Annotated in this window: 53 protein-coding genes (2 of these 53 cut by a window edge); 19 read left to right on the top strand and 34 right to left on the bottom strand. The window is 65.2% G+C overall.

Annotated elements, in window-relative coordinates; translation table 11 throughout:
* Positions 1–172, bottom strand: partial view of a CBS domain-containing protein gene (locus H5V43_RS13450; protein WP_025550739.1) — the 5' portion only. Its footprint begins 257 nt before the window's first position; 172 of the gene's 429 nt are visible here — the first part of the coding sequence; it begins with the start codon at positions 170–172; the stop codon falls past the left edge of the window.
* A 74-nt stretch (positions 173–246) separates the two neighbouring features.
* Between H5V43_RS13450 and H5V43_RS13455 the strand changes: the two genes are divergently transcribed.
* Positions 247–546 carry a hypothetical protein gene (locus tag H5V43_RS13455; protein ID WP_025550741.1) on the top strand — a complete coding sequence of 100 codons (300 nt, stop codon included), beginning with the start codon at positions 247–249 and terminating at the stop codon, positions 544–546.
* Positions 539–916, top strand: a complete 378-nt coding sequence (locus H5V43_RS13460; RefSeq protein WP_025550743.1) for an acyl-CoA thioesterase — start codon at positions 539–541, stop codon at positions 914–916. Before H5V43_RS13455 ends, H5V43_RS13460 begins: the two co-directional genes overlap by 8 nt.
* Before the next feature lie 102 nt (positions 917–1,018).
* Here the strand turns inward: H5V43_RS13460 and H5V43_RS13465 are convergent, their stop codons facing one another.
* The 4 genes from H5V43_RS13465 to hisS form a co-directional block, all read right to left on the bottom strand.
* Positions 1,019–1,813, bottom strand: coding sequence for a DUF4167 domain-containing protein (locus H5V43_RS13465; RefSeq protein WP_025550745.1), 795 nt, complete (start codon positions 1,811–1,813; stop codon positions 1,019–1,021).
* Positions 1,814–2,131: 318 nt separating this feature from the next.
* A complete protein-coding gene (prmC, locus tag H5V43_RS13470; protein WP_025550747.1) occupies positions 2,132–2,959 on the bottom strand; it encodes a peptide chain release factor N(5)-glutamine methyltransferase in 828 nt (275 codons plus the stop codon).
* Between the two features lie 118 nt (positions 2,960–3,077).
* Positions 3,078–4,169 carry a peptide chain release factor 1 gene (gene prfA, locus H5V43_RS13475; protein WP_025550749.1) on the bottom strand — a complete coding sequence of 364 codons (1,092 nt, stop codon included), beginning with the start codon at positions 4,167–4,169 and terminating at the stop codon, positions 3,078–3,080.
* Positions 4,169–5,431, bottom strand: a complete 1,263-nt coding sequence (gene hisS / locus H5V43_RS13480; RefSeq protein ID WP_025550750.1) for a histidine--tRNA ligase — start codon at positions 5,429–5,431, stop codon at positions 4,169–4,171. The genes prfA and hisS overlap by 1 nt, the downstream gene beginning before the upstream one ends.
* Before the next feature lie 152 nt (positions 5,432–5,583).
* On the opposite strand from hisS, the gene H5V43_RS13485 reads away from it, so the two are divergent.
* Positions 5,584–7,503, top strand: coding sequence for a M61 family metallopeptidase (locus H5V43_RS13485; protein ID WP_025550752.1), 1,920 nt, complete (start codon positions 5,584–5,586; stop codon positions 7,501–7,503).
* 43 nt (positions 7,504–7,546) lie between these two features.
* Complete coding sequence (gene ppa / locus H5V43_RS13490) at positions 7,547–8,089, top strand: inorganic diphosphatase (protein WP_025550754.1); 543 nt, start codon at positions 7,547–7,549, stop codon at positions 8,087–8,089.
* Between the two features lie 179 nt (positions 8,090–8,268).
* On the opposite strand, the gene H5V43_RS13495 is transcribed toward ppa, so the two are convergent.
* Complete coding sequence (locus H5V43_RS13495; RefSeq protein ID WP_025550756.1) at positions 8,269–10,680, bottom strand: ligase-associated DNA damage response DEXH box helicase; 2,412 nt, start codon at positions 10,678–10,680, stop codon at positions 8,269–8,271.
* A 223-nt stretch (positions 10,681–10,903) separates the two neighbouring features.
* Between H5V43_RS13495 and H5V43_RS13500 the strand changes: the two genes are divergently transcribed.
* Positions 10,904–12,229, top strand: coding sequence for a cystathionine gamma-synthase family protein (locus H5V43_RS13500; RefSeq protein ID WP_025550758.1), 1,326 nt, complete (start codon positions 10,904–10,906; stop codon positions 12,227–12,229).
* Positions 12,226–13,158, top strand: coding sequence for a 2-hydroxyacid dehydrogenase (locus tag H5V43_RS13505; RefSeq protein ID WP_025550759.1), 933 nt, complete (start codon positions 12,226–12,228; stop codon positions 13,156–13,158). The genes H5V43_RS13500 and H5V43_RS13505 overlap by 4 nt, the downstream gene beginning before the upstream one ends.
* 57 nt (positions 13,159–13,215) lie before the next feature.
* Here the strand turns inward: H5V43_RS13505 and H5V43_RS13510 are convergent, their stop codons facing one another.
* Entirely contained in the window at positions 13,216–13,890 is a 675-nt protein-coding gene (locus H5V43_RS13510) for an HAD family hydrolase (RefSeq protein WP_025550761.1), read from the bottom strand.
* 99 nt (positions 13,891–13,989) lie between these two features.
* Here H5V43_RS13510 and H5V43_RS13515 point away from each other — a divergent pair, with 99 nt between their 5' ends.
* The 4 genes from H5V43_RS13515 to H5V43_RS13530 are packed head-to-tail and all read left to right on the top strand — an operon-like array spanning position 13,990 to position 17,535.
* On the top strand, positions 13,990–15,099 hold the full coding sequence (locus H5V43_RS13515; RefSeq protein ID WP_025550762.1) for an ABC transporter permease: 1,110 nt from the start codon (positions 13,990–13,992) through the stop codon (positions 15,097–15,099).
* Positions 15,099–15,947 (top strand): ABC transporter ATP-binding protein, encoded by an 849-nt coding sequence (locus H5V43_RS13520; protein ID WP_044660607.1) that lies wholly within the window; start codon positions 15,099–15,101, stop codon positions 15,945–15,947. Before H5V43_RS13515 ends, H5V43_RS13520 begins: the two co-directional genes overlap by 1 nt.
* 3 nt (positions 15,948–15,950) lie before the next feature.
* Positions 15,951–16,913 carry an MlaD family protein gene (locus H5V43_RS13525; protein WP_044660606.1) on the top strand — a complete coding sequence of 321 codons (963 nt, stop codon included), beginning with the start codon at positions 15,951–15,953 and terminating at the stop codon, positions 16,911–16,913.
* A 7-nt stretch (positions 16,914–16,920) separates the two neighbouring features.
* Positions 16,921–17,535, top strand: a complete 615-nt coding sequence (locus H5V43_RS13530; RefSeq protein ID WP_128830854.1) for an ABC-type transport auxiliary lipoprotein family protein — start codon at positions 16,921–16,923, stop codon at positions 17,533–17,535.
* 63 nt (positions 17,536–17,598) lie between these two features.
* Here H5V43_RS13530 and pepN read toward each other — a convergent pair whose 3' ends face one another.
* The 8 genes from pepN to H5V43_RS23790 all read right to left on the bottom strand — a co-directional run bounded on the left by pepN (position 17,599) and on the right by H5V43_RS23790 (position 26,256).
* Positions 17,599–20,196 carry an aminopeptidase N gene (pepN, locus tag H5V43_RS13535; protein ID WP_025551168.1) on the bottom strand — a complete coding sequence of 866 codons (2,598 nt, stop codon included), beginning with the start codon at positions 20,194–20,196 and terminating at the stop codon, positions 17,599–17,601.
* Between the two features lie 83 nt (positions 20,197–20,279).
* The gene (locus tag H5V43_RS13540; RefSeq protein ID WP_193666816.1) at positions 20,280–21,182 is read right to left on the bottom strand and encodes a ParB/RepB/Spo0J family partition protein; all 903 of its coding nucleotides are present in this window, start codon (positions 21,180–21,182) and stop codon (positions 20,280–20,282) included.
* A gap of 14 nt (positions 21,183–21,196) precedes the next feature.
* Positions 21,197–21,979, bottom strand: a complete 783-nt coding sequence (locus tag H5V43_RS13545) for a ParA family protein (RefSeq protein ID WP_025551164.1) — start codon at positions 21,977–21,979, stop codon at positions 21,197–21,199.
* Complete coding sequence (gene rsmG / locus H5V43_RS13550; protein WP_025551162.1) at positions 21,976–22,617, bottom strand: 16S rRNA (guanine(527)-N(7))-methyltransferase RsmG; 642 nt, start codon at positions 22,615–22,617, stop codon at positions 21,976–21,978. The genes H5V43_RS13545 and rsmG overlap by 4 nt, the downstream gene beginning before the upstream one ends.
* Complete coding sequence (gene mnmG / locus H5V43_RS13555; RefSeq protein ID WP_025551160.1) at positions 22,614–24,464, bottom strand: tRNA uridine-5-carboxymethylaminomethyl(34) synthesis enzyme MnmG; 1,851 nt, start codon at positions 24,462–24,464, stop codon at positions 22,614–22,616. The genes rsmG and mnmG overlap by 4 nt, the downstream gene beginning before the upstream one ends.
* Before the next feature lie 58 nt (positions 24,465–24,522).
* A complete protein-coding gene (gene mnmE, locus H5V43_RS13560) occupies positions 24,523–25,806 on the bottom strand; it encodes a tRNA uridine-5-carboxymethylaminomethyl(34) synthesis GTPase MnmE (protein ID WP_025551158.1) in 1,284 nt (427 codons plus the stop codon).
* A 21-nt stretch (positions 25,807–25,827) separates the two neighbouring features.
* Entirely contained in the window at positions 25,828–26,088 is a 261-nt protein-coding gene (locus tag H5V43_RS13565) for a DUF6489 family protein (RefSeq protein WP_025551156.1), read from the bottom strand.
* Positions 26,089–26,127: 39 nt separating this feature from the next.
* On the bottom strand, positions 26,128–26,256 hold the full coding sequence (locus tag H5V43_RS23790) for a hypothetical protein (protein WP_257554871.1): 129 nt from the start codon (positions 26,254–26,256) through the stop codon (positions 26,128–26,130).
* On the opposite strand from H5V43_RS23790, the gene H5V43_RS13570 reads away from it, so the two are divergent.
* From H5V43_RS13570 to H5V43_RS13580, 3 genes are all read left to right on the top strand, one after another.
* Positions 26,247–26,945, top strand: a complete 699-nt coding sequence (locus H5V43_RS13570) for a dienelactone hydrolase family protein (protein WP_025551154.1) — start codon at positions 26,247–26,249, stop codon at positions 26,943–26,945. The genes H5V43_RS23790 and H5V43_RS13570 overlap by 10 nt on opposite strands.
* A 15-nt stretch (positions 26,946–26,960) precedes the next feature.
* Positions 26,961–27,929, top strand: coding sequence for a quinone oxidoreductase family protein (locus H5V43_RS13575; RefSeq protein WP_025551152.1), 969 nt, complete (start codon positions 26,961–26,963; stop codon positions 27,927–27,929).
* A 143-nt stretch (positions 27,930–28,072) separates the two neighbouring features.
* Positions 28,073–29,092 (top strand): phytanoyl-CoA dioxygenase family protein, encoded by a 1,020-nt coding sequence (locus tag H5V43_RS13580; RefSeq protein WP_025551150.1) that lies wholly within the window; start codon positions 28,073–28,075, stop codon positions 29,090–29,092.
* Between the two features lie 126 nt (positions 29,093–29,218).
* Here H5V43_RS13580 and H5V43_RS13585 read toward each other — a convergent pair whose 3' ends face one another.
* Both H5V43_RS13585 and rho read right to left on the bottom strand, forming a co-directional pair.
* Positions 29,219–29,938 (bottom strand): YjbE family putative metal transport protein, encoded by a 720-nt coding sequence (locus H5V43_RS13585; protein ID WP_025551148.1) that lies wholly within the window; start codon positions 29,936–29,938, stop codon positions 29,219–29,221.
* A 134-nt stretch (positions 29,939–30,072) separates the two neighbouring features.
* A complete protein-coding gene (rho, locus tag H5V43_RS13590) occupies positions 30,073–31,329 on the bottom strand; it encodes a transcription termination factor Rho (RefSeq protein ID WP_007689303.1) in 1,257 nt (418 codons plus the stop codon).
* A 256-nt stretch (positions 31,330–31,585) separates the two neighbouring features.
* On the opposite strand from rho, the gene H5V43_RS13595 reads away from it, so the two are divergent.
* On the top strand, positions 31,586–32,542 hold the full coding sequence (locus H5V43_RS13595; protein ID WP_025551146.1) for an aspartyl protease family protein: 957 nt from the start codon (positions 31,586–31,588) through the stop codon (positions 32,540–32,542).
* Between the two features lie 171 nt (positions 32,543–32,713).
* Here H5V43_RS13595 and H5V43_RS13600 read toward each other — a convergent pair whose 3' ends face one another.
* The 6 genes from H5V43_RS13600 to H5V43_RS13625 all read right to left on the bottom strand — a co-directional run bounded on the left by H5V43_RS13600 (position 32,714) and on the right by H5V43_RS13625 (position 40,199).
* Entirely contained in the window at positions 32,714–34,789 is a 2,076-nt protein-coding gene (locus H5V43_RS13600; protein ID WP_025551878.1) for a transglycosylase domain-containing protein, read from the bottom strand.
* A gap of 156 nt (positions 34,790–34,945) precedes the next feature.
* On the bottom strand, positions 34,946–35,350 hold the full coding sequence (msrB, locus tag H5V43_RS13605) for a peptide-methionine (R)-S-oxide reductase MsrB (protein WP_025551880.1): 405 nt from the start codon (positions 35,348–35,350) through the stop codon (positions 34,946–34,948).
* Between the two features lie 98 nt (positions 35,351–35,448).
* Complete coding sequence (gene holA, locus H5V43_RS13610) at positions 35,449–36,474, bottom strand: DNA polymerase III subunit delta (RefSeq protein WP_025551882.1); 1,026 nt, start codon at positions 36,472–36,474, stop codon at positions 35,449–35,451.
* Positions 36,471–36,965: an LPS assembly lipoprotein LptE gene (gene lptE / locus H5V43_RS13615; protein ID WP_025551884.1), complete on the bottom strand. Its 495-nt coding sequence runs from the start codon at positions 36,963–36,965 to the stop codon at positions 36,471–36,473. Before lptE ends, holA begins: the two co-directional genes overlap by 4 nt.
* Before the next feature lie 99 nt (positions 36,966–37,064).
* Positions 37,065–39,635, bottom strand: a complete 2,571-nt coding sequence (gene leuS / locus H5V43_RS13620; protein ID WP_025551886.1) for a leucine--tRNA ligase — start codon at positions 39,633–39,635, stop codon at positions 37,065–37,067.
* 114 nt (positions 39,636–39,749) lie between these two features.
* Complete coding sequence (locus H5V43_RS13625) at positions 39,750–40,199, bottom strand: DUF3576 domain-containing protein (RefSeq protein ID WP_025160613.1); 450 nt, start codon at positions 40,197–40,199, stop codon at positions 39,750–39,752.
* A 229-nt stretch (positions 40,200–40,428) separates the two neighbouring features.
* Here H5V43_RS13625 and H5V43_RS13630 point away from each other — a divergent pair, with 229 nt between their 5' ends.
* Complete coding sequence (locus H5V43_RS13630; RefSeq protein WP_025551889.1) at positions 40,429–41,160, top strand: hypothetical protein; 732 nt, start codon at positions 40,429–40,431, stop codon at positions 41,158–41,160.
* A gap of 329 nt (positions 41,161–41,489) precedes the next feature.
* Here the strand turns inward: H5V43_RS13630 and H5V43_RS13635 are convergent, their stop codons facing one another.
* From H5V43_RS13635 to gyrB, 3 genes are read right to left on the bottom strand one after another with little or no spacing between them, the layout of a single operon-like run.
* Positions 41,490–41,996 (bottom strand): COG3650 family protein, encoded by a 507-nt coding sequence (locus H5V43_RS13635; protein ID WP_025549639.1) that lies wholly within the window; start codon positions 41,994–41,996, stop codon positions 41,490–41,492.
* Positions 41,997–42,004: 8 nt separating this feature from the next.
* On the bottom strand, positions 42,005–42,568 hold the full coding sequence (locus H5V43_RS13640) for a DNA-3-methyladenine glycosylase I (RefSeq protein WP_025549638.1): 564 nt from the start codon (positions 42,566–42,568) through the stop codon (positions 42,005–42,007).
* Positions 42,569–42,572: 4 nt separating this feature from the next.
* Positions 42,573–45,080 carry a DNA topoisomerase (ATP-hydrolyzing) subunit B gene (gene gyrB / locus H5V43_RS13645; RefSeq protein WP_099185548.1) on the bottom strand — a complete coding sequence of 836 codons (2,508 nt, stop codon included), beginning with the start codon at positions 45,078–45,080 and terminating at the stop codon, positions 42,573–42,575.
* Between the two features lie 86 nt (positions 45,081–45,166).
* On the opposite strand from gyrB, the gene H5V43_RS13650 reads away from it, so the two are divergent.
* On the top strand, positions 45,167–45,649 hold the full coding sequence (locus H5V43_RS13650) for a hypothetical protein (RefSeq protein WP_025549637.1): 483 nt from the start codon (positions 45,167–45,169) through the stop codon (positions 45,647–45,649).
* Between the two features lie 159 nt (positions 45,650–45,808).
* Here H5V43_RS13650 and H5V43_RS13655 read toward each other — a convergent pair whose 3' ends face one another.
* Together H5V43_RS13655 and yczE are read right to left on the bottom strand one after the other, a co-directional pair.
* Positions 45,809–46,315: a DUF1993 domain-containing protein gene (locus tag H5V43_RS13655; RefSeq protein WP_025549636.1), complete on the bottom strand. Its 507-nt coding sequence runs from the start codon at positions 46,313–46,315 to the stop codon at positions 45,809–45,811.
* Between the two features lie 120 nt (positions 46,316–46,435).
* A complete protein-coding gene (gene yczE, locus H5V43_RS13660; protein WP_025549635.1) occupies positions 46,436–47,038 on the bottom strand; it encodes a membrane protein YczE in 603 nt (200 codons plus the stop codon).
* Positions 47,039–47,127: 89 nt separating this feature from the next.
* Here yczE and yczR point away from each other — a divergent pair, with 89 nt between their 5' ends.
* Complete coding sequence (gene yczR / locus H5V43_RS13665; protein ID WP_025549634.1) at positions 47,128–48,591, top strand: MocR-like transcription factor YczR; 1,464 nt, start codon at positions 47,128–47,130, stop codon at positions 48,589–48,591.
* 136 nt (positions 48,592–48,727) lie between these two features.
* On the opposite strand, the gene H5V43_RS13670 is transcribed toward yczR, so the two are convergent.
* A complete protein-coding gene (locus tag H5V43_RS13670; protein ID WP_025549633.1) occupies positions 48,728–49,291 on the bottom strand; it encodes a thiamine phosphate synthase in 564 nt (187 codons plus the stop codon).
* 17 nt (positions 49,292–49,308) lie between these two features.
* Here H5V43_RS13670 and H5V43_RS13675 point away from each other — a divergent pair, with 17 nt between their 5' ends.
* On the top strand, positions 49,309–50,055 hold the full coding sequence (locus H5V43_RS13675; RefSeq protein WP_025549632.1) for a YggS family pyridoxal phosphate-dependent enzyme: 747 nt from the start codon (positions 49,309–49,311) through the stop codon (positions 50,053–50,055).
* On the opposite strand, the gene H5V43_RS13680 is transcribed toward H5V43_RS13675, so the two are convergent.
* Complete coding sequence (locus H5V43_RS13680; RefSeq protein WP_025549631.1) at positions 50,033–52,798, bottom strand: TonB-dependent receptor; 2,766 nt, start codon at positions 52,796–52,798, stop codon at positions 50,033–50,035. The two genes, H5V43_RS13675 and H5V43_RS13680, sit on opposite strands and share 23 nt — an antisense overlap.
* A gap of 188 nt (positions 52,799–52,986) precedes the next feature.
* Entirely contained in the window at positions 52,987–53,646 is a 660-nt protein-coding gene (gene pdeM, locus H5V43_RS13685) for a ligase-associated DNA damage response endonuclease PdeM (RefSeq protein ID WP_025549630.1), read from the bottom strand.
* Between the two features lie 65 nt (positions 53,647–53,711).
* On the opposite strand from pdeM, the gene trhO reads away from it, so the two are divergent.
* Positions 53,712–54,548: an oxygen-dependent tRNA uridine(34) hydroxylase TrhO gene (gene trhO / locus H5V43_RS13690; RefSeq protein WP_025549629.1), complete on the top strand. Its 837-nt coding sequence runs from the start codon at positions 53,712–53,714 to the stop codon at positions 54,546–54,548.
* 48 nt (positions 54,549–54,596) lie between these two features.
* Here the strand turns inward: trhO and H5V43_RS13695 are convergent, their stop codons facing one another.
* The 3 genes in view from H5V43_RS13695 to H5V43_RS13705 are tightly spaced (at most 7 nt apart) and all read right to left on the bottom strand, a layout consistent with a single transcriptional unit that may run on beyond the window.
* Positions 54,597–54,860 (bottom strand): hypothetical protein, encoded by a 264-nt coding sequence (locus tag H5V43_RS13695; protein WP_025549628.1) that lies wholly within the window; start codon positions 54,858–54,860, stop codon positions 54,597–54,599.
* Between the two features lie 7 nt (positions 54,861–54,867).
* The gene (locus H5V43_RS13700) at positions 54,868–55,578 is read right to left on the bottom strand and encodes a M48 family metallopeptidase (RefSeq protein ID WP_025549627.1); all 711 of its coding nucleotides are present in this window, start codon (positions 55,576–55,578) and stop codon (positions 54,868–54,870) included.
* Positions 55,559–55,833, bottom strand: partial view of a YcgN family cysteine cluster protein gene (locus H5V43_RS13705; RefSeq protein WP_025549626.1) — the 3' portion only. It continues 151 nt past the right edge of the window; the window shows 275 of its 426 coding nt (coding positions 152–426); its start codon lies beyond the right edge, outside the window; its stop codon occupies positions 55,559–55,561. The genes H5V43_RS13700 and H5V43_RS13705 overlap by 20 nt, the downstream gene beginning before the upstream one ends.

Raw genomic sequence — 55,833 nt, forward strand, 5'->3', positions numbered from 1 at the left:
GATAGACCAGGTCGCGTTCGGAAAAGATGCCGACCACCTTGCCGTCATCCACCACCGGGACGCAGCCGATCCGCCGCTCGGCCAGCAATTGCACCACCGACAGGACCGTGTCGCCCGATTGCGCCTGGACGACATCCTGTCCCTTGCGTTGCAGAATCGCCGCGATCGTCATGGTCCGTCTCCCTGCCTGCCGGCTAAATGCCTCAGTCCCTTGATGATCCCACTTTCACACTCCAAAGGAAAGGGATGACGCACAGACAAGGACTTGATGACCCGCAGGTCGCGCAGGTCGCATGGCGGCGGTTCCGCCGCATCATGGGATGGATGGCGCTGAGCGGCGCATTGTGCGTCGGGGCGGCGCTGCTCTTCCTGCGCTGGTGGGCGGGCCCCATGCCGATCCATATGGTCATCGCCACCATATTGGGCGTCTGGTTGACGTTCATGTTGGGGACGGGTCTGATGGCGCTGGCATTTTTGTCGAGCGGAACGGGACATGACGAACAGGTCATCGACCGGATGAAGGATGAGGTTTCCAGTGATGACTGACGAAAAGGGCGAAGTGGTGTTGCGCGTGGTGCCGCACATCACGGACATCAACGCCAATGGGCATATTTTCGGCGGCTGGGTGTTGAGCCAGATGGACATTGCCGGCGGCATCATCGCCGCCCGGATCGCCCGGGGCGCCGTAGCGACCGTCGCGATAGAGGGCATGACGTTCATTGCCCCGATCCTGCTGGGCGACATCGTGTCGGTCTATGCCCATGAGGAAAGGCGGGGACGGACATCGGTCGCCATCCGGATCGATGTCGTCGCGACGCGGGGACCGCAGGAGACGAAGGTCGAACTGACCAGCGGCCTGTTCACCTTCGTCGCTTTGGATGAAAATCACCGGCCGCGTCCGCTGCCCACTGCCTGATCCCGTCAAGGCCGAGCCGGAAGCATGAAAAAGGGGACAGCGCAGCGGCACTGTCCCCTTTTCTTGACGCTCGTCCCCCGCCCATCCGGGCGGAACCGGCGCCTATTCGGCGGCTTCAGCAGCAGGCCGGGCCCGGCGGGTGCGCTTGCGCGGGGCTTCAGCGGCAGGTTCCGCATCATTGTCGGCGCGCGCGATCGAGGGCGGCAGCACCGCCAGATCCAGACCGCCCTGGCCTTCCTCCTGCGCGGCCGCCGCCTTGCGCGGACGTCCGCGACGGGCGCGGGGAGCCTCAGCCTCGGGCTGCGATTCCGGAGCGGCCTGCATGGGGGCCGACGGCTGAGGCGCGGTTTCGGGCTGCCGCTGTTCCACGGCTTCCTCGATGGCCACTTCCTCTACCGGCGGCCGTTCCCGGCGCCGTTCGTTACGATCGTTACGGTCATTGCGATCGCGCCGATTGCGGTCGTTCCGGCCTTCGCGATAATCGCGCTGCTCGTCCCGACGGCGATCGAAGTCCTGCCCGCGGTCGCTCGCCTGATCGGCGCGCCCGTCCTCGCCCGCTTCGTCCCCGGCATCGAAATCGTCGAAATTCTCGTCGAAGCTTTCGTCGCGCGGGCGGAAGCGTTGCTGCTGCTCCTCCTGACGGGCGCGATTGTCGGCCAGCACGCGGAAATAATGATCGGCAAACTGCAGATAATATTCCGCATTCACCCGATCGCCCGCCATCTGGGCATCGCGCGCCATATTCTTGTATTTTTCAAGAAGCTGGGCCGCATTGCCGCGTGCGCGGCTGTCGATCCGGTTGCCATTGTCACCGCCGCCCCGATTGCCACCGTTGGGCCGGCCATTATTGTTGTTCCGGCCGCGATTCCGGCGACCGGCCTGCCTGTTGTTGATCAAGAGCTGATCCTTGCGTTCACTTTGCCATCATTCACGGAAAAACACTGTTCAGTCGCCATCCTTCAGCACGGCCTGACCATCAGGCCGGATAAGGCTCCGCCAGGCAGGGGCCGAGCGATCGGCCTATGCCCTTGACCTGCCAGAGGCGCCTGCGCAGCAGCGCCGTCGTGACTTTGAAGGAGCGGGAAAACGGCCTTTTCTTGTCGCGGCCCCACAGGGCAGATCCTCAGGATAGTGCCGTCCCTAAGCTCCATGTAGTGGCTTCCCGGCCATAAACCAAGCAATTTTAGCTTGTGCCGGCGCAAATCCTTCGCCGGGTCAGACGGATGGAGCCAAGGTTGCGATCAGGCAGCGGTCATGACCGGCGAGATCGTGGCGGACCCCGACGCTAAGTCCTTGATCGCCAAGCAGGGTGGAGACGCTGAGCCGTTGGTCGTAGCCGATCTCGATGGCGGCCATCCCGTCCGGCGCCAGCAGCCGGGGCAGCATCGGCGCGATCCGGCGATAGTCGTCCAGCCCGTCCGCGCCTGCGAAAAGGGCGCTTTCGGGCTCATGGAGGACGTCGCCCGCCAACGCAACGTCGCGGGCGATATAGGGTGGATTGATCAGGATCAGGTCGAAGGAGCCGTCCATTCCCTCCGCCCAGTCGCCCATCCGGAAATAGGCGCGTTCGCTGAGATCCAGCCGATCGGCATTGCCCCGGGCGACCGCCAGCGCCGCCGGGGAAATATCGACGCCCACCCCGCTTGCCTGCGGCCATTGGCTGAGCGCCGCAAGCAGCAGCGCGCCGGAACCGGTGCCGAGGTCGAGGATGCGGGCGGGACTCCGCGCGCCGAAATGGTCGAGAGCGGCCTCGATCAGCGTCTCGCTGTCAGGACGGGGAATGAGGACATCGGGCGTGACGCGCAGGCTGATCGTCCAGAAATCGCGCGCGCCGGTGATATAGGCGATGGGTTCGCCGGTCAGGCGGCGTTGGAGCAGCGCTTCGAAACCGGGCGGGACGCTGAGGTCGCGCTGGCGCATCAGCATCTCGTTGCGATCGATCTCCAGCGCATGGGCGAGGAGCAGTTCCGCGTCGAGGCGCGGGGTCGCGCTGATGAGGGCGAGGCGCTCGGTTGCCTGACGCAAGGCTGGAGCGACCCCCATATTTGTCATTCCCGCGAAAGCGGGAACCCATCTCCAGACGCTGCACCAAGTCGCAACTTATGGGAGATGGATTCCCGCCTACGCGGGAATGACGGATGGTGTTGAGAGGGCGACGGCATCACGCCACGCCATCCAGTTGGGCGAGGCGGGCGGCTTCGTCCTCCGCCACCAGCGCGTCGATGACTTCGGACAAGCCCGGTCCTTCGAGGATTTCGGGCAGGCGGTGCAGGGTCAGGTTGATGCGATGGTCCGTCACCCGCCCTTGCGGGAAATTATAGGTGCGGATGCGTTCGGACCGATCGCCGGAGCCCACCATCGCCTTGCGCGCACCGGCCTGTTCGCTCTGGGCGCGCTCGCGTTCCATCTCATACAGGCGGGCGCGCAGCACCTGCATCGCCTTCGCCTTGTTCTTGTGCTGGGATCGCTCGTCCTGCTGCGTCACCACGATGCCGGAGGGCAAGTGGGTGATGCGCACGGCGGAATCGGTGGTGTTGACGTGCTGGCCACCCGCGCCGGACGCCCGGTAGATGTCGATCTTGAGGTCGCTGTCCGCGATCTGCACATCGACCTCCTCCGGCTCCGGCAGCACCGCGACGGTGGCGGCGGAGGTGTGGATGCGTCCTCCGCTTTCCGTGACCGGAACGCGCTGGACACGGTGGACGCCGCTTTCGAACTTCAGCTTGGCGAAGACGCCGGTGCCGGTGACGCTGGCGACGACCTCCTTATAACCACCGACTTCGGAGGCGTTGGCGGAAATGAGTTCCATCTTCCAGCCCTGCGCGTCGGCATAGCGCTGATACATGCGGAACAGGTCGCCCGCGAACAGCGCCGCTTCGTCGCCGCCCGTCCCCGCGCGGATTTCCAGCATGGCCGGGCGCGCGTCGGCGGCATCCCTGGGCAGCAATTGCAGCGCGAGGGCGCGTTCGGCATCGGGCAACCGACTCTTGATCAGTTGCATCTCCTCCTGCGCCATTTCGCGCATCAGCGGATCGGAATCCGCATCCTCGCCGCCCGCCATATATTCGAGGGCGCTCAGTTCCTGGCGCAGCCGGCGGACTTCGTGCGCGGCCCTGGCCACCGGCTCGATCTCGGCATATTCCTTGGACAGCCGCACGAACTCCTCCGGCGCGAGGTCGGCACGCGTCATCGACGCCTGCACCTCGTCCCGGCGCGCTTCGATCTGCGCGATGCGTTCGGCGGAGATATGCATCAGCGCGTTGCCAGTTTCCCGATCAGCGCATCTAGGGCGACGGCTTCCTGTTCGCCCGTGCCGAGATTGCGGACGGCCGCCTCCCCCCGCGCCAGTTCGTCGTCCCCCAGGATCACCGCCCAGGCCGCGCCCGAAGCATTGGCCCGCTGCATCCGCTTCTTCATGTTGCCGCGATAGCCCATGTCGCAGGCAATGCCCGCGCGGCGCAGGTCGGCGATGATGCCGGTGGCCCTGACTTCGGCGGCTTCGCCCATGGGTATGACGGCGACGGTCGGGCCGGCAATCTCCGGCATATCCACCAGCATCGCCAGCCGCTCGATCCCCGCCGCCCAGCCGACCGCCGGGGTCGAGGGGCCGCCGAGATTCTCGATCAGCCCGTCATAGCGCCCGCCGCCCAGCACCGTGCCCTGCGCGCCGAGCCGGTCGGTGATGAATTCGAACGCCGTGTGGCGGTAATAATCGAGGCCGCGCACCAGCCGGGCGTTGCGCTCCCACGCCACGCCCGCCGCGTCGAGACCCGCCGTCACCTTCTCGAAAAAGGTCCGCGCTTCCTCGGTCAGATAGGCGTCGATGTCCGGCGCGCTGTCCGCCACCGGACGGTCGCGTGGGTCCTTGCTGTCGAGGATGCGCAGCGGATTGCGGTGCAGGCGATCAAGGCTCTCTTCCGAAAGCTGATCCCGATGCGCCTCGAAATGCGCGATCAGCGCGGCGCGCCACGCTTCGCGGCTCGGCCCGTCGCCCAGCGTGTTGAGGTTGAGCGTCACGCCTTCCGATACGCCCAGTTCGCGCAGCAACTGGTCGGCCAGCACCAGCAGTTCCACGTCCGCGCCCGGCTCACCCGCGCCGATGATCTCCGCGTCGAGCTGGTGGAACTGGCGGAAGCGGCCCTTTTGCGGACGCTCGTAGCGGAAGAGCGGGCCGTGGGTCGCGACCTTCAGCGGCGCATATTGCTGCCAACCCTCGGTGATATAGGCGCGGGAAATGCCTGCCGTGAATTCCGGGCGCAGGGTGATGCTGTCGCCGCCGCGATCCTCGAACGTGTACATTTCCTTGGAAACGACGTCCGTACTTTCGCCCAGCGACCGGGCGAACACCGCCGTCGATTCGAACACCGGCACTTCCACCCGCTGGAATCCGTAGAGCCTGCGCACCCGGTCGAAGGTCGCGACCACATGGGCGAAACGTTCCTGAAACGCTTCACTCGTGCCGCCCAGCATGTCCTGCGTGCCGCGCACCGGGCGCGGGGTTTCGATCTTCGCCATGGGGCAGCGCCTTTAACGATAAAGACGGCTCAAGGAAACGCGCTTTTTTGTCGTAAAATATGCCAAGAAGAGTTGGGGGTGGACGAGAGCGGAATGGCTCGCCATGCTGTTGTTATACGGTCGTTCGACCGCACGCTTTTTCGGAGATGTTCATGATCCGCAGCCTTGCTGCCGCCCTTTTCCTTTCCACGGCGATCGCAACCCCGCTGATCGCGCAGGATGCGATCCGCTCCAAACCTACGGCGCTGCCGGTCGACTATGCCGCGCCGGCGCCCAAGGATGCGCCCTATCCCGGCGGCACGATCAGGCTGGAGGTCGACGCCACCGATACGGTGCAGCGCATCTTCCGGGTGAAGGAAACCATCCCCGTCGCCGCAGCCGGTCCGATGACGCTGCTGATGCCGCAATGGCTGCCGGGCAACCATGCGCCGCGCGGACAGATCGAGAAGCTGACCGGCCTCAGCTTCACGGCCGACGGCAAGCCGCTGGCGTGGAAGCGCGATCCGCTCAACGTCTATGGCTTTGTGATCGACGTGCCGCAGTGGACGAAACAGGTCGTCGCATCCTTTCAGTTCCTGTCCGCCACCCAGCCCAATCAGGGCCGCGTCGTCGTCACGCCCAAGATGCTCAATATCCAGTGGGAGTCGGTGTCGCTCTATCCGGCGGGCTATTATACGCGGCAGATTCCGATCCAGGCGACCGTGACCTATCCCGACGGCTGGCAGGCCGCGACAGCCTTGCGGGGCAAGAAGACCGGATCGACCGTTGCCTATGAGACGATCGACTATGAAGCCTTGCAGGATTCGCCGGTGTTCGCGGGCCTTCATTTCAAGCCCGTGGACCTGGGCCATAATGTGACGCTCAACATCGTCGCGGACGATGCCGACGAACTGGACGCCAAACCCGACCAGATCGCCAGGCACAAGAAGCTGGTCGATGAAGCGGGCGCACTGTTCGGCACCTATCATTTCGACCATTATGACTTCCTGTTCGCCATCACCGACGAGATGGGCGGCATCGGGCTGGAGCATCACCGGTCGTCGGAGAATCAGGTCGAGCCGGGCTATTTCAAGAAATGGGGCGACGGCGATGCGCTGCTGGACCGCAACCTCTTGCCGCATGAATTCACCCATAGCTGGGACGGCAAGTTCCGCCGTCCGGACCTGCTGTGGACACCCGATTTCAACGTGCCGATGCAGGACAATCTGCTGTGGGTCTATGAAGGGCAGACGCAGTTCTGGGGCTATGTGCTGGGCGCGCGGTCCGGGCTGTTCTCCAAGCAGGAAACGCTGGACGCCTATGCCCATATCGCGGCCAAGCTGGATACGGCGCGGGGCCGCGAGTGGCGGCCGATGGAGGACACCACCCATGATCCCATCATCTCCGCCCGCCGTCCCAAGGGCTGGTCGAGCTGGCAGCGGTCGGAGGATTATTACAATGAAGGCCTGATGATCTGGCTGGAAGCGGATGCGATCATCCGCCAGCAGACCAGGGGCGCCAAGGGCCTGGACGATTTCGCCAGGGCCTTTTTCGGCATCAATCCGGGCGATTGGGGACAGGTCGTCTATAATCGCGGCGACGTCATCAAGACGCTCAACGCAGTCGCGCCCTATGACTGGGCGGGCTTCTTCCAGAAATATGTCGACAGCACGACCAGGGAGACACCCAAGGGCGGCTTCACGCTGGGCGGCTACAGGCTGGTCTATGGCGACACGCCGGGGGCCATCACCAAGGCGGTCGAAGGATCGGGCAAGTTCACCGACCAGAGCTTCGGCATCGGCATGATCGTCAAGAATGACGGCGAGATCAGCAACGTCGTCTGGGACAGTCCGGCCTTCAAGGCTGGCCTGGCGACCGGATCGAAGATCCTCGCGATCAATGGCGATGAATATTCGGGCGATGTGTTCAAGGCGGCGATCAAGTCCGGAAAGCCGCTCCAGATCATAGTGAAGCAGGACAAATATTATCGCACTTTGACCCTCGCATATTCCGGCGGCCTGCGCTATCCGCGCCTCGAAAAGACAGGAGAGGGTGAAGGCAGCCTGGACCGGCTGCTGAAACCGAAAACATAATCACCCGTAGCGCCAACGCGTATCGAAAAAGGCTTGAAGTCCCATGAATATCGAACTGATCCCGGTGGGCGACGATCCGCCCAACAGCCTGAATGTCATCATCGAGGTTCCGGTCGGTGGCGAGCCCGTCAAATATGAGTTCGACAAGGCGTCGGGCGCGCTGTTCGTGGACCGCATCCTGCATACGCCGATGCGCTATCCGGCCAATTACGGCTTTGTGCCGCACACGCTGTCGCCCGATGGCGATCCGCTGGACGCGCTGGTCATCGCCCGCTCGCCCTTCATTCCCGGCGCCGTGGTCGCGGCCCGCCCGATCGCCGTGCTGAACCTGGAGGATGAAGCGGGCGGCGACGAAAAGCTGGTCTGCGTGCCGGCGGATTCGGTCTTCCCCTATTATTCGAACGTTGGTGAGAAGGACGACCTGCCCGGCATCGTCATGGAGCAGATCGAGCATTTCTTCACCCACTATAAGGATCTGGAAAAGAAGAAGTGGGTGCGCATCGGCACCTGGGGCGGCGCGGAAGACGCCAAGCGCATCACCCTGGAAGCGATCGAACGCTACAAGGCTGAGAAGCAGGCCGCCTGAAGCGCTGCGAAATACTGAACGAAAGAGGGGCCGCGTAGCTTATCTGCGCGGCCCCTCTTCATTTTGTCTGATCCATGAAGCGCCGTGCGTTGGAATCGGTGAAGATGGCCGTCCGCTGCGCCACTCCCCAAAGACAGAGGCGATGAATGCCGTAATGACCGGCTGCCTCCACCACCCATTCAATCCGGGCGCATGGCTTCCGCAACAAGGGCTTCGGCCTCGATGAGCAGGGCATCCTCCACCTCATGCTGGGCGACCTGCTCGCGTCCGATGAGGATCAGCACGGGGACGGCGAGCGGGCTCACCCGGTCGAGATTGACATGCAGCATGGTGGCCGATGCGCGGTCGATCAGGTCGCCCAACCGTCCCACGTCGGTCATCCGTGCGCGGGCATCGGCCCACGCCGCCTTCAGCAGCAGATGATCGGGTTGATATTTGCGCAGCACGTCGTAGATGAGGTCGGTCGAGAAAGTGACCTGCCGACCCGTCTTGCGCTTGCCGGGATGCTGGCGCTCTATCAGGCCGGAAATGACGGCCACGTCGCGAAAGGCGCGCTTGAGCAGGCTCGACTGTTCGACCCATTCGATGAATTCATGATCCAATATGTCGGCCGAAAAGAGGCTCTGCGGGTCCGTGATCGGCTTCAGCCCATAGACGGCCAGCGCATAGTCGTTGGAAACGAAGCCCATCGGCATCAAGCCCTGCGCATCCATGCGGCGGGTCAGCAGCATGCCCAGCGACTGATGCGCGTTCCAGCCTTCGAAACTGTAGCAGACGAGATAGTGCCGCCCCTCATGCGGGAATGTCTCGATCAGCAATTGCCCCGGTTCGGGCAGGGCCGAGCGATATTTCTGCACCTCCAGCCATTCGCGCACATCGTCGGGAAAGCGGGACCATCGCTCCGGTTCGGCCAGGAAGTGGCGGACGCGGTCGGCCAGCCGCGTGGACATGGCCATGCGCGTGCCGCCCCAACTCGGGATGCGTGCCTGCCTGGACGTCGCGCGGACGATGAGGTCGGTGCTGTCCATACGGACCACTTCCAATGCGGTGCCGGAAAAGAAGAAGCAGTCGCCGGGGCTCAAGGTGGCGGCGAAGCCCTCCTCCACCGTGCCGAGCTTGCGCCCATTGGCGAAGCGGACGGCGAGCGCGGGCTGGTCGACGATGATGCCGGCGTTGAGGCGATGCTGCTGGATGAAGCGCGGATGGGAGACGCGCCATAGACCGTCAGGTCCAAGCGTCAGCCGCTTGAAGCGGTCATAGGCGCGCAGGGCATAGCCGCCGCCCTCGATGAAATGGAGGACATTGGCAAAGGCTTCCTCCGTCAACGCGCCATAGGGGGTGGCCGACCGGACTTCCGCCAGCAGATCTTCCGCCCGAAAGGGCGCTGCGCAGGCGAGGCCCATGACATGCTGGGCAAGGACGTCCAGGCTGCCCGGACGGAAATCGTCGGTGTCGCGCTCGCCCGCCTCCACCGCGTCCAGCGCGGCGCGGGCTTCGAGATATTCGAAACGGTTGCCGGGGATGAGGATCGCCTCGGACGCCATGTCGAGGCGGTGATTGGCCCGCCCGATGCGCTGGAGCAGGCGCGAACTGCCCTTGGGGGCGCCCATCTGGATCACGCAGTCCACATTGCCCCAGTCGACGCCGAGATCGAGCGAGGCGGTGGCGACCAGCGCGCGCAGCCTGCCGGCCGCCATCGCCGCCTCCACCTTCCTTCGCGCTTCGATGGAAAGGCTGCCATGATGGATGGCGATGGGCAGGTTCGCCTCGTTCACCGACCAGAGTTCCTGGAAGATCAGTTCCGCCAGGCCGCGCGTGTTGCAGAAGACCAATGTCGTGGCGCGGCGCTCGATCTCCTCCATCACCTGCCGGGCGGCATATTTGCCGGAGTGCCCGGACCAGGGAATGCGCCCTTCGGGGATGAGGATGGCGACATGGGGATCGGCGCCCGCCTCTCCCAAGACCGGAGTGACGGCGCCGATGTCCCCGTCCGGGGCCAGCCAGGCCCGATAGGCGTCGACATCGGCGACGGTCGCCGACAGCGCCACGCGGCGAAGGCCCGGATTGATGCTCTGGAGGCGGGACAGGGAAAGGTTGAGGATGTCGCCGCGCTTTTGCGTGGCGAAGGCGTGGACCTCATCGATGATGACCGTCTTCAGGCCTGGGAACATCAGGAAGCTGTCGGGATAGCTCAGCAGCAGCGACAGCGATTCCGGCGTGGTGAGCAGGATTTGCGGCGGGCGCGCGCGCTGGCGCGCCTTGCGGTCGGAAGGGGTGTCGCCGGTGCGGGTTTCCACCCGGATCGGCAGGCCCATTTCCTCGATGGGCGTCAGAAGGTTGCGCCGCACGTCGACGGCGAGCGCCTTGAGGGGCGAGACATAGAGGGTGTGGAGACCCTCACCGGGATTTTCGATGAGGTCGGCCAGGGCCGGCAGGAAGCCGGCGAGGGTCTTGCCCGCGCCGGTGGGCGCGACGAGCAGCGCGTGGTCGCCGGATCGGGCAGCGCTCAGCATGTCGATCTGGTGGCGGCGGGGCGCCCAGCCGCGTGACGTGAACCATTGCTCCAGCGGTTCGGGTAGGCGTTGGTTCATGGGGAGGATGTAGGATGAGAAGACATAAACGTCATCCTGTTCAACGCTACCTCGCCTCAAAACGCTCCGCGCTCCTGCGCAGGAATATGGAGCGCATAGTAATTTAACTTTGGTTTCATGAAATAATCTAACAATCCGCTCTGGCTCCTTCCCCCCCGAAAGCGTTACACTCCCTGCCATCGCAGCGGCGCAACAGACGCCGCAAACATGCAGGAGATCATCGATGACCGGCGAAACCGAAGCCGACCTCACGGGCGCGGAACCCACGCGCAACCGCCGCCGCCCCAAGCAACCGATCATGGAAATCGAAGGCCGCAAGCTGAAGCCCGCGACGTTGATGATGGGCCATGGCTATGATCCCACTCTGTCCGAAGGCTCGCTGAAGCCGCCGATCTTCCTCACCTCCACCTTCGCCTTCGAAAGCGCCGCAGCGGGCAAGCGGCATTTCGAGGGGGTGACTGGCATCCGCCCCGGCGGCGCCGAAGGCCTCGTCTATTCGCGCTTCAATGGGCCAAATCAGGAGATTGCGGAGGACCGGCTGTCGGTCTGGGAAGAGGCGGAGGACGCCCTGCTCTTTTCCAGCGGCATGTCCGCCATTGCAACGACCTTGCTGGCTTTGGTGCAGCCGGGCGACGTGATCGTCCATTCGGCGCCGCTCTATGCCGCGACCGAATCGCTGATCGGACGCATCCTCGGCAAGTTCGGCGTGCAGTGGCTGGATTTCCCCGCGGGCGCGAGCGAGGAGGAGATCGGCGCGGTGATCGACCGGGCCAAGGCGCTGGGCCGCGTGGCGCTGATCTATCTGGAAAGCCCGGCCAATCCGACCAATGTCCTCGTCGATCTGGAGGCGGTAGTTGCGCGGCGCGACTTTTCCTTCGCAGGCGAAGAATATCGACCGCCCATCGCCATCGACAATACTTTCCTGGGGCCGCTCTGGCTGCATCCGCTGAGCCATGGGGCGGATCTCGTCATCTACAGCCTCACCAAATATGCAGGCGGGCACAGCGATCTGGTCGCGGGCGGGGTGCTGGGGTCCAATACGCTGATCAACACCATCCGGCTGATGCGGAACACCATCGGCACGATCCTGGACCCGCATTCCGCCTGGATGCTGCTGCGGTCGCTGGAGACGCTGGAACTGCGCATGAGCCGCGCGGGCGAGAATGCGGCCAAGGTCTGTGCCTGGCTGAAGGACCAGCCGCAGGTGGAGAAGGTCGTCTATCTCGGCTTTCCGGAGACCGAACGACAGGCGGACATCTACCGCCGGCATTGCACGGGCGCAGGATCGACCTTCTCGCTTTACCTGAAGGGCGGCGAGGCGGAGGCCTTCGCCTTTCTGGACGCGCTGAAGATCGCCAAGCTGGCCGTCAGCCTGGGCGGGACAGAGACGCTGGCGAGCCATCCGGCGGCGATGACGCATCTGTCCGTCCCCGTCGAACGCAAGAAGGCGCTGGCGATCAGCGACAATATGGTGCGCATCTCCATCGGCTGCGAGGATGCGGAAGATCTGATCGCGGACTTCGCCCAGGCCTTGCGGGCGGTGGGATGAGGGAAGCGCGCCCCGTGATCCTGGTGGCGCAGCCGCATCTGGCGCCGCTGCTGGACGTGCTGGCCCCCGATTATGACGTCATGGCCTTGTGGGAGGAGAGCGGGCAGGCGCGGCTGGCGGAGGCCGAAGCGCTGGTGACGGCGGGCGAGTTCCGGCTCGACCCGGCGATGCTGGAGCGGATGGCGGCGCTGCGGCTGATCGCCTGTTTCACCGTGGGCTATGACGGGGTGGATCTCGACCGGGCACGGGCGCGCGGCGTGGCCGTGACCCATGCGGGGGACGCCAATGCGGCGGATGTCGCGGATCATGCCCTGGGGTTGATCCTCGCGCACCGGCGGCAGATCGTGCTGGGCGACCGGCAGGTGCGGTCGGGTGAATGGAGCGCGGGCGCGAAGATGCTCACCCGATCCATGGCGGGCGCGGGGATCGGCATCGTCGGCATGGGGAGCATCGGGGTCGCCTTGGCCGAACGGGCCGGGGCGATGCGGATGAGGGTCGGATGGTGGGGGCCACGAGACAAGCCGGAACTGCGCTGGCCACGGGCGCAAAGTCTGGCGGCGCTGGCGCGGGACAGTGACGTCATGGTGGTGGCGGCCAGGGCGACCGAGGAGAATCGCGGGATGATCGATGCGTCCGTGATGGACGCGCTGGAACCACAAGGGCTGCTGGTGAATGTCGCGCGGGGGCAATTGGTGGATGAGGATGCACTGATCGCGGCTCTGCGCGAGGGACGGCTGGGCGGAGCGGCGCTGGACGTGTTCGAGAGCGAGCCTACGCCCGCGGCGCGCTGGGCCGATGTGCCGAATATCGTGCTGACCCCGCATACAGGCGGCGCGACCTATGAGGCGGTCGGGCGGATGCGGGACATGCTGTTGGCGAATCTCGCCGCGCATTTTGCCGGGAAGGCGCTGGTTTCTCCGGTGATTTAACGGCGCATCATGCTCCTGCAAAGGCTGGAGCACGTCATCCTATGCCGCCATCGAGCCTTACGCCCAGTCCACCCGTTTCCATCCCCGTTCCGCCGCCAGCTTCGCCAGCGGCTTGTGCGGATTGGACGCGAAGGGAATATCCGCGAACTCCAGCATGGGCGCGTCGGACACATGGTCGGAATAGGCGCGGATATGCGCCTGCGTGCGGTCGATCGCCTCGGCCGCCATCCACGCCTTGATCATGCGCAGCTTGCCGGTGTCGTAGCAGTTCTCGCCCGCGATCCTGGCGCGGACATAGCGCAGATCCTGCGAGAGATGATCGGTCGCGATCACCGCATCGAAGCCCAGCCGCCGGGCAATCGGCTCGACATAAAGGCGGTAGGAGGCGGTAGCGAGAACCAGCCGATAGCCGTCCGCCCTGTCCTTCGCGATCTGCGCCAACGCGCCCGCACGGACATTATGGGCCACCACCTTCGCCGCATAGCTTTCCACATGCGGCATCAGCCGGGCACGCTCGACATTATGGCCGATCATCAGCGCCTGGTTCATTTCCTTCAGCCGCTGCCGGCTGATCAGCTTCAGCACATAGGCCAGCATCAGCAGGACGACGCCGGGAAACAGCGCCAGACGCCACGGCGCCATGCGTTTCGCGACATGCACCAGAAAGCCGGTATAGGTGCCGCTGAAGGTGACCGTGCGGTCCATATCGTAGATTGCGAGCCTGTGCGTCATGCCATGTCCGAAACTTTTTGCGGTGCCCCTTCGTTTGATCGTGCGGATGGGCCGTTTCGGCTTGCCGTGCAACCGATAATGGACCACACCACCGCCTTGATGAACAAAGCCGCTGATCTTGCTCAGGAAGTCCGCGACGGCGAGACGGTCATTCGGCTTTCGGGCAATATGTCCATCGCTTGCCTCAACCATCTGCCCGACCGGCTGGAAGCGATAGAGGGTCCGGTCGACACCATCGACCTGTCGGGCGTGGAACATATGGACACGATCGGCGCCTGGGTGCTGCACCGCACGATCAAGCGCTGGAACTGCAAGATCACGGGCGACAAATGCGATGCGGAACGGCTGATCGCGGCGGTCGGCCGCGTCGATGAACCGGTCAACATCCGCCCCGACTATGTGCCGCCCTGGCAGCGCGTCGTCGGCCAGATCGGGGAAGCGGTGGTCAATGCGGGCAGCACCATGCTGGGCCTGCTCGGCTTTTTCGGCGGAACGCTGGTGGCCACGTGGAACGTCATCCGCCATCCCAGCCGGTTCCGCATCAACGCGGTGGTCCAGCGGTTCGAGGTGGTGGGCGTCTCGGCGCTCGGCATCATCGGCCTGATGAGCTTCCTGATCGGCATCGTCATCGCCCAGCAGGGTTCGGTGCAGCTCCGCCAGTTCGGCATGGAGATGCTGACGATCAACCTGGTCGGGCGCCTCACCTTCCGTGAACTCGGCGTGCTGATGACAGCGATCATGGTCGCGGGCCGGTCCGGTTCCGCCTTCGCCGCGCAACTGGGGACGATGAAGCTGACCGAGGAGGTCGACGCCATGCGCACCATCGGCGTGTCGCCCATGGAGGCGCTGGTGCTGCCGCGCACGCTGGCCGTCGTCGTGATGATGCCGCTGCTCGGCTTTTATTCCTCCATCGTCGCAATCGTCGGCGGCGGGTTCCTCTGCGCCGTATCGCTCGACATTCCGCCGATCACCTTCGTCCAGCGGCTGCGGGAGGTGGTGCCGATCCACGACCTGTGGGTGGGGCTGATCAAGGCGCCCGTCTTCGGCGTCATCATCGCGCTCGCCGGCTGCTTCCAGGGCATGCAGGTCAAGGCCAATGCCGAGGAAGTGGGCCTGCGCACGACGTCGGCGGTGGTGCAGGCGATCTTCCTCGTCATCGTGCTCGACGCCTTTTTCGCCGTCTTCTTCACCTGGGTGGGCTGGAACTGATGACGCCCGAAGAAGCGATGAGCGCGGAGGAAGAGCGGGTCGAAAAGGCGCTGGAGCGCGATGATGTCGCCATATCGGTCCGCAACCTGCGCAACAGCTTCGGCGACCAGGTCGTGCATGAGGGGTTGAACCTCGACGTGCGCAAGGGCGAGATATTGGGCGTGGTCGGCGGGTCGGGGACAGGCAAGTCGGTGCTGATGCGCTCCATCATCGGCCTCCAGACCCCCGATGAGGGCGAGGTCCACGTCTTCGGGGAATCGATGATCGGCCGGCTGGACGATGAGGCGCTGGCGATCCGCAAGCGCTGGGGCGTGCTGTTCCAGGGCGGCGCGCTGTTCTCGACGCTGACGGTCGCGGAGAATGTCGAGGTGCCGATCCGCGAATATTATCCGAACATCGGCCCCAAGCTGCGCGACGAGATTGCCGCCTACAAGATCCGCATGACCGGCCTGCCCGCCGAGGCGGGCCCCAAATATCCCGCCGAACTTTCGGGCGGGATGAAGAAGCGCGCTGGGCTGGCGCGCGCGCTGGCGCTTGATCCCGACCTGCTGTTCCTCGATGAACCCACGGCCGGGCTTGATCCCATCGGCGCGGCCGCCTTCGACGACCAGACGCGCAAATTGCAGCAGACGCTGGGCCTCACCGTCTTCCTCATCACCCATGATCTCGACACGCTCTATTCGATCTGCGACCGGGTGGCGGTGCTGGCGGACAGGAAGGTGACGGCGGTCGGCACCATCGATGAGCTGCTGGCGACCGATCATCCGTGGATTCAGGAATATTTCAACGGCCCGCGCGGGCGCGCCGCGACGGCGGCGGTCGCTCGCGAAAAGGACAAGAGGCGATAGGATATGGAAACCCGCTCCAACCATGTGCTGGTGGGCACGGTCACGCTGCTGCTGCTGGCGGCGATCATGATCGCGGCTTTCTGGTTCTCGCGCCTCTCCCAGGGCGACAATATGGAATATGACATCTTCTTCAAACAGTCGGTCAACGGCCTCGCCAAGGGATCGAGCGTCAACTATTCCGGCGTCCCGTCCGGTCAGGTCGAGAAGATCGAGCTGTGGAAGCGCGATCCCAGCTTCGTGAAGGTGCGCATTTCGGTGAAGGAAGGGACGCCGATCCTGCAAGGGACCACCGCGACCATTGCCGGGGTGGGCTTTACCGGCGTGTCGGAAATCGTGCTGGACGGCGCGGTCAAGGGCGCGCCGCCGATCACCTGCCCGGCGGAAAACCCCCTCGCCTCCTGCCCCGATGGCGTACCGGTGATCCCGACCAAGCCGGGCGCGCTGGGCGAGCTGCTCAACAACGCCCCGCAATTGCTGGAGCGGCTGTCGACGCTGACCGAGCGGCTGACGGAATTGCTGAACGACAAGAATCAGCAGTCCATCGCCGGCATATTGGCCAATGTGGAGCGGATTTCCGGCTCGCTGGCCGACCGCAGCCCCGAAATCGCGGCAACGCTGGCCGAGGCGCGCATCGCCGTGCAGCGCACCGGCATCGCCGCCGAACAGATCGGCAAGCTGGCCGCGTCCACCGACGCCATGGTGAATGATGAGGGCCGTCCGCTGCTGGCCGACCTGCGCAAGAGCATCCAGTCGGCCACGCGCAGCATCGACACGCTCGACAAGACCATTGCGGAGGCGCAGCCGGGCGTCCACGCCTTCAGCAACCAGACCATGCCGGAGGTGAACCAGTTGGTCCGCGACCTGCGCGAAATGTCGCGCTCCTTCCGCGGCGTGGCGGAAAAACTGGATCAGCAGGGTGCGGGATCGATCGTCGGATCGCCCAAATTGCCTGATTACAAGCGATAAGAGGGACATGATGATGTTTCACAGGAAACTTGGCCTGATGCCCGTGGCCCTCGGCGCATCGATGCTGGCCGGCTGCGTGTCCTTCGGCGGCAAGCCGCCCGAACGGCTGCTGTCGCTCAGCGCCGCGCAGAAGGTCGCCCCGGGCACGCTCCGCAGCGCATCGGCGGGCGCATCCATCACGGTGGCCGATCCCGAAGCGCCCAAGATGCTGGATACGGTGCGGGTGCCGGTGATCACCTCCCCCACGTCGGTCGCCTATGTGACGAAGGTGCAATGGGCGGACACGCCGCGCCACCTGTTCCAGAAGCTGCTGGGCGAAACCATCGCCGCCACCAGCAACCGCATCGTGCTCGACCCCGGCCAATATTCCGCCGACGCCGGGCAGCGGCTGATGGGCGAGCTGGTCGATTTCGGCGTGGATGAGGCGAGCAACAGCGCGGTCGTGACCTATGACGCGATGCTCACCGGGCCGGGCGGCACGGCCATCGCCAAGCAGCGCTTCACCGCCAGCGCGCCGATCGGGGGCAAGATCGACGCCAGCAGCGTGGGCGCTCCGCTCAATGCCGCCGCGAACAAGGTGGCGGCGGATGTGGCCGCCTGGCTGGCGACTTCGGGAAGGTAGGGCGCCGTTCCTGGCCGTCATCCCAGCTTTCGCTGGGGTGGCGCGCAGGGTGGAAGGACGTCTTTACTCCAAACTCTTGCTTACCTGCTCCGTCACATCCTTCGACAGTCCCGGCTCAAGCAGGATGCGCTGCAATTCCGCCCGCATCAGCGCAGCGCGTGGTTCATCGAACCGTTTCCAGCGGCCGAGCGGCGGCACCAGCCGGGCGGCGGTCTGGGGGTTCAGCTTGTCGAGCGCGATGATGCAATCCGCCACCAGACGATAGCCCTTGCCCGACGGGTGATGGAACGCCCATTGATTGCCTGCGAAGGCGCCATAGAGCGCGCGCACCCGGTTGGGGTTGGTCAGGGTGAAATCCTTGTGCCTGCCCAGTTCCTCGACCAGATCGACCGTATCGGGATGGAAGGCGAAGGCCTGGGTCTGGAACCATTTGTCCAGCGTCAGCGCATCGTCGCGATAGCGGTTGTAGAAGATGTCGAGCGCCGCTTCCCGTTCCGCGCTGGTGCCGTTCGCCAATGTCGCGAGCGCTGCCTGCCGCTCGGTCATATTGTCGGCCTCGCTGAACTGGCCGAAGGCGACGGTCGGACCATCCACCGCGCCGGAAGCTGCAAGATAGAGCAGCGCCGTGTTGCGCAGCTTCCTGGCGCCCTTGGCGGCTGACGACAGGGCGAAGGCATTGGCCCGGGTCCGGGCGTGAATATCGCGCCAGAGCGGCTCCAGTTCGGCGCCGATGCGCCGTTGCAGCGCATCCCGCGCCGCGTGGATCGCGTCGGGATCGACCACCGCCATCTGATCGCCCAGATAGGCTTCGCTCGGCAGGCGGATGGCCTCCGCGACGAAGGCGGGGTCGAGCAGCGGATCGGTGGCGGCGTTGCGGATCGCGGCGATCACCGCATCCTCATCGACCGCCTGCCCGCCGATCCGGCCGACCAGCACATTCACCATGAGTTGCTGCATCGCCTCATAACGGGCGAAGGGATCGTCGTCATGGGCCGAGAGGAAGGCAAGATCGGCCTGGCTGCGATTGGTTTCGACAATGACCGGGGCGGAAAAGCCGCGATTGATCGAAAGGATGGGCGCGGTCGTCCAGCCCTGGAAGGTGAAGCTCTGCCGCGCTTCGGTCAGCATCAGCAGCTCATCGCCCCGGTTCTCACCCGTTTCCGGATCGAACAGAGCCGTGCGCAGCGGGATGGCCATGGGCCGTTTTTCGGGCTGGCCCGGCGTGGGCGGGACCGTCTGCTCCAGCAGCAATGTCACGCTGCGCGCAACCGGGTCGTGGGTCAGCAGGGCGCGGACATGAGGCGTGCCGGCCTGCTCATACCAGAGGCGGAACTGGCCGAGGTCGATCTCTCCCCCCTCCTCCATCGCCCGCACGAAATCCTCGCAGGTCGCTGCCTCGCCATCATGCCGGTCGAAATAGAGGTCCGTTCCGGCACGGAAGCGCTCCGGACCCAGCATCAGCGCCATCATTCGGATCAGCTCCGCGCCTTTATTGTAGATGGTCGCGGTGTAGAAGTTGCTGATTTCCATGTAGGATTCCGGACGAACCGGATGGGCGAGCGGTCCGCTGTCCTCCTGGAACTGCGCCGCGCGAAGGATTCGGACGTCCTCGATCCGCTTGACCGCATGCGATCCCATGTCGGCGGAGAAATTCTGGTCGCGGAAGACGGTGAAGCCTTCCTTCAGGCTGAGTTGGAACCAGTCGCGGCAGGTGACACGATTGCCCGACCAGTTGTGGAAATATTCATGCGCCACCACCCCCTCGACGCCGTCATAGTCGATGTCGGTCGCGGTTTCCGGATCGGCCAATATGTAGCGTGAATTGAAGATGTTGAGGCCCTTGTTCTCCATCGCCCCGAAGTTGAAATCGGCAACGGCGACGATGTTGAACACGTCCAGATCATACTCACGGCCATAGACGCGCTCGTCCCAGGCCATGCTGTTCCTGAGCGCCTGCATCGCATGGGCGGTGCGGGGCAGATCCGCTTCCCTGACCCATATGCCCAGTTGCACCTCCCGCCCGCTCATCGTGACGAAGCGGTCGGCATTGCAGGCAAGGTCGCCGGCGACCAGCGCGAACAGATAGCAGGGCTTGGGAAAGGGATCGTTCCAGCGCGCCCAGTGGCGGCCGCCGGGCAACTCTCCCTGCTCGACGGGATCGCCATTGGCGAGCAGCACCGGGTAGAGCGCCTTGTCCGCCGCCATGCGCACCGAATAGCGCGACAGCACATCGGGCCGGTCGGGGAAGAAGGTGATGCGCCGGAAACCCTCCGCCTCGCATTGTGTGCAGAGGAGGCCGCCGCTGGCATAAAGCCCCATCAGTTTGCTGTTGTCCTGAGGCGCAATCTCCACGAGCGTTTCAACTATATGAACGGCGTCGGGAAGCGCGATGACCAGCGCGCCGCTGTCCATCGACCATTGGTCCGGGGCGAGCGGGTTGCCATCGACCCTGATCTCCAGCGGCAGGAGGCCGTCGCCATCCAGTTTCAGCGGCCGGTCATGATCGCCATTTCGCGTGACCGACAAGGTTGCATGGACGCGCGTTGCAGCGGCGTCGAGATCGAAATCCAGCGCGATGTCGGGAACAAGCCAGTCCGGCGGCCGATAGTCCTCGCGACGGACGATATGGGGCACGGTAAGGGAGGAGGAATTGTCTGCCATGCGTGCAGGCTAGGCAGTTGAGGGGGAAAAGACCAGTGGCCGCCGCGCCTAAATGCGTTGGCCGCCGGTCCTTTGGCGAAGCTTCAGATACGCTCGCCCGAGAGGCGCTGGCACAGCATGTCCAGTTGGTCGAGCGTCGAATAATGCAGCGAAAGCGTGCCGTTGCCGCCTTGCATATAGTCGATGTCGACCTTCACCCCCAATATGTCGGCAAGATGCTGCTCCAGAGCCGCGATGTCGGGATCGTTTTCCCTCGGGGCGGCCGCCCGTCTGCGGCCCGGCGCGTCATCGCCCTTCTTCGCGCGGCGCACCAGTTGTTCCGTATCGCGAACCGACAGGCCCTTGGCTTCCACGGTGCGGGCCAGATTTTCGCAGTCCGGCGCGCCGATCAGCGCACGGGCATGGCCCATGCTGAGCTTTTGTTCGATCACCTGCTGCTGAACGGGCGCGGGCAGATCGAGAAGGCGCATCAAGTTCGCGACATGGCTGCGCGACTTGCCGACCAGACGGCCCAGCGCTTCCTGGCTGTGCTGGAACTCCGCGATCAACTTGCGATAGGCTTCCGCTTCTTCGATCGGGTTGAGGTCTTCGCGCTGGATATTTTCGATAAGGGCGATTTCCAGCGTTTCCGCCTCATCGAAATCGCGCACGATGGCAGGGATGCGGTGAAGCTGGGCGCGCTGGGCCGCGCGCCAGCGACGCTCGCCCGCGACGATCTGGAAACCGCCGCCATGGGGCCGAACGATGATCGGCTGGATGACGCCCCGCTTGCCGATGCTGTCCGCCAGTTCCTGCAACGCGCCCTCATCGAAATGGCGGCGCGGCTGTTCCGGATGGGGCTGGATCAGCGCGACTTCGATGCTCTGGATCGCCTTGGTGGACGGCGGCGTGGCCGCCGTCGGCGCGACGGGTTCTTCCCGCGCCACGTCTCCCAACAGTGCCGACAGCCCCCGGCCAAGGCCGTGGGGGCGCTTCACCGACTTCATGGCATTTTCGTTATTCAAGCAGCAACCTCCTGCCGGGGCAGGCGCGCGATCAACTCACGCGCCAGACGCATATAGGCTTCCGATCCCGAGCAGCGGAAATCGTAGATCAGGGCCGGCACGCCGTGGCTGGGCGCTTCCGACAGGCGGACATTGCGCGGGATGACCGTGGAAAAGACGAGATCGCCCAGACAGGCCCGCACATCGTCGGCAACCTGATCCGTCAGGCGATTGCGGCGGTCGTACATGGTGAGCGCCACGCCCATGATCGACAGGCCGGGATTGAAGCGGCCACGAATCCGTTCCACTGTCTGGAGCAGTTGCGAGAGCCCTTCCAACGCAAAAAATTCACATTGCAGCGGCACGAGCAGCGACTGCGCCGCGACCATGGCGTTGATCGTCAGCAGGCCGAGCGAAGGCGGGCAGTCAATAAGGCAGATGTCCCAACGGCCCGGCTGGGCTTCGGCGAGGACCCTTTCCAGCCGATGCGTCCGCTCCTCATATTCGATCAGTTCGATCTCCGCGCCCGACAGATCCTGTGTCGCGGGAACGATGTCGAGCTTGGGAACCCGCGTGCCGAGAACCGCATCCTCAAGCGCGCAATTGCCGAGGAGCAGGTCGTAGCTCGACTGGACGCGATCCGATTGGTTGACGCCGAGTCCGGTGGACGCATTGCCCTGAGGATCGAGATCGACCAGCAGCACGCGAAGACCAGTGGCCGCCAGACCTGTGGCCAGATTGATGGCGGTCGTGGTTTTTCCGACGCCGCCCTTCTGATTGGCAATGGCAATACGGATCATCCTCGGGCTTTCCTCCTGACGGATCGGACCGCCTCCGCGACGATGATGGCGCTGTCGGCATCGGTCACGCTGCGTTCCACGTGGAACGCACCTTGCCATGATCGAGTCGCCGCCTCCAGTTCATTCTGCGCATTTCGTCCTTTTGGAAGCACCCAAATGGTTTTTTCATCGGCCAGATGATGCGCGGATTCGAGCAGCCGGGGCAGAGGCGCATAGGCGCGGGCGCTGATGATGGCTGCCGCCGAAGCGGGAACGGTCTCTACCCGACCGCCAAAGACCTGGGCATGGGAGAGGCCAAGCTCTGCGATGACGTCGTTCAGAAAGTCGATCCGCTTGCGCCGGGACTCCACCAGTTGGATGGGGCGTTCATGGAGGATCGCAATGACTATGGCCGGCAAGCCGGCACCCGAACCCAAGTCGACCCACCTGCCCTGCCCGGCCTTCGCCGCCAAAGGCAGGAGTTGCGCGGAATCGACAATGTGCCGTGCCCATATATGGGCGCGGGTCGATTCAGCGATCAGGTTCTGCTGCTCCATCTCGCTCAGAAGGATCGCAACATAGCTCTCCAGCCGCTCCCATGTTCCACGTGAAACATCGAAGCGAGCCTGCAACCATTGCCGTGCTTCTTCTTCCGTCACGCGGCGCGCCGCCTGACGTGAACGAGAAGGGCCGCCAGTGCCGCGGGCGTTATGCCGCGAATGCGCCCAGCCGCCGCAAGCGTATCTGGCCGCGCCAGATCCAGTCGTTCGATCATTTCCGTCGAGAGCCCGCCGATAGAAGCGAAGTCGAAATCGGCCGGAATAGCGACACGTTCATTGCGGCGCATCTCCGCAATCTCCGCCTCCTGCCTTTCCAGATAGGGCGCATAATGCGCGTCTTCCAGAATCTCGTCGCGCAGGTCGGCGGATGTTCGGGCCAATGCCGGCGCGAGTGCGAAGAGCAGATCCTGCCCCACCTCCGGAAATCTCGCCCATTCGAACAGGGTGCGGCGCGCGCCATCCTGCCGGACGGATGCGCCCGATCTGGCCATTTCAGTAGCCGAGAAGGAACGGCCTAGTTCTTCTTCCACGAGCGAGCGCTGATCGGCGCGTTCCGCATAATAGGCGGTCCGTTCTTTGCCGAGCACCCCATGATAGATACCGAGCGGGGCCAATCGGCTGCCCGCATTATCGGCGCGCAGCCGCAACCGATATTCGGCGCGGGCTGTGAGCATGCGATAGGGCTCGGTCACGCCCTGCAGGACCAGATCGTCGATCATCACGCCGATATAGCTGCTGGCCCGATCCAGAATGAGCGGTTCCTCCGCCTTGGCCTTTGCTGCGGCATTGATTCCGGCGATCAGGCCTTGAGCCGCCGCCTCTTCATAACCGGTCGTGCCGTTGATCTGCCCCGCGCAGAAAAGACCGGGGATGGCGCGCACTTCCAAGGTCGCATCCAGGGCGCGGGGATCGATATGGTCATATTCCACGGCATAGCCGGGCACGACGATTTCGGCCTTTTCCAGACCCGCCATCGACCGCACCATAGACAGTTGCACATCGGCGGGAAGCGAAGTGCTGATCCCGTTGGGATAGACCAGATGGTCGTCCAACCCCTCCGGCTCAAGAAATATCTGATGCCCGTCGCGATCGCCGAAGCGAATCACCTTGTCCTCGATCGATGGGCAGTAACGCGGCCCCCTGCCCTCGATGGCGCCGCTGAACAACGGCGAACGGCCCAGCCCTTCCCGGATGATCGCATGGGTGCGTTCATTGGTGCGCGTAATGGCGCAGCTCAATTGCGGCAACAGCCGCGCCGGCGACATGGCGGACATGGTCCATGCCGCCCCATCGGAAGGCTGCGCCTCAAGCCGCGCCCAATCGATGGTGCGGCCATCGATTCTGGGAGGGGTTCCGGTCTTGAGCCTTCCAACCGGCAGGTCCAGTGCGCGAAGCTGAACCCCCAAAGCCGTCGCCGCCCGCTCCCCGGTACGCCCGCCCGCCTGCGTCTCTTCCCCCCGGAAGAGCTTGCCGCCCAGAAATGTTCCCGTCGCGAGCACCACGGCGGGCGCCTTGAGCATCCGTCCGTCGGCCAGGGACAATCCGGCGATGGCTCCGCCCGTCAGGATCAATCCGATGGCTTCTCCCTCCACGATCTCCAGTCCGGGCTGGGCGTCGAGGAGGCGGTGAATCTCGGCGCGATAGCGTTTGCGATCCGCCTGAATGCGCGGGCCCTGAACCGCTGCGCCCTTGCTGCTGTTGAGCATGCGGTAGTGAATGGCAGCGGCGTCGGCAGCACGGGCGATCAAGCCGTCCAGTGCGTCGACCTCCCGCACCAGATGGCCTTTGCCCAGACCGCCTATGGCCGGATTGCAGGACATGGCGCCTACCGTCGCTCTGTCGAAGGTCAATAGCGCAACCGCGGCCCCTTTGCGCGCCGCTGCGCCTGCCGCTTCGCAGCCTGCATGGCCGCCGCCGACCACGATCACATCATAGCTTGTTCGCATGCGCGCCCCTTAACAGAAGTGGGGCGCCCCGGTCAAAACTGTTCCACGTGGAACATGGCTATTTACCGATGCAGAATCCGGCAAACAGGCGGTCGAGCATGTCCTCCGTACCGGCCCGTCCTGTCAGCAGGTCTATGGCCTGACGGGCCTGCCGCAACTCCTCCGCGACGATCAGCAGATCGTCCGATGCCTGGGCGGCGCTCAGATGCCTGTTCAATTGCGCCCCGGCTTCCCGCTGCCGCCGGTGCAGGGCATAATCGCCCTCACCCGGCAGGAGAGCGGCGGCGCGTTCGAGCAGAATGGATGTCAGGCGATCCATCCCCTCGCCTGTGACGGCCGAAAGCCGAATACCGGGGCGGTCCGTAGCCATGTTCCGGTCGCATTGTGCGGCAACCAATATGGCGTCCGCGCGGGGAGCCTCCTCCGCCGGACCCAACCAGAGGATGATGTCCGCTGCGTCGAGCGCGCCCCGCGCCCTGTCCATGCCGATGGCTTCAATGGCATCGTCCGTTTCGGCGCGCAGGCCGGCGGTGTCCGTGAAAAGAAAGGCGGTGCCATGCAGCGCGGCCGGTACTTCTATCCGGTCGCGGGTCGTCCCGGCTATGTCCGATACAATCGCCGCCTCCCGCCCGACAAGCCGGTTGAGCAGCGTCGACTTCCCCGCATTGGGCGGGCCTGCCAGAACCACGCGAACGCCGTCGCGCAACCGCTCGGCCGATGGCGCGGCGAGCATGGCTTCGACTTCCCCTGCCAGGCCATGCACGCCCTGGTCGATCCGCGCCTCCATTCCCTGATCGGGCACATCATCCTCATCGGAGAAATCCAGCGCCGCTTCCGTCATGGCGGAAAGATCGAGCAATGTTCGGCGCCATCCCTCCACCCGTCGTGAAAAATGGCCTTCCGCCATCAACAAAGCCGCGCGCCGCTGCTGCTGTGTCTCGGCAGCGAGCAGATCGGACAGCCCCTCCACCGCGTTCAGATCCATGCGGCCATTGGCGAAGGCGCGGCGTGTGAACTCTCCCGCTTCGGCCCGGCGCAACCCTTCGAGCGTGCCCAGCGCCTGCTCGACCGCGGCGATGACCGCCCGCCCGCCATGGCAATGCAGTTCGGCCAGGTCTTCGCCGGTCGCCGTATCCGGTCCGGGAAACCACAGGATCAGGACCCGATCCAATAAGGCGCCGTCGCGGGGGTCGTGCAGCGACGCCAGCCGGGCCCGCCGGGGCGGCGGCAATTGCCCGGCCAGCGCGAGAAGCGCCCGGCCTGCCGCCGGTCCGCTGATCCGGATGACAGCAATGCCGGCAGGGGGGGCGCCGCTCGATAGGGCAAAGATGGTGTCCGTCACGGCGCGCCGTCCCTAGCAGGATCAGCCCGGATTCTTGTCGCCATTCTTGCCCGGCATTCCGGCCAGGCCGATGTCCATCATCTGCTTGAACAGGCGCATTCCGGCATCGCCCAAGGGCGAGAAGCTCTTGAACAGGGTCTCCATCTGCTCGACATTGGCGACGCCGTCGAAGCTGTCGAGCATCGTCTTCACATATTTGTCGTGAATGGGGGTGACATCCGGCAGCCCCAGGAAAGCCCGGGCCTCCGCAGGAGTGCAGTCGACGTCCACGCTTACCTTCATATCCCGCTACCCTTTGCTGCAGCCACCCTTTACAACGCCTCATGCCGCAACAAGGGCGCGCAAGGCAAATTTTTTGACGGCAAGCATGGTTGCACTCCGCCCCGCAACCGCCATTATGCCGGCCATCGACAGTGTCAGGAAAAAGGAAAGGATTTCCCATGGCAGCATTCACATCCATCCCCACGCTGGAGGGCGATGCCCGGTTCGATGTCTATGTTGCCCGGCCGCAGGGAACGCCCAAGGCCGCGATCGTGGTGATCCAGGAAATCTTTGGCGTGAACGAAGGGATTCGGCGCAAATGCGATGGCTGGGCGGCGGCCGGCTATCTGGCCCTTTCGCCCGATCTCTTCTGGCGCGAGAAGCCGCATGTCGAGCTGGATGCCGACATAGCGGAGGATTTTCAGGCGGCCATCGGCCATATGCAGAAATTCAACCAGGACCAGGGCATTCGGGACATAGAGGCGACGATCAAGGCCGCGCGGGAGGAACTGGGGCAAGGCGGCAAGGTCGGGCTGGTCGGATATTGCCTGGGCGGGCGGCTGGTGTTCATGTCGGCTTGCCGCACCGATGGCGATGCGTTCGTGGCCTATTATGGCGTCGGCATCGACGGCCTGCTGAAGGAACAGCATGCCATCGGCAAGCCGGTGCTGCTGCATGTTCCCACCGCCGACGGCTTCGTTCCGCCCGAGGTGCAGCAGAAGATGCATGAAGGGCTGAAGGACAATCGTCATGTCACCCTGCATGATTATGAGGGGCTGGATCACGGCTTTGCCGCCGAGATGGGCACGCGCCGCAACGAGGCGGCGGCGCAGCTTGCCGATGGCCGGACCGCGGATTTCTTCGCGGCCCATCTCTGACCGGGAGGCAAAGGCATGACGCAGGCATGGCGGATGGTGGCACGCACGCATGGCGGGCCGGAGGTGATCGCGCGGGAAGAGTTCGACCCCGGCCTGCCTGGTGAAGGCGAATTGCTGATCGCGCAGGATGCTGTCGGATTGAATTTCATCGACACCTATTTTCGCAGCGGCCTTTATCCCGCGCCGTTGCCCACGCCGATCGGCGCGGAAGGTGCGGGCCAGATCGCCGCCGTCGGTCCGGGCGTCACCGGCTTTGCCGTGGGCGACAAGGTGGGCTGTGCGGTCGGACTGGGCGCCTATGCCACGCATCGGATGGTGCGCGCCGACCAGACGGTGAGGATTCCGGATGCCGTCACCACGCAGGATGCGGCGGCGATGATGCTGAAGGGCATGACCGCCTGCTATCTGGCGGAGGACATCGTCACCCTGGAGGCGGGGCAGTTCGCGCTGGTCCATGCCGCCGCCGGCGGTGTCGGTTCCGTGCTGGTGCCGTGGCTGCGCGACAAGGGCGTGGTGGTGATCGCCCATTGCGGATCGGCGGAGAAGGCGGCGAAGGTGGATGCCGAACATAGCCTTTATGGGAGCTTCGACAGCCTGGCCTCCGCCGTGCGGGAGATCACCGGCGGGCGTGGAGTGGATGTCGTCTATGACGGCGTGGGCAAGGATAGCTGGAGCGCGTCGCTGGCGTCGCTCAAGCGGCGCGGCCTGATGGTGAGCTACGGCAATGCGTCCGGCGCGGTGCCGCCGATCAGCCTGCTCGAACTCAGCCGGGGTGGGTCGCTTTATGTCACCCGCCCGACCCTGTTCGACTATATCGCTACTCCCGAAGAGTTGGCGCGAACGACCGAAAGGCTGTTCGACCGCATGGCGCGGGGCGTGGTAAGGACCGTCGTCGGCCAGCGCTTTGCCCTGGCGGATGCCGCCGACGCGCACCGCGCGCTGGAGGCGCGGCAAACCACGGGAAGCACGCTCCTGATCCCCTGACTGCCGCAGGCAGGGCTGGAAGCGGTTTGCGTCGGTATCGGTCGGATGACAGTGCACGTCACATCATTGGAAACGCATTGTTTTTCAAGGCGGGCGGCATATTCCGCTCGACCGGACCCCACCGGAATGGCAAGGCGCGGTCGATGAATGCCTTTGCGCCCCTGCTCGCGCCGCTCTGGTTCGCCCAGCTTTTCACCGGCGCCAAATCCTTTGTCGACAATCCGCTGATCGGTTCGACGCGGCTCAATGCGCTGGGGCTGCACGCGGCGCGCGTGCAGGCGGCGCAGGCCATGACGGCCCGGCGCCGCAAACGATTGGCCAATGCCGTCGATCCCGAGCATCGGACGACTTTCGACCGGGACGGTGTCGTGGAAATCCGGGATTTCCTGCCCACAGAAACCTTCCGCGCCCTCCAGGAACAGCTCTTTTCCTACCGCGGACCGGCGCGGGAAATGGTTCAGGGCGACACGATCACGCGGCGGCTGGCGCTGGACCCCGCCGCCCGGCGCGCCATTCCGGCCTTCGAAGCCTTCCGCCGGGATGATCGCTGGCGGGCGCTGTCCCGCTATGTCGCCGGCTTCGACATAGAGCCGCTGCTCTACGTCCAGTCCATCCTGCCGCAGCGGCGCGATGCCGCGCCCGATCCGCAACTCGCCTTCCATGCCGATACCTTCTATCCGGCGATGAAGGCATGGCTGTTCCTGGAGGACGTGCCGGTCGAAACCGGTCCCTTCGCCTATGTAAAAGGGTCGCACCGGTTGACGCCGCAGCGGCTGGCCTGGGAAAAGCAGCGCAGCCTGAGCGCGCGCGATGGCGATTGCCGTCTTTCCGCCCGAGGATCGCTGCGCATCGATGTCAGCGAACTGGCGGCCTTGGGCCTGCCGCAGCCCAGCATCTATTCAGTGCCCGCCAACACCCTGCTGATCGCCGACACATTCGGCTTTCATGCGCGCAGCCCGGCCAGCACCCCCGCGACGCGGGTCGAGATTTGGGCCTATGGCCGCCGCAACCCGTTCCGGCCGGCCAGGGGATGGGATGTCTGGAGCCTGCCCGGCATAGCCGAGCGCCGGATTCCGCTGCGCTGGTGGCTGGGCGACAAGGCTGCTGGCCTGATCAGGCAGCCATGGCGGCCGGTGGGCATCAAGGGCGCGGCGGACGGGTGATCGGTGCGCTGAAGGATGCATGGAGCCCTCCTGCCATAACCCGCCGTGTTCCTGCGCAGGCAGGAACCCAGTTCAAACGGCGGGACTGGGTTCCTGCCTGCGCAGGAACACAGATGCCCAATCTCTCTAGACGAAGAGCGTCAATATGCCGACCTGATGGTCGACGATGCCGTCATAGATCATCTTGATCGCGACATAGATGATGACCGCCAGGCCCAGATAGGCGATCCAGCGGAAGCGCTCGATATATTTGGCGATGATGTTCGCGGCAATGCCCATCAGCGCCACGGACAGAATTAGCCCGATGATCAGGATGCCGGGATGATCGCGCGCCGCGCCCGCCACCGCCAGCACATTGTCGAGGCTCATCGAAACGTCAGCGACCGCCACCGCCCAGGCCGCGCCCGCGAAGCTCTTGGCCGGACGCAGGCCGGATATGTCGTCGTCGCCGGTGTCGGGCGTGTCCCCGCCCCGCTTCGGGTGGAGTTCGCGCCACATCTTGAACGCCACCCACAGCAGCAGCAATCCGCCCGCCAGGATCAGCCCGACGATCTGCATCAGCTGCGTCACCACCAGCGCGAAGCCGATGCGCAGCACCAGCGCGGCGATGATGCCGATCAGGATCACCTTCTTGCGCTGTTCCGCAGGCAGGCCCGCCGCCAATGCGCCGACGACGATCGCATTGTCCCCCGCCAGCAGAACGTCGATCATCAACACCTGGCCGAAGGCAGCCAGCGCGGCGGGCGAGCCGATATTGCTGAAATCATTGACGATGTGCGCCCAGATGTCGGCGGGTGAGCCGATCCCCTGAGCCGCAGCGGCGGCGGTTGCGAGTAGGTCGATCATGACGGCCTGCTATCCCCTGAAAATATGGCCCAAAACAAAGGGGCCGCCAGACCGGAGTCCGACGGCCCGAAAAATCGCGGCGGCGCGATGGAATGGATGCGCGCCTCCGGCAGAAGCACAACCCATGCCGCGGCTTACTGGTTCATCGAATCGAAGAAATCCTCGTTGGTCTTGGAATCCTTCATCTTGTCGAGCAGGAACTCCATCGCGTCGACCGTGCCCATCTGCATCAGGATACGGCGCAGCACCCACATCTTGGAAAGCTTGGCCTTGTCGACCAGCAGTTCTTCCTTGCGGGTGCCGGACTTGCCGACGTCCAGCGCCGGGAAGATGCGCTTGTCCGCCACCTTGCGGTCCAGCACGATTTCCGAGTTGCCGGTGCCCTTGAACTCTTCGAAGATGACTTCGTCCATGCGGCTGCCGGTGTCGATCAGCGCGGTGGCGATGATCGAGAGCGAACCGCCTTCCTCGATATTGCGGGCCGCGCCGAAGAAGCGCTTCGGCCGCTGGAGCGCGTTAGCGTCGACGCCGCCGGTCAGCACCTTGCCCGAGGACGGCACCACCGTGTTGTAGGCGCGGCCGAGGCGGGTGATCGAGTCGAGCAGGATCACCACGTCCTTCTTGTGTTCCACGAGGCGCTTGGCCTTTTCGATCACCATTTCAGCGACCTGGACGTGGCGTTGCGCCGGTTCGTCGAAGGTGGAGGAGACGACCTCCCCCTTCACGCTGCGCTGCATGTCGGTGACTTCTTCGGGGCGTTCGTCGATCAGCAGGACGATCAGGAAGACTTCGGGATGGTTGTCGGTGATCGCCTTGGCGATGTTCTGAAGCAGGACGGTCTTGCCGGTGCGGGGCGGCGCGACGATCAGGGCGCGCTGGCCCTTGCCCTGCGGCGAGACGATGTCGATGACGCGGGCCGACTTGTCCTTGACGGTCGGGTCGGTCGCGTCGAGCGTCAGCTTCTGCGTCGGGTAGAGCGGCGTCAGATTGTCGAAATTGACGCGATGGCGGACGACTTCGGGATCGTCGAAATTGACCGAGATGAGCTTGGTCAGCGCGAAATAACGCTCGCCATCCTTGGGTGCGCGGATTTCGCCCTCCACCGTGTCGCCGGTGCGCAGGCCGAATTTGCGGACCTGGTTGGGCGAGACATAGATGTCGTCGGGACCGGCGAGGAAGTTCGCTTCGGGTGAGCGCAGGAAGCCGAAGCCGTCGGGCAGCACCTCTATCGTGCCCTCGCCCATGATCTGCTCGCCATTGTCGGCCTCGACCTTGAGGATCGCGAACATCAGGTCCTGCTTGCGCAGGGTCGACGCGCCTTCGACGCCCAGTTCCTCCGCCATGGTCACGAGTTCGGCGGGCGCTTTTTTCTTGAGATCCTTAAGGTGCATTCGCGTGAAGTCCGATGGAATGAGAGACGAGGAAGGAGAAATGGGGAAGGTCTGCCCGGCAATGACTCGGGGAAACCCGCGCCGGACGGGCGGGATAGAATGTCTGGCGTTTAGCGATCTGCCATAGGCCAAGTCAAGGTGGCTGAGCCGTTCAGTTGAACGGAAATTGCCGATATGCGCCCTGCCGCGAATGAAATGGGATGGGCGGAACCGGGGCGCTCATGCTATACAGGAATAAAATTAGGAGGAACGGGAGATGGGACGCTGGCGCGCCGCTCTGGGCATCGCGATCGCGATCGCCAGCCCTCCCCTTGCGGCGCAGGATCGCCCGGCGCTGGACCCCGAAGAGCCGCCGGCGGTGATCCGCACCATTGCCAGCGACGACGCCCGCATCACCATCCCCATCCAGATCGACGGTCGGGGGCCATGGAATTTCGTGGTCGACACCGGATCGCAGCGCACCGTCATTTCCCGCGCCCTGGCCGAACGGCTTGCGCTGCCGCTGCGGGATCGGGTGACGGTGATCAGCATGACCGGCCGGGCGGAGGTGGACACGGTGGCCGTCCCGCGCCTGGGCTTCGGCAAGACCGTGGTGGACGACATAGAGGCGCCGGTGCTGGAAGGCGAGCATATCGGCGCGCCCGGACTGTTGGGACTGGACGGCCTGCACGCCAAGCGGCTGCTGCTGAATTTCCGCACGGGCCAGATGGAGATCAGCAACAGCAAGCGGAGCTGGCGCGACCCCAATGTCATCGTCGTCGAAGCGCGGCGGCGCCAGGGGCAGCTGATCCTGCTCGATTCCGACGTGAACGGGATGCAGGTCAGCATCATCCTGGACACCGGCACTTCGGTCAGCGTCGGCAATATGGCGCTGATGAACAAGCTGGTGCGCAAGAAGAAGGCGCCCGCGATGAAGCTGGTGACGCTGACCAGCGTGACGGGAGAGACGCTGTCGGGCCAGGCGGGCCTGATCGACCGGGTGCGCATGGGGCAGGTCACGCTGAACGAGATGCCGGTGATGTTCGCGGATGCCCAGCCCTTCGCGGAACTGGAGCTTCAGGACAAGCCCGCGCTGCTGCTCGGCATCGACGCGCTCAAGCTGTTCGACCGGGTGGCGATCGACTTCGGGCGGGGGAAGGTCGACTTCCTGCTGCCGGATACCGGGCTGCTCGACCGGAAACGCTTCGCGACGGCGCGGAGAGCGGCGGGCTAGAGCAGATTCCGATCCGATTGCATCGGCTCGACTGCTCTAAGTTTTTGTTTTGTCGCGCTTTCCGGGTCAGCAGATGATTTAATCTGCTTGGAAAACGCTCTAGGCATGGTCTAAGCGGAAAACCGGTTGCCCCCTTCGACAGGCTCAGGACAGGCCCTTCCGCACCATGCCCTAATGTGGCGCCGGCTGCTGCCGATTGCGGCCCAGCACATTGTCGATCCATTGCTGGTCCAGACGCGGCGGCTGCGGCCGGTCGGCGGGATTGGGCGCCGCCTGCCCGCTATCGTCCGGCTGTTCCTCATCCTCCGGCGGCTGCTGCGCCCGTTCTATGGGAAGACCGTTTTCATCGACCATCATGCCGCTGTCCGTGCTGCTGTCGGGCTGGCCATAATAGGCCTCCTCATCCGGTTCGAGCTGCCATTCGGGCAGCGTCACCTGCGTTTCGAACTGTTCGACCGGGCGTTTCGCGACGGCGACCTTCATATAGTCGGCAAAGGCATGGGCCGGCGCCCGGCCGCCCTGGAGGACGCCCACCGCGCGGGCGTCGTCGCGGCCCATCCAGACGCCGGTGGTGATGCCGCTGGAAAAGCCCAGGAACCAGCCGTCCTTGTTGCTGCTGGTGGTGCCGGTCTTGCCGGCGACGGGGCGGCCGATCTGCGCGGCCCTGCCGGTGCCGGTGCTGACGGCGGTCTGCATCAGGTCGGTCATCCCCGCCGCGACCCAGGGGGCGACCAGCACCCGGCTGGTGTCGTCCTGATGTTCGTAGAGCAGGCGGCCTTCGGCGGTCGTCACCCGGGTGATGCCATAGGGAGTCACGGCCACGCCCTTGCGCGCGATGGAGGCGAAGGCGCGCGTCATGTCGATCAGGCGCACGTCGGACGTGCCCAGCACCATCGAGGGATGGGTGTTGATCGGCGTGGTGATGCCGAAGCGGCGCGCCATGTCCGCCACGGTGGGGAAGCCGACCTCCACGCCCAGCTTCGCCGCCACGGTGTTGACCGAATAGGCGAAGGCGGTGCGGATATCGATGTCGCCGGAAAAGCGGCCATTGCTGTTGCGCGGCTTCCACCCGTTGATGTCGACCGGACTGTCGGTGACGCCGGTGTCGGGCGTATAGCCCGCCTCCAGCGCCGCCATGTAGACGAAGATCTTCCAGGCGGAACCCGGCTGCCGCGTCGCGGTCGTCGCGCGATTATAGTTGGAGCTCACATAGTCCAGCCCGCCGACCATCGCCCGCACCGCGCCGTCGCGGTCGAGCGAAACCAGCGCGCCCTGCGTGCCGCTGGGCACATTGGCCTGGATCGCCGCGGTGGCCGCCTTCTGCATGTTGAGGTCGATGGTGGTATAGACCTCCAGCGGCTCATTGGGCTCATCAATCAGCGTGTCGAGCTGCGGCAGCGCCCAGTCGGTGAAGTAGCGGACGCTGTTCTGCGGCGGTTCGGGCGCCATCCTTACATTCTGGAGTCCGGCCGAGGCGCGTTCCGCCGCGCTGATCTTGCCATTTTCCTCCATCAGTTCCAGCACCACGCCCGCGCGGCCGATGGCGGCATCGGCGTCGGCGGTCGGGGAATAGCTGGAGGGCGCCTTCACCAGACCGGCGACGATCGCCGCTTCGGGCAGGTCCAGGCTGGTGGCGGGGTGGCCGAAGAATTTGCGGCTGGCCGCGTCGATGCCATAGGCGCCGCCGCCGAAATAGACCTTGTTGAGATAAAGCTCCAGGATCTGCCGCTTGGAGAATTTGCGCTCCAGCGCGAGGGCCAGCACCATTTCGCGCACCTTGCGGCCCCAGCTGTAGCTGTTGTTGAGGAAGATGTTGCGCGTCACCTGCTGGGTGATGGTGGACGCGCCCTGCCAGCGGCGGCCGCTGCCGCGCCGCTCCAGCGCCACCCAGGCGGCGCGCGCCATGCCGATGGGATCGACGCCGGGGTGCAGATAGTAACGCTTGTCCTCGGTCGACACCATCGCATCGACCATCACGGTCGGAATCTGGTCGTAGCTCAGCCAGCGGCCGAAGCTGGGGCCCAGCGATACGATGACGCTGCCGTCGGCGGCATGGACGCGGATCATCTGGCCGTTGGGCGAGGATTTCAGCGATTCATAGTCGGGCAGAGACTGATAGGCGATCACCACCGCCACGACGATCGCGACAAGCGCGCTGAGGCCGCCGACGAGGCCGATCTTCAGGCCCCGCACCAGCCATGTCTTCACTTTGCCCCGCGGTTCGCTGCTCTTGCCTGATCGTGCCATGGTTCGCCCGGATATGCGCTAAACGAAAAGGCGGCCAGTGGAAAAGCCGTGCAGGCCGCGCAAAAAAGCCGGAATTTCTCCGTCATGCGCGATTTCGCCTCTGCCGAAATCGCCCGTCATCCTCAAGGGAAGCGCCGCTTTACCGGCGATGAACGATCACTCGCCTTCGTCGCGCGGCTTGAAATCGAGCGACGCGCTGTTCATGCAATAGCGCAGGCCGTTGATGCCCGGACCGTCGGGGAAGACATGGCCCAGATGCCCGCCGCAATTCGAACAGCGGACTTCGGTGCGGATCATGCCATGGCTGGTGTCGCGGATTTCATCGACCGCATCGATGTCGACCGGCGCGGTGAAGCTGGGCCAGCCCGATCCGCTGTCATATTTTTCGTCCGCATCGAACAGTTCGGCGCCGCAACCCGCGCAGAAATAGCGGCCATCGGCCTTGTTGCTGTTATATTTGCCGGTGAAGGCCCGTTCCGTGCCGCCCTCCCGCAGAATATGATATTGTTCGGGGGAAAGGCGCTCGCGCCATTCGGCGTCGGTCAGGTTGAGCTTGTCCATGCCCGGCAATATGGCGGTGGGCGGGCGTGCGATCAAGCGGTTAGCATGATCTGGGTAACGGCGCTCCCGCGGCCGGCGGCAGCGCCCGGGAGAAACCTCTATCGCTCCCGCGCCGCCTGGCGGGCGATGGCGAGCAGTTCGTGCCGGACCATCAGGTCGCCCAGCCCCCTGCCCGACCGGCTGGCGCGCTCCGCCTGGGCGAGCCTGTGGATGACGCGGGCGATGCCGGGCGCGTCCCAGATGCGGACCTGCCGGGTGACGATGCCCTTTTCCTTCCAGAAGACCTGCTTGCCCGCCGCCTCGACCGCGCCTTCCAGCCGGCCGCTGTCATCGAAATCGGTGCGGATATTGGCGAGCAGCATGGCGCGGGCCAGCAGCGGGCGCAGCACCGCCGCCATCGCCGTTCCCGCCTCCGCCAGCCGCCCCAGTTCGCGGTGCATGCCGCGCAGGTCGCCGCCCAGCACGGCATTCACCAGCGGCGCGGCGTCGCTGTCGGGATTGTCGGCGGAAAGGGCGTCCATCGCCTCCTCCGTCGCTTCGCGCGGGCGGTCCGGCGCGGCGTCGAGATAGAGAATCAGCTTTTCCACCTCCCCGGCCATCAGCGTGCGGTCGCCATTGGCAAGATCGGCGATGCGGCGGCCCAGTTCGGGCGAAAGGCGCAGCCCCCCTTCCCGCGCGATGGCGATGGCGATCTGCTCCGCCTCCCGCGCGTCGGGCTGGTAGGATATGAAGGCCATGGTCTGCTTGTGGTCGAGCGCGAGCTTGAGCAGCTTCGACGTGCCCTTGAGCGCGCCCGCTATGGCGATGACGGGATTGCCCGCCGCCTCCGCCTCCAGCAGGGCGTTGAGGGCGGGCAGCGATTCCTCCCCCATGCCGGTGACGCGAATCCAGCGCTTGTCCCCGAACATGGAGAAGGACGCCGCTTCATCCGCCAGCCGCGCCGGATCGTCGCGCAGCGTCGGTCCGTCCAGGTCGACCCGCTCCGCTTCCGGCCCCATGGCGCGCTCCAGCCGCTTGGCGAGCGCCGTGCTGCCCGCTTCATCGGGTCCGTAGAGCAGGAAGAAGCGGCAGTCGGCAGGCGGCGCGTCGAGCGCCTTTTCGATCTGGCCGCGATTGGCCTTCAACGGGATTTGTCCCGCGCCGCGAAACGGGCGAGCCGCGCGACGATCTGGTCGGCAATGGTCTGCGACAGGCGTTCCAGGGCGGTGTCTTCCGCCGCGATGGTCGCATATTCGCTGGAGACCACGTCGATGCCGACGTCCGATCCGGCGGTATCGTCCAGAATCTGCGCGCCGGTTGCGCCGTCGATAAGCTGATAGCGCGCCCGCAGGGTCCGCCGCTCGCGCGTGACGGCGGCGTCGGAGCGCAGACCGAAGCCGCTGATATTGTCGTCCAGCTTCACCACCAGCTTGTAACCGGGTCCGGTGCCACTCATCGCCGCCAGCCGGTCGTTCAGCGCATTGCGCACCAGCCAGCCGCCCTTGCCCTCGATCGGCTGCACCTCGACATTGCCCAGCGCCTGCGCGACCGGGCCGTGGCCGCCCCCGCCATAGACCGGGCGCAGGCCGCAGGCGGAGAGGGACAGGGCGACGAAGAGCAATGGCCAGAGCTTCATAAGACCTACCCTTAACCGTTCGCCCTGAGCTTGTCGAAGGGCCGTTCTTTCCCAAAGAGAAGTAAAGGGCTTCGACAGGCTCAGCCCGAACGGATGTTGTCAGATAACCAAATTCACCAGACGATCCGGCACCACGATAACCTTCCTGGGCGTCGCGCCGTCCAGCGTCCGCACGACATTGGGCGCGGCAAGCGCCAGACGTTCCAGCTCGTCCCTGGAAGTGCCCTTGGGAACGGTGATGGTGTCGCGCAGCTTGCCCATCACCTGGCAGGCGATGGTGACTTCATCCTCGACCAGCAATGCCGGATCGACCGCCGGCCAGGCCGCGTCCGCGATCAGACCTTCCTCACCCATGTCGGCCCAGGCCTCTTCGGCCAGATGGGGGGTCATGGGCGCGACCAGCAAAGCCAGCGCCCGGATCGCCGCGCTGCGGCTGGCCGAGGGCTTGGCCTTTTCGACTGCATTGGTGAGTTCGTAGATCTTCGCCACTGCCTTGTTGAAGGACAGCGCCTCAATGTCCTTCGCCACGCCGTCGATGGTCTGGTGCAGCTTGCGGTCGAGTGTCTTGTCCTGCCCCTCTGCCGCCTTGTCGGCTTCCCCGAACAGCCGCCACAGGCGGTTGACGAAGCGCCAGGAGCCTTCGATGCCCGCCTCGGTCCAGGGCAGGTCGCGCTCCGGCGGGCTGTCGGACAGCATGAACCAGCGCACCGCGTCCGCGCCATATTGGGCGATGATGTCATCCGGATCGACGACATTCTTCTTGGACTTGGACATTTTCTCGACGCGGCCGACGGTGACTTCACTGTCGGTCCCGACAAGGAAGCATTTGCCATCCCGGCGTTCGACCTCAGCGGGCGAAACCCAAACCTCTGCAGCATGCATTTCCGGCTGCGAGCCATCATAATCGGCAGGAACCGGGAGAGGGACAGCCGCCTTGTAGGTCTCATGCGTCACCATGCCCTGGGTGAAGAGGCCGGTGAACGGTTCGGCAAAGCCGATCTGGCCCATATGCTGGAGCGCGCGGGTCCAGAAACGGGCGTAGAGCAGGTGCAGGATCGCATGTTCCACGCCACCGATATATTGGCCGACGGGCAACCATTTCTCGACGGTTTCCCGGTCGAACGGCCTGTCCTTGGGCTGGCTGGCGAAGCGGATGAAATACCAGCTTGAATCCGCGAAGGTGTCCAGCGTGTCGGTCTCGCGCCGCGCCGCCTTGCCGCATTTCGGGCAGTCGACATGCTTCCAGGTCGGATGCCGGTCCAGCGGATTGCCGGGAATGTCGAAGCTGACGTCTTCGGGCAGGACCACGGGAAGCTGGTCCTTGGGCACGCCCACGGGGCCGCAATCCTCGCAATGGATGACGGGGATCGGCGTGCCCCAATAGCGCTGGCGCGAGACGCCCCAGTCGCGCAGGCGGAAGACGGTGGTGCCGGTGCCCCAGCCGCCCTCTTCGGCGCGGCGGATGACTTGCGCCTTCGCCTCCTCGACGCCCAGGCCATTGAGGAAGTCGGAATTCACCAGCCTGCCGGGGCCGACATAGGCCTCGTCGCCAATGCCCTTGGCTTCGTCGCCTTCGGCGGCGACGACGCGCTCGACCGGCAGCATATATTTGCGCGCGAAGTCGAGGTCGCGCTGGTCATGGCCCGGAACCGCCATGACGGCGCCGGTGCCATAGTCCATGAGCACGAAGTTCGCGACGAACAAGGGCAGCTTGCGACCGGTGAAGGGGTGGATCACCGACCGGCCGGTGTCATAGCCCTTCTTTTCCTGGGTCTCGATCTCGGCGGCGGCGGTGCCGGTCTGGCGGCATTCCTCCGCGAAGGCGGCGAGCGCCGCATCCTTTTCCGCCAGGGCGAGCGCAATCGGATGATCGGCGGCGACGGCCGCGAAGCTGGCGCCGAAAATCGTGTCGGGGCGGGTGGAGAAGACCTCCAGCTCACCGATTCCGCCGACCGGCGCGTCCAGCCTGAAGCGGAATTGCAGGCCGACCGACTTGCCGATCCAGTTTTCCTGCATCAGCTTCACCTTGTCCGGCCACTGGTCGAGCGTCTTCAGGCCCGCCAGCAGATCGTCCGCGAACTGGGTGATCTTGAGGAACCACTGGGACAGCTTGCGCTTTTCAACCGGCGCGCCGGATCGCCAGCCCCTGCCGTCGATCACCTGCTCGTTCGCCAGCACGGTCATGTCGACAGGGTCCCAGTTGACCGCCGATTCCTTGCGATAGACCAGGCCCGCTTCCAGCATGTCCAGGAACAGCGCCTGTTCATGGCCGTAATAGTCCGGCTCGCAGGTCGCCAGTTCCCGACTCCAGTCCAGCGCGAAGCCCAGCTTCTTGAGTTGCGCGCGCATCGTCGCGATGTTGGAGCGGGTCCAGGCGCCGGGATGCACCTTCTTCTCCATCGCGGCGTTTTCGGCGGGCATGCCGAATGCGTCCCAGCCCATCGGGTGCAGCACCTCATGCCCGGTCATCCGGCGGAAGCGCGCCAGCACGTCGCCCATCGAATAGTTGCGGACATGGCCGATATGGATGCGCCCGGAGGGATAGGGAAACATCTCCAGCACATAGCTGCGCGGCTTGTCGCTGCTGTCGGACGCCTTGAACGTCTGCTTCTCGTCCCAGACGGCCTGCCAGCGGGCATCGGCCTCAAGCGGGTTGAAGCGCCTTTGCATGGATAATCCTTAACTCAAGTGCCGTTCGGGCCGAGCCTGTCGAAGCCCTGCACTACTCTTCAAGAACATATGGCCCTTCGACAGGCTCAGGGCGAACGGAAATCGATGCCGCGATCAGCCCGCAATCGCCATGCGGCGCAGGTCGCGGGCCTTGGTCAGGATGATCTCTTCCAGTTTCTGCACGGTCGCGGCCTGCACCGGCACATCGACCCACTGGCCGCCCTGGCTGACCTGGCGGCTGGCGGCGACGCGCAGCGCGTCGGCGCGCAGATCCTGGTCGAGGATCGATACGGTCAGCTTCATCCGCTCATTGGGGCTGTTCGGATTGGCGTACCAGTCGGTGACGATCACGCCGCCGTTCGAATCCGTCTGGACCATCGGCATGAAGGACAGGGTGTCGAGGCTGGCGCGCCACAGATAGGCGTTGACGCCGATGGTCGTCACCTTCGATGCGGCGAGGTCCGCCTTCGGGCGGTCCTTGGCGCCGCCCCCGCAGGCGGCGAGCGGCAGAAGTGCAGCCAGCAGCAGACCGGCGGAAAGGCGCGAAGAAAGGCGGCGGACCATCATTATTGTCCCATCAAACGAGTAAACGCCCCGCTTCTATAGAGGACCGGCGGCAATGGGCAAGGGGGACTCCGGGACGGCGCGACGACGACCCGCCGTGCAACCGGGGCGAGTCCTGTGTGTTCCGTGCAACAGCTCCGACAAAAAACCGGTGGCGCTCTACCAATTCCAGAGCCTTGCGTATATGAAGGACCATAGAAAAGTAGTCGGCGGGGAAGAGATTCGGAACATGCGCCTGAAAAGGGGACATATAGCGTTGGCAGGCTCGGCGGTCGCCGTGGCCGGCTTCATGCTGTCCCCTGCCATCGGGGCGGCCACCGACCTTGTCCGCATGCGCGCCGAAACGCCGGTTTCGCTGGGTGCGCTGGGCAGCATCTCCTCCTTCACGCCGACGACCAAGGACCCGCGCCTGGCGGCAGCCTATGCGAAGATCGCCGCGTCCGCGAGTCGTCAGAATTTCCGCTTCACCCCCACCAGCGGGTCGCTGAGCGGTCAGCGCTCGGTCACCGTCATGGTGCGCGCCGCCGACCTGAACGATCGCGTCGCGATCAGCCGGACGCTGGACCCGGTGAGCATCGCGCCCGTCGCCTTCAGCCTGAACAGCGCGCATAACTGGCGCAAGTTCGCCCTGCCCGAAGCGGTGGGCCGCAAGGAACTGGACCCGGTCGCCGTCGAGCCGATGGCGGGGGCCAGGAATTTCTCGCTGGATCAGGGCCGCAAGGACCGTTTCAGCACCAAGGTGCTGATCGAGAGCCGCCGCGAGCCGGCCGCGACGATCCGCAACCCCAGCGCGGACAAGGATTATTCGCTGGATCTGGCCAGTTCCTATTCGCTGACGCGCAATCTGAACGTCACCGCGGGCATTCGCTATAATAACAGCTTTGCCGGACGCCTGACGCCGATGACCGACGACCGGCAGGACGCGCAGGCCGTCTATCTGGGCACGATCTTCAAATTCTAAAACGGCTTGAGGGGCGAGGTTGAGCGGCATCATGCCTGCCTCGGCTTCTGTCTTGTCCAGCGTTGGTCCCGTCCAGGCCGAACCATGGTCCGGGGCGGGAGCATGTTCAGCCTCCATCCGGCAGAAAGACCTGAGCGCCCTGTTTCGCCCGGCAACCGGGAGGCTTTAGAGCCAATCGACATTCAGCCCTGACGGCCTGCAAATGGCGCTTTTCCGTGCTTCCGGTGCTCACCTATTTTGAGTAGGCTGCGCTCCGGGTCACGGAAAACCACCATTTTACCTTCGGTGGCCTTCGGCTCGGCTCGTCATCTTCTGAATGTCGATTGGCTCTACGGTTCGCCCTGATCGTCCCGCAAGCCGCCGCAGCCGTTCAGCGTTCCCTCGCCAAAGGCCACCGCCACGCGGTCGGACCAGACCGCATCGCTCATGCCGTCGCTGCATGGCCCTTCGGTTACGGTCATTGAAAAGCCCTCGCCCAGGAAACGGACAGCCCGCGGGTCGTCGTTCCGGGATATGGCGTAGCGGACGGGCGCCCTGTCCGGGCGCTCCAGCACGGCGGTCGATCCCTTTACCGTTACGGCCCAGAAAGGCTCGGTCCCGATCGCCCGATAACCATCGTCCACAGCATGCTTAACGCCGGGAGAGCTGACCGGCGGGCTCTCCTCCGTTCCACGTGCCTCTGTTCCACGTGGAACCAGTTTCGAAATATTTTCAGGGTCTTGGCCTGGCGCTGGGTCCGGCGTCCCGATCGGTGCGGAGGCATGAGGCTGCGCGCCATTGGCAGAGGGCATCCCGTCGCCGCCACACCCCGCCAGCGCACACAGGACCAGCGGCAGGAATCGTCTCACGCCTTGCCGACCTCATCCCGCCGGAAGCAATCCACCGCATGATCGTTCACCATCCCGATCGCCTGCATCCATGCATAGACGATGGTGGGGCCCACAAATTTGAAGCCGCGCTTCTTGAGATCCCGGGAAATCTCTTCGGAAAGGTCGGTTCTGGCCGGGAAGGTCAGGCCATCGTTCCGGATCGGCTCGCCCCCGACGAAATTCCAGACATAGGCGGAGAAATCCTCGCCCCGTTCCCGCATATCGCAGAAAATCCGCGCGCCCGCGATCGTCGCTTCGATCTTCGCCCGCGCCCGGATGATGCCGGGGTCGCCCATCAAACGTTCGACATCGGCCCCGTCGAAGCGCGCAACCTTGTCCGGATCGAACCCCGCAAAGGCGGCGCGGAACGTCTCCCGCTTGCGCAATATGGTGATCCAGCTGAGGCCCGCCTGAAAGCCCTCCAGCATCAGCGTTTCCCAGAGCATCCGCGGATCGCGTTCCGGAACGCCCCATTCGCTGTCATGATAGGCGCAATAAAGCGGGTCCGATCCAGCCCAACCGCAACGGACCCGCTCCATCGGATCAGACGTCCAGATTGGCGACGTTCAGCGCATTGTCCTGGATGAACTCGCGCCGCGGTTCGACCACATCGCCCATCAGCCGCGTGAAAATCTCGTCGGCGACGTCCGCCTGCTCGACCTCCACCCGCAGCATCGAGCGATTATCGGGGTCCAGCGTGGTTTCCCAAAGCTGTTCCGCATTCATCTCGCCAAGGCCCTTGTACCGCTGGATCGCCAGCCCCTTGCGCCCGGCAGCGAGGATCGCCTCCAGCAATTCGCTGGGCCGCGTGACCGCCGTCGAACCCTTGGTCGCGACCGGCAGATCGTCATCCCCCGCCTCCTCGGCGGCGGCGGCCGCCTTGGCCGTGACCAGACGGCTGGCGGTGCGATAGCTGTCCGCCTCCTCGGTTGCGATGGCGTGCAGCTTGCGCGCTTCGGCCGACCCGATGAAGCCCGCCTCGATCATGTGATGGTCGGTGACGCCGCGCCACAGCCGCTCGAAATGGAAGCCGCCCTCCTCCGCGATCCGGCCGGTCCACCTGCCCTCTTCGTCCTGCGCATCCATCCAGCGGACGGTGTTCGTCAACCGTTCGGCCTGCGCGTCATGGCTGAGTTCCGGATCGAGCGCGCCGTTGATCGCCAGCGCTTCGATGATCGCGGGATTGTAGCGGCGCGGCACATAGCGCATCACCGCGCGCATCCGCCGGCCATGCTCGATCAGGTGGCGCAGGTCTTCGCCAGACCGCATGCCCCCGGTCGTTTCCAGCGCCATGGATTCGACGCCATTGTCGACCAGATACTGCTCCAGCGCGGCTTCGTTCTTGAGGTACACCTCCGACCGGCCGCGCGTCGCCTTGTAGAGCGGCGGCTGGGCGATAAAGAGATGCCCCGCCTCGATGATCTGCGGCATCTGGCGGTAGAAGAAGGTCAGCAGCAGCGTGCGGATATGCGCGCCGTCGACGTCGGCGTCGGTCATGATGACGATCTTGTGGTAGCGCAGCTTTTCCAGGTTGAAATCGTCGCGGATGCCGGTGCCCATCGCCTGGATCAGCGTGCCGACTTCCTTGGACGACAGCATCCGGTCGAAACGGGCGCGCTCGACGTTCAAAATCTTGCCCTTCAGCGGCAGGATCGCCTGATTGTGCCGGTTGCGCCCCTGCTTGGCCGAACCGCCGGCCGAGTCACCCTCCACCAGGAAGAGTTCGGATTTGGCGGGATCGCGTTCCTGACAGTCGGCCAGCTTGCCGGGCAGCGAGGCGATGTCCATCACCCCCTTGCGCCGGGTGAGTTCGCGCGCCTTCTTCGCGGCTTCGCGGGCGGCGGCGGCGTCGATCACCTTCTGCACGATCATGCGGCCATGCTGGGGATTTTCCTCCAGCCATTCCGCCATCTTGTCGGCCATCAGGCTTTCCAGCGGCTGACGCACTTCGGACGAAACCAGCTTGTCCTTGGTCTGCGAGGAGAATTTGGGATCGGGCAGCTTGACCGACACGATGGCGGTCAGGCCTTCGCGCATATCCTCGCCGGTCAGCGAGACCTTCTCCTTCTTCAGCAGGCCGGACTTGTCGGCATAATTGTTGAGCGTCCGGGTCAGCGCAGCGCGGAAGGCGGCAAGGTGGGTGCCGCCGTCCCGCTGCGGGATGTTGTTCGTGAAACAAAGGACATTTTCATAATAGCTGTCGTTCCATTCCAGCGCGACGTCGATGGTGACATCGTCGCGGCTGCCCGAAATCGCGATCGGATCGGGCATCAGCGGCTGCTTGTTGCGGTCCAGCCACTTCACGAAGGCCGCGATGCCGCCCTCGTAGAACAGCTCGATCTCCTTCTTCTCCTCATGCCGCGCATCGATCAGGAACAGCCGCACGCCGGAATTGAGGAAGGCGAGTTCGCGATAGCGATGCTCCAGCTTCTCGAAATCGAATTCGGTGTGGTTCTTGAACGTGCCGCCGTCGCCGGGCACTTTCTCGGTCGAGGGGAGGAAAGTGACCTTCGTCCCTTTCTTGCCCGCGGGCGCGTCCCCGATCACCCTGAGCGGCGCCACCGCGTCGCCATAGGCAAAGCGCATATAATGCTCCTTGCCGTCGCGCCAGATGTTGAGGTCGAGATATTCGCTGAGCGCGTTCACCACGCTGACGCCCACGCCGTGCAGGCCGCCCGACACCTTATAGGCGTTGTCGTCCGACGTGTTCTCGAACTTGCCGCCCGCGTGGAGCTGGGTCATGATGACCTCGGCCGCTGAGACGCCCTCTTCCTTGTGGATGTCGGTGGGGATGCCCCGGCCATTATCCTCCACGCTGACCGATCCGTCGGGATTGAGCGTGATCAGGATGCGGTCGCAATGGCCGGCCAGCGCCTCGTCTATGGCATTGTCGCTGACCTCGAACACCATATGATGCAGGCCGGAACCGTCGTCGGTGTCGCCGATATACATGCCGGGCCGCTTGCGCACGGCATCCAGCCCTTTCAGGACCTTGATGCTGTCGGCGCCATAGGCATTGCTGTTGGGGTTGTTCTGACTTTCCTCGCTCATATCCGAGCATATAGGGAAAAGGGCCAGCAAACTAAAGCGAAACATGGCGGCTATCGCCCGCGCCGGGCAGGGTCTATCAGGCGGCTATGCGCATGATCCTGACCCTGGTCCTGATGCTTGCCGCCTGCTCCAAGAGCAGCGACGTGCTGGAGGAACTGCCCAACAGTTCGCTTGCCGGCGCACCGCGGGAGGAGGTGCCGGAAACCCGTCTGGAATCGCGCCTCGTCCGCCCGGTGACCATTGGGGAGGACGGTCCGCGCCTCGACGCCTGCGGCGCCATGGGCCAGGCGGTGCGCGTAGGCGCCGGAGGAGCGGCGGTCCGGGCCGCGCCCTTTTCGGACGCCGGAGAAGTCGCCCGCATGGCGGAGGGCAGCCGCGCATGGGTCTGCACCCGCAGCCTCGACCAGAAATGGCTGGGCGTCGTTCTGGTCCCCGATCCTCCTGCCGACAATGCCGCGGCCCCGGTGGATTGCGGCGTGTCCGGACCGGTGGATCGCAAGCAGCCCTATGACGGCCCCTGCCCCAGCGGCTGGGTGTCGAGCGCCGCCATCCGGTTGATCGCGGGTTAGGGGGATGCGCCGCCCTTGTCCCTCCGCAGGCGGGAGCGGGCGGGCGCGACATCGGCGGTGGTTTTGCTGACGGCAAAGCTGGAGGCTGGTTGCGCCCGCCCCTAACCCCTCCCGCAGGCGGGAGGGGAATGCCTTATGACGGCCATCGCCACCCGGCCGCTAAATCCCACCCAGATAATCGATCTTGCTCAGCGGCACCCCCGCCTGCCGCAGCAGGGCATAGGCGGTCGAAACATGGAAATAGAAATTGGGCAGCGCAAAGCCCAGCGCATGGCTGCGTCCGGTAAAGCGGAATTCGCCGCGAGGGCCCTTGAGGATCACTTCCGCATCCTCCCGCCCGTCGATCCGCTCGCGAGGCACGGATTCCAGGAAGGCGATGGTCTTGCCGATCCGTTCTTGCAGGTCGGCAAAGCTCTGCTCCGTATCGGGCATGGCAACCGGATCGAGCCCACCGATGCGTGTCACCGCGCCCTTGGCGCTGTCGCTGGCATATTGCACCTGTCCGGTGAGCGGAGCCATGTCCCCGATCAGGCGCGCCTGCGTCAGCGTCAGTGGATCGATGCCCTTTTCTTCCGCATGGGCGGCGCCCTTCTCCAGAATGGCGGAAAGGTTGCGCAGCCCGCGGATGAAGACGGGAACGGTCAGGTCGTACAGGTCGGTCGCCACCAGGCTCTCCTCATGATCGTGAGGCGCCTAGATATGGCGTGGATCGCTACAGTCGATACCCGCGCGAAATAAAAGGACCGGCCGGCGGACTCCATGCCGGCCGGTCAGGGGGCAACCGGATCAGCCAAGCGCGGGGCGTTCGCGCGGGACAATGGTGAAGAAGGGCAAGGCATGGTGCACGATCCAGCCGATCGTCGCCGCATAGAGCAGGGTGCCGAGGCCCACCGTGCCGCCCAGCAGCCAGCCGACCGCCAGCACGCCGATCTCGATACCGGTGCGGACCCATTTGACCGGCAATCCGGTCCGGCGGCAGAAGCCCGTCATCAACCCGTCGCGCGGGCCCGGGCCCAATCCCGCGCCGATATAGGCGCCGCCCGCAATGCCGTTGAGGACGATCCCCGCCGCCAACCAGGCGAAGCGCATGGCATAGCCCTCCGGCGTGGGCAGGATCATCAGGCTGAGGTCCACCGCCGTGCCGATCACCGCAATGTTGCAGACCGTGCCGATACCGGGCCGCTGACGCAGCGGCCACCAGAGCAACAGCACGATCGCCCCGACCAGATTGACGGTCATGCCGAAACTCAGACCCAAGCGCGGCGCCAATCCCTGATGCAGCACGTCCCAGGGATCGAGCCCCAGATCGGCGCGCAGCATCAGGGCCATGGAGAAGCCATAAAGGCCAAGGCCCCAGAAAAGCTGGAAAAGGCGGCGGTGCATCATCATGGCGGTTGAAATCACCCGAAATGGCCTTTTACAAAATGGCCATTATTGGGTAAGTGGCATCCTCCCTTTCCGGATTGGAACCCATGGTCATGTCCACTTCCCTGTTGCGGCCGCCTTCCCTGCTTCGCCTGCTGGGCGCCTGGCGCGCCGAAGACAGCGCGGAGCCCGCCTATCGCCAATTGGCGCAGGCGCTGCGGATGCTGGTGCTGGATGGGCGCGTCGGCCTGAACGTCCGCCTGCCCGGGGAACGGGAACTGGCCGCCGCGCTGGGCCTCAGCCGCACGACCATCGCCGCCGCCTTCGACCGGCTGCGCGACGAAGGCTTTCTGGAAAGCCGGCAGGGATCGGGCAGCGTCACCCGCCTGCCGCCCGGTCGGATGGAACAGGCCCTGCCGGAAATCGACATGATCGACGGCGGCAATATCCTGAACTGGACCCATGCCGCATTGCCGGCCGCGCCGGGCGTGGGCCGCGCCTATCAGGTCGCGGTGGAGGCCCTGCCCGCCTTTCTGGGCGAGTTGGGGTACGATCCTTTGGGCCTGCCGCCGCTGCGCCGGGCGATCGCCGCCTATTATGAGCGGCGGGGATGTCCCACCAGTCCGGACCAGATCATCGTCACCAATGGCGCGCAGCAGGGATTTTCGCTGTTGCTCCACTGGCTGGCGGGACCGGGCGACCGGGCGGTGATCGACCATCCCACCTATCACAATGCGATCCAGGCCTTGCAGCGCGCCCATGTCGTGCCGGTGCCTGTCGGCCTGCCCGCGCAGGGATGGGACATCGACGCGATGGAAGCGGCCTTCCGCCAGACCAGTCCGCGCTTCGCCTATATCATCGCGGATTTCCACAATCCGACGGGGCGCAGCATGGACCCGGGCACCCGCCGCGCGCTGGTGGCCGCAGCGACGCGCAGCCATATGCCGCTAATCATCGACGAGACCATGGCGGCGATGGGTCTGGACAATATGCCGCCGCCGCCGGTCGCCGTGCATGATCCTTCCGGGCGGCAGGTCATCACCCTGGGTTCGGCCAGCAAGATCTTCTGGGGTGGGCTGCGCGTCGGCTGGATTCGCGCCGATCCGCAGACCGTCGCGGCGCTGGGACGGCTGCGCACGACGATGGACATGGCGAGCCCGGTGGTGGAGCAGCTTGCCGTCGCGCATCTGATCGATAGCGACGAAGGGCTTGGCCCGCGGGCGGCGATCCTGCGGGGGCGTCGCGATCATCTGCTGGGGCTGATCGAACGACACCTGCCGCACTGGCGTGCCGAATCCCCTGCCGGCGGCCTGTCGCTCTGGGCGGAACTGCCGCGCGGCGAGGCGACGGCGCTGGCCGCCATTGCCGAGAGTCATGGCGTGCGTGTCGCGCCTGGGCCGCGCTTCGGCGTGAGCGGGGCGTTCGAGCGCTTCCTCCGCCTGCCCTTCACCTTATCGGAGGAGCAACTGACCACTGGCGTCGAGCGGTTGGCGGAAGCCGATGCGCGGCTTCACGCCCGCATGCCGCGCGGCCGCGATTCCCTGGCGGCGGCGTTGGAGGCGGATCGGCTGATCTGAGCGCTGGCGGATATCGGTCATGAACTGCCATCGGCGCGGCATGCCCCTGCGGAGGAATCCGCAGGAGACAAACAGCTCGCGAGAGTAAGGTGCGGCCTTTGGATGGTCGCCCGCCGACCACCGCCTCTTACCGCCGTCACCAGCCCGACAGGCCATCGATGGCGGCCCAGCCGGAAGCGCCGATTGCCTTCAGCATATGCCGATGCGCCGCGTTCACCCCGCCCAGGGCGATTACCGGCATCGGGGCGAGCCGGGCCAGGGCGGCGAAGCCCGCTCGCCCCAATAGGGGTGAACCGGGGTGCGAGCGCGTCGGGAAGAGTGGCGAGAGCAGGACGATATTTGCCCCATAGCGCACGGCTTCCGCCATCTCCCGCCCATCATGCACCGGCCTGCTGTGGAGCAGCACCTTTCCTGCCCGCCGCCGATCACGTCCGTGCCAGCCATCGGCACGCCAGGCCTGCGCCTGCGCCGCCGTGCCGCCCAGCATGAGCACCAGCCGCCGCCTTCGGGCAATCCGGGCGATCCGATCGAACAGGGCGTGCCGCTCCGCCGCGGCCGTGCGATAGTGCCGGAATATGACTCCCGCCTTCCCCTTGGGCAGACGGGCGACAGCAGCCAGCAGGGCAGGCTCCCCAATGCGTTCGTCGGTCATCAACCAGATTGTCGGCAATTTTTTGCGGTGGCGGCGTTGCATGGCCATCGCCTATAGCAGCCGCCATGACGACCGACAGCATCGAAGCCGCAGACCGGCTGGCCGCGAACCGATTGGCCGAGATACGCGACGCCATGGGCCGCGCCGCCCGCCTTACCGGCCGCACCGCCGACGACATCACCCTGATCGCCGTGTCGAAGACGCAGGCGGCGGACGCCATCCGCCCGTTGATCGCGGCAGGCCAGCGGGTCTTCGGGGAAAATCGCGTGCAGGAAACGGAAAGCAAATGGCCTGCCCTGCGGGAGGAGCATGAGGGCCTTAAACTGCACCTCGTCGGTCAGCTCCAGTCGAACAAGGCGGCCGACGCGGTCGCCCTGTTCGATGTCATCCATTCGCTCGACCGGCCGTCGATGCTGACGGCGCTGGCCAAGGCCATGGACGCGGCGGACAGGCGGGTGCCCTGCTTCGTGCAGGTCAATATCGGTGCGGAAGCGCAAAAAGGCGGTTGTCCGATTGCCGACGTGCCCGCGTTGATCCGATCGGCCCGGGACGCGGATATTCCGCTGCTGGGCCTGATGTGCGTGCCGCCGGCCGACATCGAACCCGCGCCCTTCTTCGCGCTGCTCGCCAAGATGGCGCGGGAGGAGGGGATGGAACAGCTCTCCATGGGCATGTCGGGGGATTATGAAACCGCGATCATGCTGGGCGCCACGCACATCCGCGTCGGCACGGCCCTGTTCGGGGAGCGCCCTGCCGCTCGCCCGGCACCGGGGAGCGGCAGGGGCATGATCAGAAACTCCCGCGAAGGGTGATGCCGTAGGTGCGGGGATCGCCCAGATAGGCGGAGATCAACTGGTTCGCCATCGGTGCGCCCAGGGCGAACTGGCCGGTGGTCGAGGTGGACGGGCTGCTCGACTGTAGCGGGCTGCTGAAGGCGACCTGGCTATAGTCCTGGTTGAAGATGTTCTGGCCCCAGAATTCAACCGCCCAACGCTGCTGCGGCCCGCGAATGCCGACACGGGCATTGAACACCGCATAGCCGTCCTGCCGCTTTTCGGGGAACAGGTCCGATCCGGTGTTGAAGTCGCTGCTCATGCGCCCGTCGATATAGAAAAGCGCCGACAGGCCGTTGGAGCCGAGCGAAGGCGTCCAGGACGCGCTGACCGTCGTCACGACTTCCGGCGCCTGGGAGTTGATCGAACCCGGCAGCAGGAACAGCGCCGGATCGAGCGGCACCGTTCCGTCGCCGCTGCCGACCAGGCGGTTGGCGAATTTGGCGCGGGCATAGGTGAAGCCCCCCGCGACACGCACGTTCCGCACCGGGGTTGCCGACAGTTCCAGTTCCACGCCCTGGCTGATCAGGCCGGGTCCCACATCGCCGCCTGCGCAGGTCCGCGCCGCCGTCAGCGCGCCGTCGCAGCCATTGATGTTCTGGACGACGAAGCTGGTGCCGTTGAAGGTGTTCAACTGGAAATTCTTGAACTCCTGCCGGAAGGCGGCGATGTTGGCGCTCCATTTGGGCCGGGTATATTTCAGGCCCACTTCGAACGCATCGACCTTTTCAGCGGCGAAGCGCAGGCTGGTGACGTCGGCATTGGTGCGCGGCGCGAACACGGCCGGCACCGCGTTCAGGCCCGTCGATCCGAGCTGGAAGCGGTCGAGATTGTAGCCGCCCGCCTTATAGCCCTTCGAATAGCTGCCATAGACCAGCAGTTCGTCGATCGGCTTCCATGACAGGACGGCGGTGCCGGAAAACTCCCCATCGCTGATCTTGTCATTGAGGTCGAGCGCGTTCAGCCCGGTCGATCCGTTGCCGAGACAGCCCAGGGTCAGGATGCCGCCCGCCAGGGCCGCCGCGCTGCCGAGCTGCGCATTGGTCGCGATGGCGGGCAGGCTGGAGGCCTGCAAGGCCGCGCAGGTGGCGTTGTTATTGTTGAGGTCCGCCGAGAAACGCTTGCTCTCATGGGTGTAGCGAAGACCCAGCGTCAGATCGAGCTGCTTTGCGATATGGATGATATTATGGGTGAACAACGCCCAATTCTCGCTCTTCTGATGGTAGAGCGAGGCAATGTCGCCGGTGCCCGACGGGATCGCCGCCAGCGCGCGGAGACCATTGCCCAGGCCGGTCGAAATCGCCCCGGCCTGCAAGGCTGGAACGCCGGCAAGGACGAGGCCGCCGTTGAGCTGCGCCTGCGTACCGGCGATCAGCGCCTGCGTCGCAAGGCCGCTGCCGCAAGCGGCAAGCTGCGCCGCCGTCAAATTGCTGTTGACGCCTGCCCCCGCCATCAGACGGCAGGCGGCAAAGCGGCCATAGTCCGCGCCGAAGACGATATTATCCTCCAGCGTCAGCTTCTCATGCGCATAATAGCCGCCGACCAGCCAGTCGAGCACATCGTTGAAGGCCGATCCCTGCGCCCTGAGTTCCTGGGTGAAGGTCCTGAACTGGCGATAGGTGTTGGGATCGCGGTAGAGCAGGTCGGCCCCGCTATAGTCGTAATCGCCATAGTCCTGGCTCTTGTAATCGCGATAGGCGGTTATGCTGGTCAGCTTGGCGCCGCCCAGATCATAATTGATCTCGCCCGAAACGCCCCAATCCTTGAGCTTGCTCACATAATTCCGGCCCGCCGTGATGGTGAGGTCGCGGTCATAGGGATCGGCGGCAAAGACGCTGCCCTGCCCCGCCAGAATGGCGGCGATCCGGTTGAAGGGCGCCGTGCTGTAGCCCCCGCCGGGGACCGGACGGCGTTCCCGCGTCTCCATATAGGCGGCGCCGCAGCAGCTTTCGTCGCGATGGGTATAATCCCCGATGAGGCGGATGGAGAGCGCGTCGTTCGGCTCGAACAACGCCTGCCCGCGCAGGAAATAGCGGTCGCGGTCATTGGTTTCCCCGACCTTGGCCCCGCTGGCGTTCACCAGATCGTAGAAGCCGTCGCGCCTGGACCAGACGCCGTCCAGGCTCAGCGCCAGCTGATCGCTGATCGGCCCGGTGATGCGGCCGGCAAGGCGCCAATAATCATAATTGCCGTAAGTGATCTCCGCCTTGCCCGCGAGCTTGAACTCCGGCGCCTTGCTGATGATGTTGATGAGGCCGGCGGAGGCGTTGCGCCCGAACAGCGTGCCCTGGGGACCGCGCAGCACCTCGACCCGCTCGATCTCACCCAGTTCGTTGAGGCCGGCGCCGGTGCGCGAGCGATAGACGCCGTCGATGAACACCGCGACCGAGCTTTCCAGCCCCGGATTGTCGCCCACCGTGCCGATGCCGCGGATGCGGGCAGAGGCATTGGCCTCTGTCCCCGTGGAGGACAGCAGCAGCGAAGGGGCGAGCTGGTTGAGCGCGCGAATATCCGTCGCGCCGCTATTCTGCATCGCCTGCGCCGTCACGGCGGACACGGCGATCGGCACGTCCGACAGCGGGCTGGCGCGCCGGGTGGCGGTGACGATGATGTTGACGCTTTCCGGATCGACCGCGGTTCCACCGTCCTGCGCCCATGCGACCGGAACGCTGCTGCCCAATGCAACGGCACCGACAGAAATCAGCCAAAGGCTCTTCTTCATGATGATGCTCCCTCTCCTTATCCGCGCGGCTTTGCGTCGCGTCGAATTATTGTCGAACTATGCTGCCACAGCAGGATGAAGGCAAGATATGCCTGCTTTTCAGAGGCTTTGATCCCCCATGGTGACCGGATTCTCATGCACTGTCACCTAAAGGAGACAGCTTAAATTCCGGTTTCCGTTACGTCCGCCTAAGCAATGGGAAAACGCAGCAGCCGGCCGGCGACCGGCACCAGGGCGGCCGCACCCGATCCCATCACCCGGCGAATCTCGCCATGACCGGCATCGAGGCCGCCCGTCAGGGCTCCAAGGGCAGGCAGAATCAATTTGGTCCGCGATCCGACGAAGCAGCGCCGCGACACGTGGCGTCCGCGCACGGACAGGCGGAACTTGGGGTGGAAATGCCCTGATATTTCCGGCCGGGGGTCGGCAGGGTCCGCCTCATGCCGCAGCCAGATGCCGTCCACCTGCATGTCCGTGCGACGCGTGCCGCCGGGCGTCCGCGCCATGCCGGCATCGTGATTGCCGGTGATCCAGACCCAGTCGAGCCTGTCCGTCAACACGGCCAGTCTTGCCCGCGCCGCCGGATCGAGCCGGGCCGCGCCATCGGCATCGTGAAAACTGTCGCCCAGCGACCAGACGGCCCGCGCGCCCGTCCGTTCCACCAGCATCTCGATCATGTCCAGCGTCGCCAGGCTGTCATGGGGCGGCAGGAACTGCCCGGATCGGGCGAACCAGCTTGCCTTTTCGAAATGCAGGTCGGCCACCAGCAGGGCGGAGCGCGCCGGCCAGAACAGCGCAGCCTCCGCCAACGCCAGAAAATCATGACCCGCGAACGAAAGGGGAACCATGGCCTGCCTATGCCCCCTTGCCCCGCCGCTTTCAAGAGGGCAGCGAAGCGGCTATGGGCGCTGCCATGGAATCCGCTTTCACCATTGCCGCGCTTTACCGTTTCGCGACCTTCGCCGATCCGGAGGCGATTGCCCGCGATTTGCGCCTGCTCTGCGCCGATCTTGGCACCTGCGGCACGCTGATCGTCGCCGGGGAGGGGATCAACGGCACGGTCGCGGGGAGCGAGAGGGCGATTGCGGCGCTGGTCTCGCATATCCGGGCATATCCGGGCTGCGCCGATCTCGACGTCAAATATGCCCATGGCGAGAGTCCGCCCTTCGCCCGGATGAAGGTGAAGGTGAAGGCGGAGATCGTGACGCTGGGCGCGGGCGATCTCGACCCGGCGCATCAGGCGGGCACGCATCTCGATCCGGTGGAATGGAACGCCCTGATAGCCGATCCGGACACGGTCGTGATCGATACGCGCAACGCCTATGAAGTGTCGGTGGGCAGCTTCGAAGGGGCGATCGATCCGGGCACCCGCTCCTTCCGCGATTTCCCGGCCTGGTTCGACGATTTTGCCGGAAAGCTGCGCGAGGAGGGCCGCACGCCGCGCATCGCCATGTTCTGCACCGGCGGCATAAGATGCGAGAAATCGACCGCGCTGGTCAGGGCCCGCGGTTTTGAGGAGGTCTATCATCTGCGCGGCGGCATCCTGCGCTATCTGGAGGAAATGCCCGAAGAGGACAGCCTTTGGCAGGGCGACTGCTATGTGTTCGACGAGCGCGTGGCGGTGGGCCATGGGCTGAAGGCGGGCGATTATGTCACCTGCCGGGCCTGCGGCTTGCCGCATGTGCGGGATGCCGCGCATGATTGCGCGGCGGACGGGTCGGGCGTCTGGCCGCACAGGAACCAGGGCTGAAGGACCAGGGCATAGCGTGATCCCGCCTTCGCAGGAGCAGCTTGCACTTCACCTGGCCGGCGTTTCGACCAGTTCCGCTATCTCGAACGCATAGCGTTTCCAGCCGCGCATCCGCGCGCCTTCTTCCGCCGCCGTCCGCTTCCTCTTCGCCTCGGCCAGCGAGCGGCTGTGGCCCCAGAAAACCTCCGTCCTGCCATTCTCCAGTATCGCGACGATGCGCCAATAATGGGTGAAGGCGTCCGCCGTGGGCCCGATGGTCTTCACATAGCCATCCGGCATCGTCGCCGTCAGATAGCGCTTCTTCCTGCCCATGGGCCTGTCACCCGACGAAGCGGTGCAGCGCGGTCCCATGGGCGCGCAGCCAGGCCCGCGCAGGCCGGGGGTCTTCGCCCAATATCCGCTTGTGCGCCGCATGGAAGGCCGGGCTGTGATCCATGTGCAGCAGATGCGCCAGCTCATGCGCCACGGTCGCCCGGCGCACCTCCGGCGGACAGAGGATCAGCCGCCAGCTATAGCGGATCGCCCCGCTGGAGGCGCAGCTCGCCCAGCGGCTGCGCGGATCGCCAATGCCGACCGACGCCACGATCAGCCCATTGTCCCGCGCCATTTCATGGCTTTCGGTCTCCAGCACGGCCTTGGCCCGCATCTTGAGCCAGCGCAGCACCCGCGACCCGACTGATTCCGCCGCACCGCCCAGCAGCAACCGGTCGCCGTCCAGCCGGATCGTGCGGGAAGCGCCCTCGACCCAGCAGATGCGCACCTCCCGCCCCTCCAGCGGGAAGACGGCGCCGTCGCACAGCATCACCTGCGCTGGCTGCCGCGCCATTTGCGAGCGGACCCAGCCCTCATGTTCCTGCGCCCAGCCGAGCGCGCGCTTCAGATTGGCGCGGGTCGGCAGCGACAGCCGCAACTCCCCCCGCGCTTGGTCCAGCGACAATCGATAGGCCTTGGCCCGCGCCGACCGGCGGACCCGCACCGGAACGGCGATGCCGTCGATCAGGATTTCGGCGTCAGAGCTCTCTGTCGACAAGATGGTTTTCCCAATCGCCGGCGTCGGCTTCCGCAATGGTCCAGCCGCGCACGGACTCCTGGGCCCGGTGCACCGCCTCGCGGTCGCCGCAGATCAGATAGTGCCATTCGGGCAATGGCTTGCCCTCGCCCCGCAGCCGATAGGCGCAGGTGCGCGGCAGCCAGCTTATCGTCTTCACCTTGGCGGGGGTCAGCCGCACGCAATCGGGCACGAAGCGGCGGCGTTCCTTATAGTTGGTGCACTGCCCGCTATGCC

The organism is Sphingobium fuliginis (genome assembly GCF_015074805.1).
Taxonomy (GTDB): domain Bacteria; phylum Pseudomonadota; class Alphaproteobacteria; order Sphingomonadales; family Sphingomonadaceae; genus Sphingobium; species Sphingobium fuliginis.

Bases quoted from the DNA above. Each gene is read 5' to 3' on its own strand.
- H5V43_RS13455 (WP_025550741.1), top strand. From the start codon at position 247: ATGACGCACAGACAAGGACTTGATGACCCGCAGGTCGCGCAGGTCGCA.
- H5V43_RS13460 (WP_025550743.1), top strand. From the start codon at position 539: ATGACTGACGAAAAGGGCGAAGTGGTGTTGCGCGTGGTGCCGCACATC.
- prmC (WP_025550747.1), bottom strand. From the start codon at position 2,959: ATGGGGGTCGCTCCAGCCTTGCGTCAGGCAACCGAGCGCCTCGCCCTC.
- prfA (WP_025550749.1), bottom strand. From the start codon at position 4,169: ATGCATATCTCCGCCGAACGCATCGCGCAGATCGAAGCGCGCCGGGAC.
- hisS (WP_025550750.1), bottom strand. From the start codon at position 5,431: ATGGCGAAGATCGAAACCCCGCGCCCGGTGCGCGGCACGCAGGACATG.
- H5V43_RS13485 (WP_025550752.1), top strand. From the start codon at position 5,584: ATGATCCGCAGCCTTGCTGCCGCCCTTTTCCTTTCCACGGCGATCGCA.
- ppa (WP_025550754.1), top strand. From the start codon at position 7,547: ATGAATATCGAACTGATCCCGGTGGGCGACGATCCGCCCAACAGCCTG.
- H5V43_RS13495 (WP_025550756.1), bottom strand. From the start codon at position 10,680: ATGAACCAACGCCTACCCGAACCGCTGGAGCAATGGTTCACGTCACGC.
- H5V43_RS13500 (WP_025550758.1), top strand. From the start codon at position 10,904: ATGACCGGCGAAACCGAAGCCGACCTCACGGGCGCGGAACCCACGCGC.
- H5V43_RS13505 (WP_025550759.1), top strand. From the start codon at position 12,226: ATGAGGGAAGCGCGCCCCGTGATCCTGGTGGCGCAGCCGCATCTGGCG.
- H5V43_RS13510 (WP_025550761.1), bottom strand. From the start codon at position 13,890: ATGACGCACAGGCTCGCAATCTACGATATGGACCGCACGGTCACCTTC.
- H5V43_RS13515 (WP_025550762.1), top strand. From the start codon at position 13,990: ATGAACAAAGCCGCTGATCTTGCTCAGGAAGTCCGCGACGGCGAGACG.
- H5V43_RS13520 (WP_044660607.1), top strand. From the start codon at position 15,099: ATGACGCCCGAAGAAGCGATGAGCGCGGAGGAAGAGCGGGTCGAAAAG.
- H5V43_RS13525 (WP_044660606.1), top strand. From the start codon at position 15,951: ATGGAAACCCGCTCCAACCATGTGCTGGTGGGCACGGTCACGCTGCTG.
- H5V43_RS13530 (WP_128830854.1), top strand. From the start codon at position 16,921: ATGATGATGTTTCACAGGAAACTTGGCCTGATGCCCGTGGCCCTCGGC.
- pepN (WP_025551168.1), bottom strand. From the start codon at position 20,196: ATGGCAGACAATTCCTCCTCCCTTACCGTGCCCCATATCGTCCGTCGC.
- H5V43_RS13540 (WP_193666816.1), bottom strand. From the start codon at position 21,182: ATGAAGTCGGTGAAGCGCCCCCACGGCCTTGGCCGGGGGCTGTCGGCA.
- H5V43_RS13545 (WP_025551164.1), bottom strand. From the start codon at position 21,979: ATGATCCGTATTGCCATTGCCAATCAGAAGGGCGGCGTCGGAAAAACC.
- mnmG (WP_025551160.1), bottom strand. From the start codon at position 24,464: ATGCGAACAAGCTATGATGTGATCGTGGTCGGCGGCGGCCATGCAGGC.
- H5V43_RS13565 (WP_025551156.1), bottom strand. From the start codon at position 26,088: ATGAAGGTAAGCGTGGACGTCGACTGCACTCCTGCGGAGGCCCGGGCT.
- H5V43_RS13570 (WP_025551154.1), top strand. From the start codon at position 26,247: ATGGCAGCATTCACATCCATCCCCACGCTGGAGGGCGATGCCCGGTTC.
- H5V43_RS23790 (WP_257554871.1), bottom strand. From the start codon at position 26,256: ATGCTGCCATGGGAAATCCTTTCCTTTTTCCTGACACTGTCGATGGCC.
- H5V43_RS13575 (WP_025551152.1), top strand. From the start codon at position 26,961: ATGACGCAGGCATGGCGGATGGTGGCACGCACGCATGGCGGGCCGGAG.
- H5V43_RS13580 (WP_025551150.1), top strand. From the start codon at position 28,073: ATGAATGCCTTTGCGCCCCTGCTCGCGCCGCTCTGGTTCGCCCAGCTT.
- H5V43_RS13585 (WP_025551148.1), bottom strand. From the start codon at position 29,938: ATGATCGACCTACTCGCAACCGCCGCCGCTGCGGCTCAGGGGATCGGC.
- rho (WP_007689303.1), bottom strand. From the start codon at position 31,329: ATGCACCTTAAGGATCTCAAGAAAAAAGCGCCCGCCGAACTCGTGACC.
- H5V43_RS13595 (WP_025551146.1), top strand. From the start codon at position 31,586: ATGGGACGCTGGCGCGCCGCTCTGGGCATCGCGATCGCGATCGCCAGC.
- H5V43_RS13600 (WP_025551878.1), bottom strand. From the start codon at position 34,789: ATGGCACGATCAGGCAAGAGCAGCGAACCGCGGGGCAAAGTGAAGACA.
- msrB (WP_025551880.1), bottom strand. From the start codon at position 35,350: ATGGACAAGCTCAACCTGACCGACGCCGAATGGCGCGAGCGCCTTTCC.
- lptE (WP_025551884.1), bottom strand. From the start codon at position 36,965: ATGAAGCTCTGGCCATTGCTCTTCGTCGCCCTGTCCCTCTCCGCCTGC.
- leuS (WP_025551886.1), bottom strand. From the start codon at position 39,635: ATGCAAAGGCGCTTCAACCCGCTTGAGGCCGATGCCCGCTGGCAGGCC.
- H5V43_RS13625 (WP_025160613.1), bottom strand. From the start codon at position 40,199: ATGGTCCGCCGCCTTTCTTCGCGCCTTTCCGCCGGTCTGCTGCTGGCT.
- H5V43_RS13630 (WP_025551889.1), top strand. From the start codon at position 40,429: ATGCGCCTGAAAAGGGGACATATAGCGTTGGCAGGCTCGGCGGTCGCC.
- H5V43_RS13640 (WP_025549638.1), bottom strand. From the start codon at position 42,568: ATGGAGCGGGTCCGTTGCGGTTGGGCTGGATCGGACCCGCTTTATTGC.
- gyrB (WP_099185548.1), bottom strand. From the start codon at position 45,080: ATGAGCGAGGAAAGTCAGAACAACCCCAACAGCAATGCCTATGGCGCC.
- H5V43_RS13650 (WP_025549637.1), top strand. From the start codon at position 45,167: ATGCGCATGATCCTGACCCTGGTCCTGATGCTTGCCGCCTGCTCCAAG.
- yczE (WP_025549635.1), bottom strand. From the start codon at position 47,038: ATGATGATGCACCGCCGCCTTTTCCAGCTTTTCTGGGGCCTTGGCCTT.
- yczR (WP_025549634.1), top strand. From the start codon at position 47,128: ATGTCCACTTCCCTGTTGCGGCCGCCTTCCCTGCTTCGCCTGCTGGGC.
- H5V43_RS13670 (WP_025549633.1), bottom strand. From the start codon at position 49,291: ATGGCCATGCAACGCCGCCACCGCAAAAAATTGCCGACAATCTGGTTG.
- H5V43_RS13675 (WP_025549632.1), top strand. From the start codon at position 49,309: ATGACGACCGACAGCATCGAAGCCGCAGACCGGCTGGCCGCGAACCGA.
- H5V43_RS13680 (WP_025549631.1), bottom strand. From the start codon at position 52,798: ATGAAGAAGAGCCTTTGGCTGATTTCTGTCGGTGCCGTTGCATTGGGC.
- pdeM (WP_025549630.1), bottom strand. From the start codon at position 53,646: ATGGTTCCCCTTTCGTTCGCGGGTCATGATTTTCTGGCGTTGGCGGAG.
- trhO (WP_025549629.1), top strand. From the start codon at position 53,712: ATGGAATCCGCTTTCACCATTGCCGCGCTTTACCGTTTCGCGACCTTC.
- H5V43_RS13695 (WP_025549628.1), bottom strand. From the start codon at position 54,860: ATGGGCAGGAAGAAGCGCTATCTGACGGCGACGATGCCGGATGGCTAT.